Annotated in this window: 44 protein-coding genes, 4 tRNA genes and 1 pseudogene (1 of these 49 cut by a window edge); 34 read left to right on the plus strand and 15 right to left on the minus strand. The window is 71.8% G+C overall.

The features are described 5' to 3' along the window. Positions 1–1233 carry the 3' portion of an MFS transporter gene (locus ACIQVI_RS14185; RefSeq protein ID WP_403595231.1) on the plus strand. The gene continues 165 nt to the left of window position 1, outside the view, so 1233 of the gene's 1398 nt are visible here — the last part of the coding sequence; the start codon falls outside the window, past its left edge; its stop codon occupies positions 1231–1233. A gap of 77 nt (positions 1234–1310) precedes the next feature. On the opposite strand, the gene rarD is transcribed toward ACIQVI_RS14185, so the two are convergent. Further along, the gene (gene rarD, locus ACIQVI_RS14190) at positions 1311–2297 is read right to left on the minus strand and encodes an EamA family transporter RarD (RefSeq protein ID WP_403595234.1); all 987 of its coding nucleotides are present in this window, start codon (positions 2295–2297) and stop codon (positions 1311–1313) included. A gap of 111 nt (positions 2298–2408) precedes the next feature. Next, complete coding sequence (locus ACIQVI_RS14195) at positions 2409–3278, minus strand: NmrA family NAD(P)-binding protein (protein ID WP_403595237.1); 870 nt, start codon at positions 3276–3278, stop codon at positions 2409–2411. 96 nt (positions 3279–3374) lie between these two features. Between ACIQVI_RS14195 and ACIQVI_RS14200 the strand changes: the two genes are divergently transcribed. From ACIQVI_RS14200 to ACIQVI_RS14215, 4 genes are all read left to right on the plus strand, one after another. Continuing rightward, positions 3375–3791, plus strand: coding sequence for a helix-turn-helix domain-containing protein (locus tag ACIQVI_RS14200; protein WP_240450239.1), 417 nt, complete (start codon positions 3375–3377; stop codon positions 3789–3791). 84 nt (positions 3792–3875) lie between these two features. Continuing rightward, positions 3876–4718, plus strand: coding sequence for a hypothetical protein (locus tag ACIQVI_RS14205; protein WP_403595240.1), 843 nt, complete (start codon positions 3876–3878; stop codon positions 4716–4718). Positions 4719–5821: 1103 nt separating this feature from the next. Then, a complete protein-coding gene (locus tag ACIQVI_RS14210; RefSeq protein ID WP_403596835.1) occupies positions 5822–7963 on the plus strand; it encodes a bifunctional serine/threonine-protein kinase/ABC transporter substrate-binding protein in 2142 nt (713 codons plus the stop codon). 6 nt (positions 7964–7969) lie between these two features. Continuing rightward, positions 7970–10165: an ABC transporter substrate-binding protein gene (locus ACIQVI_RS14215; protein ID WP_403595243.1), complete on the plus strand. Its 2196-nt coding sequence runs from the start codon at positions 7970–7972 to the stop codon at positions 10163–10165. Positions 10166–10217: 52 nt separating this feature from the next. On the opposite strand, the gene ACIQVI_RS14220 is transcribed toward ACIQVI_RS14215, so the two are convergent. The 5 genes from ACIQVI_RS14220 to ACIQVI_RS14240 all read right to left on the minus strand — a co-directional run bounded on the left by ACIQVI_RS14220 (position 10218) and on the right by ACIQVI_RS14240 (position 17209). After that, entirely contained in the window at positions 10218–11270 is a 1053-nt protein-coding gene (locus ACIQVI_RS14220) for a 2-oxoacid:ferredoxin oxidoreductase subunit beta (protein ID WP_403595246.1), read from the minus strand. Next, on the minus strand, positions 11263–13200 hold the full coding sequence (locus ACIQVI_RS14225) for a 2-oxoacid:acceptor oxidoreductase subunit alpha (protein ID WP_403596838.1): 1938 nt from the start codon (positions 13198–13200) through the stop codon (positions 11263–11265). The genes ACIQVI_RS14220 and ACIQVI_RS14225 overlap by 8 nt, the downstream gene beginning before the upstream one ends. A gap of 264 nt (positions 13201–13464) precedes the next feature. Next, positions 13465–14124, minus strand: a complete 660-nt coding sequence (locus tag ACIQVI_RS14230; protein WP_121830165.1) for a response regulator transcription factor — start codon at positions 14122–14124, stop codon at positions 13465–13467. A 113-nt stretch (positions 14125–14237) separates the two neighbouring features. Next, the gene (locus tag ACIQVI_RS14235) at positions 14238–15524 is read right to left on the minus strand and encodes a sensor domain-containing protein (protein WP_351970251.1); all 1287 of its coding nucleotides are present in this window, start codon (positions 15522–15524) and stop codon (positions 14238–14240) included. 497 nt (positions 15525–16021) lie between these two features. Further along, positions 16022–17209 carry a sensor histidine kinase gene (locus tag ACIQVI_RS14240; protein ID WP_403595249.1) on the minus strand — a complete coding sequence of 396 codons (1188 nt, stop codon included), beginning with the start codon at positions 17207–17209 and terminating at the stop codon, positions 16022–16024. Positions 17210–17361: 152 nt separating this feature from the next. On the opposite strand from ACIQVI_RS14240, the gene ACIQVI_RS14245 reads away from it, so the two are divergent. The 13 genes from ACIQVI_RS14245 (at position 17362) to ACIQVI_RS14305 (ending at position 29323) form a co-directional block, all read left to right on the plus strand. Then, complete coding sequence (locus ACIQVI_RS14245) at positions 17362–17790, plus strand: NADH-quinone oxidoreductase subunit A (RefSeq protein WP_199836967.1); 429 nt, start codon at positions 17362–17364, stop codon at positions 17788–17790. Continuing rightward, on the plus strand, positions 17781–18422 hold the full coding sequence (locus ACIQVI_RS14250; RefSeq protein ID WP_403595252.1) for an NADH-quinone oxidoreductase subunit B: 642 nt from the start codon (positions 17781–17783) through the stop codon (positions 18420–18422). The genes ACIQVI_RS14245 and ACIQVI_RS14250 overlap by 10 nt, the downstream gene beginning before the upstream one ends. Further along, positions 18419–19768 carry an NADH-quinone oxidoreductase subunit C gene (locus tag ACIQVI_RS14255; protein ID WP_403595255.1) on the plus strand — a complete coding sequence of 450 codons (1350 nt, stop codon included), beginning with the start codon at positions 18419–18421 and terminating at the stop codon, positions 19766–19768. Before ACIQVI_RS14250 ends, ACIQVI_RS14255 begins: the two co-directional genes overlap by 4 nt. After that, complete coding sequence (locus ACIQVI_RS14260) at positions 19765–20733, plus strand: complex I subunit 1 family protein (protein ID WP_351970247.1); 969 nt, start codon at positions 19765–19767, stop codon at positions 20731–20733. Before ACIQVI_RS14255 ends, ACIQVI_RS14260 begins: the two co-directional genes overlap by 4 nt. Continuing rightward, the gene (locus tag ACIQVI_RS14265; RefSeq protein WP_351970246.1) at positions 20733–21305 is read left to right on the plus strand and encodes an NADH-quinone oxidoreductase subunit I; all 573 of its coding nucleotides are present in this window, start codon (positions 20733–20735) and stop codon (positions 21303–21305) included. Before ACIQVI_RS14260 ends, ACIQVI_RS14265 begins: the two co-directional genes overlap by 1 nt. 29 nt (positions 21306–21334) lie before the next feature. After that, the gene (locus tag ACIQVI_RS14270) at positions 21335–21895 is read left to right on the plus strand and encodes an NADH-quinone oxidoreductase subunit J (protein WP_403595259.1); all 561 of its coding nucleotides are present in this window, start codon (positions 21335–21337) and stop codon (positions 21893–21895) included. Continuing rightward, positions 21895–22293 carry an NADH-quinone oxidoreductase subunit NuoK gene (gene nuoK, locus ACIQVI_RS14275; RefSeq protein WP_403595262.1) on the plus strand — a complete coding sequence of 133 codons (399 nt, stop codon included), beginning with the start codon at positions 21895–21897 and terminating at the stop codon, positions 22291–22293. The genes ACIQVI_RS14270 and nuoK overlap by 1 nt, the downstream gene beginning before the upstream one ends. Beyond that, positions 22290–24266, plus strand: a complete 1977-nt coding sequence (locus tag ACIQVI_RS14280) for an NADH-quinone oxidoreductase subunit L (protein ID WP_403595265.1) — start codon at positions 22290–22292, stop codon at positions 24264–24266. Before nuoK ends, ACIQVI_RS14280 begins: the two co-directional genes overlap by 4 nt. Before the next feature lie 27 nt (positions 24267–24293). Beyond that, entirely contained in the window at positions 24294–25847 is a 1554-nt protein-coding gene (locus ACIQVI_RS14285; protein WP_351970255.1) for an NADH-quinone oxidoreductase subunit M, read from the plus strand. Continuing rightward, positions 25844–27418: an NADH-quinone oxidoreductase subunit N gene (locus ACIQVI_RS14290; protein ID WP_403595268.1), complete on the plus strand. Its 1575-nt coding sequence runs from the start codon at positions 25844–25846 to the stop codon at positions 27416–27418. Before ACIQVI_RS14285 ends, ACIQVI_RS14290 begins: the two co-directional genes overlap by 4 nt. A 34-nt stretch (positions 27419–27452) precedes the next feature. Beyond that, a complete protein-coding gene (gene mscL, locus ACIQVI_RS14295) occupies positions 27453–27908 on the plus strand; it encodes a large conductance mechanosensitive channel protein MscL (RefSeq protein ID WP_351970241.1) in 456 nt (151 codons plus the stop codon). A gap of 147 nt (positions 27909–28055) precedes the next feature. After that, entirely contained in the window at positions 28056–28919 is an 864-nt protein-coding gene (gene htpX, locus ACIQVI_RS14300) for a zinc metalloprotease HtpX (protein ID WP_053646225.1), read from the plus strand. Continuing rightward, positions 28916–29323, plus strand: coding sequence for a YccF domain-containing protein (locus tag ACIQVI_RS14305; protein ID WP_351970240.1), 408 nt, complete (start codon positions 28916–28918; stop codon positions 29321–29323). The genes htpX and ACIQVI_RS14305 overlap by 4 nt, the downstream gene beginning before the upstream one ends. Here ACIQVI_RS14305 and ACIQVI_RS14310 read toward each other — a convergent pair. The 3 genes from ACIQVI_RS14310 to ACIQVI_RS14320 form a co-directional block, all read right to left on the minus strand. Then, complete coding sequence (locus tag ACIQVI_RS14310; protein WP_403595273.1) at positions 29320–29946, minus strand: alpha-ketoglutarate-dependent dioxygenase AlkB family protein; 627 nt, start codon at positions 29944–29946, stop codon at positions 29320–29322. The two genes, ACIQVI_RS14305 and ACIQVI_RS14310, sit on opposite strands and share 4 nt — an antisense overlap. Beyond that, a complete protein-coding gene (locus ACIQVI_RS14315) occupies positions 29943–30440 on the minus strand; it encodes a methylated-DNA--[protein]-cysteine S-methyltransferase (RefSeq protein WP_403595276.1) in 498 nt (165 codons plus the stop codon). The genes ACIQVI_RS14310 and ACIQVI_RS14315 overlap by 4 nt, the downstream gene beginning before the upstream one ends. 96 nt (positions 30441–30536) lie before the next feature. Further along, complete coding sequence (locus ACIQVI_RS14320; RefSeq protein ID WP_121830148.1) at positions 30537–31028, minus strand: YajQ family cyclic di-GMP-binding protein; 492 nt, start codon at positions 31026–31028, stop codon at positions 30537–30539. 171 nt (positions 31029–31199) lie between these two features. Between ACIQVI_RS14320 and ACIQVI_RS14325 the strand changes: the two genes are divergently transcribed. Further along, a tRNA-Tyr gene (locus ACIQVI_RS14325) sits at positions 31200–31281 on the plus strand. A gap of 70 nt (positions 31282–31351) precedes the next feature. Here the strand turns inward: ACIQVI_RS14325 and ACIQVI_RS14330 are convergent. Both ACIQVI_RS14330 and ACIQVI_RS14335 read right to left on the minus strand, forming a co-directional pair. Then, positions 31352–32008: an SDR family oxidoreductase gene (locus tag ACIQVI_RS14330; protein ID WP_351970230.1), complete on the minus strand. Its 657-nt coding sequence runs from the start codon at positions 32006–32008 to the stop codon at positions 31352–31354. A 2-nt stretch (positions 32009–32010) separates the two neighbouring features. Continuing rightward, positions 32011–33312: an amidohydrolase family protein gene (locus ACIQVI_RS14335; protein ID WP_403595281.1), complete on the minus strand. Its 1302-nt coding sequence runs from the start codon at positions 33310–33312 to the stop codon at positions 32011–32013. Positions 33313–33518: 206 nt separating this feature from the next. On the opposite strand from ACIQVI_RS14335, the gene ACIQVI_RS14340 reads away from it, so the two are divergent. The 6 genes and pseudogenes from ACIQVI_RS14340 to ACIQVI_RS14365 all read left to right on the plus strand — a co-directional run. Next, positions 33519–33591 (plus strand) — tRNA-Thr (locus ACIQVI_RS14340). A gap of 43 nt (positions 33592–33634) precedes the next feature. Next, positions 33635–33707 (plus strand) — tRNA-Met (locus tag ACIQVI_RS14345). An 89-nt stretch (positions 33708–33796) separates the two neighbouring features. Further along, positions 33797–33961, plus strand: coding sequence for a 50S ribosomal protein L33 (gene rpmG, locus ACIQVI_RS14350; protein WP_003956487.1), 165 nt, complete (start codon positions 33797–33799; stop codon positions 33959–33961). A gap of 83 nt (positions 33962–34044) precedes the next feature. Further along, complete coding sequence (locus ACIQVI_RS14355; RefSeq protein ID WP_351970228.1) at positions 34045–34497, plus strand: MaoC family dehydratase N-terminal domain-containing protein; 453 nt, start codon at positions 34045–34047, stop codon at positions 34495–34497. A gap of 2 nt (positions 34498–34499) precedes the next feature. Further along, on the plus strand, positions 34500–34928 hold the full coding sequence (locus tag ACIQVI_RS14360; protein WP_351970227.1) for a MaoC family dehydratase: 429 nt from the start codon (positions 34500–34502) through the stop codon (positions 34926–34928). A 46-nt stretch (positions 34929–34974) separates the two neighbouring features. Further along, a pseudogene (locus tag ACIQVI_RS14365) lies at positions 34975–36045 on the plus strand (UDP-N-acetylmuramate dehydrogenase); the annotation flags it as partial. 20 nt (positions 36046–36065) lie between these two features. Here the strand turns inward: ACIQVI_RS14365 and ACIQVI_RS14370 are convergent. The 3 genes from ACIQVI_RS14370 to ACIQVI_RS14380 form a co-directional block, all read right to left on the minus strand. After that, entirely contained in the window at positions 36066–36701 is a 636-nt protein-coding gene (locus ACIQVI_RS14370; protein WP_403596842.1) for an NAD(P)-dependent oxidoreductase, read from the minus strand. Positions 36702–36755: 54 nt separating this feature from the next. Beyond that, the gene (locus ACIQVI_RS14375) at positions 36756–37778 is read right to left on the minus strand and encodes an adenosine deaminase (RefSeq protein WP_351972184.1); all 1023 of its coding nucleotides are present in this window, start codon (positions 37776–37778) and stop codon (positions 36756–36758) included. 116 nt (positions 37779–37894) lie between these two features. Beyond that, on the minus strand, positions 37895–39121 hold the full coding sequence (locus ACIQVI_RS14380; RefSeq protein WP_401569498.1) for a pyridoxal phosphate-dependent aminotransferase: 1227 nt from the start codon (positions 39119–39121) through the stop codon (positions 37895–37897). Positions 39122–39338: 217 nt separating this feature from the next. On the opposite strand from ACIQVI_RS14380, the gene ACIQVI_RS14385 reads away from it, so the two are divergent. The 9 genes from ACIQVI_RS14385 (at position 39339) to ACIQVI_RS14425 (ending at position 51550) form a co-directional block, all read left to right on the plus strand. Next, positions 39339–39411, plus strand: a tRNA-Trp gene (locus tag ACIQVI_RS14385). 103 nt (positions 39412–39514) lie between these two features. Next, positions 39515–39802, plus strand: coding sequence for a preprotein translocase subunit SecE (gene secE, locus ACIQVI_RS14390; RefSeq protein WP_121831426.1), 288 nt, complete (start codon positions 39515–39517; stop codon positions 39800–39802). A gap of 44 nt (positions 39803–39846) precedes the next feature. Continuing rightward, a complete protein-coding gene (gene nusG / locus ACIQVI_RS14395) occupies positions 39847–40701 on the plus strand; it encodes a transcription termination/antitermination protein NusG (protein ID WP_403595287.1) in 855 nt (284 codons plus the stop codon). A gap of 158 nt (positions 40702–40859) precedes the next feature. Continuing rightward, positions 40860–41294 (plus strand): 50S ribosomal protein L11, encoded by a 435-nt coding sequence (rplK, locus tag ACIQVI_RS14400; protein ID WP_030318720.1) that lies wholly within the window; start codon positions 40860–40862, stop codon positions 41292–41294. Between the two features lie 77 nt (positions 41295–41371). Then, the gene (rplA, locus tag ACIQVI_RS14405) at positions 41372–42100 is read left to right on the plus strand and encodes a 50S ribosomal protein L1 (protein ID WP_121831424.1); all 729 of its coding nucleotides are present in this window, start codon (positions 41372–41374) and stop codon (positions 42098–42100) included. A gap of 378 nt (positions 42101–42478) precedes the next feature. After that, on the plus strand, positions 42479–43009 hold the full coding sequence (rplJ, locus tag ACIQVI_RS14410; protein WP_053646191.1) for a 50S ribosomal protein L10: 531 nt from the start codon (positions 42479–42481) through the stop codon (positions 43007–43009). A gap of 113 nt (positions 43010–43122) precedes the next feature. Further along, on the plus strand, positions 43123–43506 hold the full coding sequence (rplL, locus tag ACIQVI_RS14415) for a 50S ribosomal protein L7/L12 (RefSeq protein WP_351972181.1): 384 nt from the start codon (positions 43123–43125) through the stop codon (positions 43504–43506). 561 nt (positions 43507–44067) lie between these two features. Continuing rightward, positions 44068–47550, plus strand: coding sequence for a DNA-directed RNA polymerase subunit beta (gene rpoB / locus ACIQVI_RS14420; RefSeq protein WP_125657873.1), 3483 nt, complete (start codon positions 44068–44070; stop codon positions 47548–47550). Between the two features lie 100 nt (positions 47551–47650). Continuing rightward, a complete protein-coding gene (locus ACIQVI_RS14425) occupies positions 47651–51550 on the plus strand; it encodes a DNA-directed RNA polymerase subunit beta' (RefSeq protein WP_351972180.1) in 3900 nt (1299 codons plus the stop codon). Positions 51551–51698: the final 148 nt, after the last annotated feature.

Raw genomic sequence — 51698 nt, forward strand, 5'->3', positions numbered from 1 at the left:
GCCGGCTTCACCCTCCTCGGCGGCAGAGCCGCCGACCTGCTCGGACGGCGCCGGATGTTCCTCGGCTGGCTCACCGTCTTCCTGCTCTTCTCCGGCCTCGGCGGCCTCGCCGACCAGGGCTGGACCCTGATCCTGGCCCGTTTCGTGACCGGCGTCGCCGCCGCCTTCATGACCCCGGCCGCCCTGTCCATCATCACCACCTCGTACGAGGAGGGGCCCCAGCGCAACCAGGCCCTGCTCGTCTTCGCGGGCACCGCCGCCGGAGGCTTCTCGCTCGGCCTGGTCATCGGCGGGCTGCTCACCCAGCTCGGCTGGCGGTGGGTCTTCTTCGCCCCCGTCCTGCTGGCCGCCGCCGTCCTCGCCGCCGCCTTCCGGCTGATCCCGAAGGAGCCGCGCCCGGCCCGCGCACGGGGCGGCTTCGACCTCGCCGGGGCGCTCGCCGCCGCCGGTGCGATGCTCCTCCTCGCGTACGGCGTCGTCCGCCTGGAGCACGGCTTCGACGGCTGGACGCTCACGGCCGCCGCGCTCGCCGCCGGACTCGTCCTCGCCGGGGTCTTCGTCGCCGTCGAACGCCGGGCCGCCGTGCCCCTCGTCCGCCTCGGCATCCTCCGCGAGGCCTCGGTCCTCCGCGCCGACCTGGGCGCCCTGCTCTTCGTCGGCTCTTTCTTCGGCTTCCAGTTCGTCGCCACCCTCTACCTTCAGGAGCTGCGCGGCTGGTCGTCCCTGGAGACCGCGCTCGCCCTGGTCGTCATGGGCTGCGACGCGATCCTCGCCCCGACCCTCACCCCGCGCCTGGTGGCCCGCTTCGGCAACGCCCGGGTGATCCTCGGCGGCTTCGTCCTCGCCGTCGTCTCGTACGCGCTGTTCCTGCCGGTCGGCCCGGACTGGTCGTACGCCGCGATGTTCCCGACGCTGCTGCTCACCGGCCTCGCCTTCGCCCTCGCCTACGGGCCGCTCACCATCGCGGGCACGGAGGGGATCGCGGAGGAGGAGCAGGGGCTCGCGAGCGGGCTGCTCACGACCGCCACCCAGTTCGGCTCGGCCGTCGGCATCTCGGCGGTGACGGCGGTGTACGGGCTCTCCGGCGGCGGCCTCGACGGCTTCCGGGCGGCGCTCCTCGTCCCGCTGGCGATGATCGGGCTCGGGACGGTGATCGCCGCCACGGGGGTGCGGCGCCCCCGTACCCCCGGAGCCGCACCGGCCCCGAAGGCCCCGGCCGACGCCGTGGTCTGAACGTCCCGGAACGCGCCCCGGCCCCCGGAGTCCTCCTCCGGGGGCCGGGGCGCGCGACTGCCGGAGACCGGTGTCCGTCAGCGTCCGGTCGCGGGTGAGGCCTCGACGGGACCGGCGTCCCCGGCCGGGCCCGCCGATTCGGCCGCTCCCGCCGCCGTCGCCGCCGCGATCGCCGCCCGGCTGCGCCGGTTCGTGCGCAGCGCGTCCCAGGTGAGGATCGTCAGGGCCAGCCAGACGAGGGAGAAGCCCGCCCACCGCTCCGGCGGCATCGCCTCGCGGAAGTAGAGGACGCCGAGGAGGAACTGGAAGGTCGGCGCGAGGTACTGGAGGAGGCCGAGCGTCGACAGCGGGACGCGGATCGCCGCCGCGCCGAAGCAGACCAGCGGGACCGCCGTGACCAGACCGGTGGCGGCGAGCAGCGCGGTGTGGCCGGCGCCGTGCGCGCCGAACGCCAGGGTGCCCTGCCCGCCGAGCCAGACGAGGTACGCGAGGGCGGGCAGGAACTGGACGGCGGTCTCGGCGGCCAGCGACTCCAGGCCCCCGATGTTGACCTTCTTCTTCACCAGGCCGTAGAGCGCGAAGGAGAAGGCGAGGACGAGCGAGATCCACGGCGGCTGCCCGTACCCGATCGCGAGGACGAGCACGGCCGCGAAGCCGATCCCGACCGCCGCCCACTGCGCCGGGCGCAGCCGCTCCTGGAGGACGAGGACGCCGAGGGCGATGGTGACGAGCGGGTTGATGAAGTAGCCGAGGGAGGCCTCGACGACGTGGCCCGTGTTCACGGACCAGATGTAGAGGCCCCAGTTCACGGTGATGACGGTGGCGGCGAGGGTGATCAGGCCGAGCTTGCGCGGGCTGCGCGCCAGCTCCCGCATCCAGCCCCAGCGGCGCAGGACGAGCAGGGCGAGCCCCACGAAGGCCAGGGACCACACCATCCGGTGGGCGAGGATCTCGATCGCCCCGGCGGGCTTGAGGAGCGGCCAGAAGAGGGGGACGAGGCCCCACATGCCGTAGGCGCCGATCCCGTAGAGCAGGCCTGCTCGCCCCTCGTTCTCCGTCTTCACCGGACCTCCCGCCCTGTGCCGCGCCGTCCTGTCGGCCGCTGGGACGACGGTAGCGCCGCACGGGGCGGGTTGTCATGCCCGTACCGCTATACGGTCATGACGGCCGGGCGGTCAGCGGGAGGCGTCCAGGGCCTCCTGGATCGAGACGCCGACCGGGGTGGTCGGGCGGCCGATCAGCCGGGTCAGGTCGCCGGTCCGCAGGGCGAGCGCGCCGTGCTCGGCGGCCCGGTCGACGTCGACCAGGATCTCGGCGAAGGGGCGCGGGAGCCCGGCGCCGGTGAGGATCTCCAGGTGCGCCTCGGCGGAGACGGGGGTGTACGTCACCTCGCGGCCGGACCGGGCGGCGACCTCGGCCGCGTACTCGGCGAAGGACCAGGCGGTGTCGCCGCTCAGCTCGTAGACCTCGTTCAGGTGCTCCCCGGCCGGGCCGGTCAGGACGGCGGCCGCGGCGGCGGCGTAGTCGGCGCGGGAGGCGGAGGCGATCCGGCCCTCGCCCGCGTTGGAGACGACGGCGCCGTGGGCGAGGACGGGGGCGAGGTTGGCGGTGTAGTTCTCGCTGTACCAGCCGTTGCGGAGGAAGGTGTACGGCAGGCCGGAGGCGAGGATCAGCCGCTCGGTCTCCTTGTGCTCGGCGGCCAGCTCGAAGTCGGCGTCGTCGCCGCCGAGGACACCGGTGTACGCGAGCTGGGTCACGCCCGCCGCCTTCGCCGCGTCGATCACGGCGGCGTGCTGGGCGACCCGCTGCCCGACCTCGCTGCCGGAGATCAGGAGCACCCGGTCGCCGGCCTCGAAGGCGTCCGCGAGGGTCTCGGGGCGGCCGTAGTCGGCGATCCGCAGCTCGACGCCGCGCTCGGCCAGGTCCGCCGCCTTCTCCTTGTTCCGGACGACGGCGACGATCCGCTCGGCGGGGGCGGTGCCGAGGAGGGCGTCGACGACGAGGCGGCCGAGCTGGCCGGTGGCTCCGGTGACGACGATGCTCATGGGGGTTCCTTCTGCGTGGGGTGCGGTGGACGGTGTACTCACCGTAGGACCGGCACTAACTTTTCGGAAGTGCCCACTTTGAAGTAAGGTACTGGCATGGAGGTAAGTGAAGAGGTGAACGCGATGGCCCCGCTGCCCGACGTGTTCGAGCCGATGTGCCCCTCGCGGGCGGTCCTGGAGCACGTCACCAGCCGCTGGGGCGTGCTCGTCCTCGCGTCGCTCCTGGAGCGGCCCTACCGCTTCAGCGAGCTGCGCCGCCGCATCGGGAACGTCAGCGAGAAGATGCTCGCCCAGACCCTGCGGACCCTGGAGCGCGACGGCTTCGTCCACCGCGACGCCAAGCCCGTCATCCCGCCCCGCGTCGACTACGCCCTCACCCCGCTCGGCACCGAGGCCGCCCGCCAGGTCTGGGAGCTCGCCCACTGGAGCGAGCGGCAGGTGACCGCCGTCCAGGAGGCCCGCGAGCGGTACGACGAGGCGCGTCGCGAGAGTGCCACCGCTTTGTCCCAATGAGGCTTCAGCCACGGTGTGCCGCCCCGTCAGGTCGTACGATCTGATCGCCGTTCGGGCAATCCGTGTAGGGACCGTGGGGGAACTGTGGCGTACGGAGACCGAAGACTGCTGCGCGCCTGCTGCGCCGTGCTGGTGGGCGGGCTGATCGCGACCGGGTGCGCCGACGGCGACGACGCGAAACCCGCCGGCGGGGCGAGTACGAGCGGGGCGCCGGCCCCCGGCGGTACGGCCCCGGCCCCCACGCCCACCCCCACCCCGACCGCGCTCGACTTCACCCCCGACCCGAAGCGGGCGCCGAAGAACGCCGCCGACGCCCGGCGGCTCGCGCTCGCCGTCGTCGCGGGGCCCGACGCCTGGGGCCCGGACTACGTGAAGCGCACCCCGCACCTCAGCGACCCCGACTACTGGCCCGTGCTCGGGGACGGCTGCTCCTGGGAGACCGGCACCCGGCCCGCCACCGTCCTGCACAGCGTCACCGCCTACAGCGAGGTCCCCGCCACCGACGGCCGGGGGACCCTCCGGGTCGCCGCCACCGTCACCGTCCACCGCACCGAGGACGACGCCGACTGGGAGATGGCCGGGACCCTGGAGGAGGCGCTCCGCTGCCCGGACCAGCGCCTGCGCGACGGCGAACGCATCGAGGGGCTCATCTCCCTCGGCAACCCCTTCGGCCTCGGCGGCAACTACACCGCCGCGGACTCGCTCGGCGAGCGCGGCGCCTACTTCAACGACGCGTTCCCCGGAAAGCAGTTCTACGGCTGGTACCAGTCGAGGATCGGCCAGGTCACCGTCGCCACCGTCGTCAAGGGCGCCCCCGGCTACAGCGAACAGACCACCCCCACCACGGCCGGCACCGTCACCGCCCAGGTCCAGGCCCTCGTCACCATGCTCGAACGCGTCAAGGACGAGCTGGAGGTCCAGTCATGAGCTCTTCGAATGGATGGGACGGCCGGGACGACCGAGACGGTCGGGAGCCGGGGAACGGTCACGGGCCGGAGGACGGCCGGGGGCCGGGGAGCGGTCGTGGTCCGGAGGACGCGCGGGGGTCCGGGGATGCCCAGCGGCCGGGGAACGGCCGGGGGCCGGAGAGCGGCCACGGGCCGGAGGGCGCCCAGAGCCCTGGGTACGCCCAGAGGCCCGGGGACGCCCCGGAGCCGGGGGACGTCCAGGAAGTGGATGACGCCCGGGAGCTGGGGAGCGGTCGTGGTCCGGAGGACGCGCGGGGGTCCGGGGACGACCGGGACGACCGGGACGGTCGGGAGCCGGGGAACAGCCATGGGCCGGAGGACGGCCGGGCGTCGGAGTCGGCCCGGGAGCCGCAGGGCGGCTCCGGGTCCGAGGGCGGTCACGAGCCGGAGGCCGGGGCCCGGCCTCCGCGCGACCCCCGGGTCGGCCCGCTGCCGATTCCCCCGGCCGGGTCCGGCGCCGGACGCCGGCCCCGGGGAGGGGCGCGGCCCGACGCGGGCCATCGGGCCCAGGGCGGGCTCCGGCCCGACGAGGGCTCTCAGGTCCAGGACGGCCGTCGGCCTGACGCCGATGACCAGTCCCAGGGCGGGCACCGGCCCGACGCCGGTCACCAGTCCCAGGGTGGGCTCCAGCCCGACGCCGGTCACCAGGCCCCGAGCGGGCCCCGGCCCGACGCCGGGCAGCCGACCCCGCCCGGAGCCGGGCACCAGGGGAACCAGCCCCCGCAACCGGACCAGCCCCCGGTCGGGGCCCCGCGCCCGCCCCAACGCCCGCTGTCCGCGCCCTCGTTCCCGCTTCAGCCTCCCGTAGGGAACCCGTCCCCGCCCCAGCAGCCCCCGGGTGGGAATCCGCCCCAGGCCGGGAACCCCGCCGGGAACCCCGTAGGGAACCAGCCCCCGCCCCAACAGCCCCCGGCAGGGAACCCGCCCCCGCTTCCGACCCAGCCCCCGGCAGGGAACCCGCTCCCGGCAGGGAACCCCGCAGGGAACCCGCCCCCCACAGGGCCCCCCTCCCGCCCCCACCCCGGTGACCCGCAACCCCTCCTCCCCTCCGACCCCTCCCACATCGCCGGTTATCGGCTGCTCGGGCGGCTCGGGGCCGGGGGGATGGGGGTCGTCTATCTGGGCCGTACCGTCAACGGCGAGCTCGCCGCCGTCAAGGTCACCCATGCCGACCAGGCGGACCAGCCCGACTTCCGGGCCCGGTTCAGGCGTGAGGTCGAGGCCGCACGCCGGGTCTCCAGCCCCTGGGCCGTCCCGGTCATCGGCGCCGACCCGGACGCCCCCGAGCCCTGGATGGCCACCGCCTTCGTCGCCGGGCCGTCCCTCGGCGAGGCCGTCACCGCGCACGGCGCGCTGCCCGAGCGGAGCGTCCGGCTCCTCGGCTGGTCCCTCGCCCGCGCCCTCGCCGCCGTGCACGCGGCCGGGCTCGTCCACCGGGACGTCAAGCCGGGCAACGTCCTCCTCGCCGTTGACGGCCCCCGCCTCATCGACTTCGGCATCGCCCGCGCCACCGGCGAGACCGCCCTCACCGCCACCGACATGGTCGTCGGCACCCCCGGCTTCCTCGCCCCCGAGCAGGCCGAGGCCCGCGCCGACGCCATCGGCCCCGCCACCGACGTCTTCGCCCTCGGCTGCCTCCTCGCCTACGCGGCGACCGGCCGCCCGCCCTTCGGCACCGGCACCCCGGACGCCCTCCTGTACCGGACCGTCCACGACGAACCCGACCTCACCGGCGTGCCCGGAGGACTGCTCGACCTCGTCCGGGCCTGCCTCGCCAAGGACCCCGCCGCCCGCCCGGCCGCCGCGGAGATCGGCGTACGGCTCGTCGAGGACGACCCCGGCGACACCTCCGCATGGCTGCCCGCCCCCGTCGTCCGGACCATCGCCGAACGCTCCGCCCGGATGCTCGCCCTGCCCGAGATCGACGCCACCACGGCCGGCACCGGCCCGGCGGAGCCGCCGAAGCGCAGCAGACGCGGCTTCCTGCTCCTCGCCTCCGGCGCCGCCGCCCTCGCCGTCGGCGGCGGCTCCGTCGCCGCCTGGTCGGCGCTCAGGAACGACGACGGGAGGGGCGACGGCAAGAACCCCCCGCCCCGCACCTCCTGGAAGATCGGCGTCCTCGCCGACCTCTCCGGCCCCGCCAAGGAGATCGGACGGGCCCAGGAGCGCGGCGCCCGCCTCGCCGTCGAGCAGTTCAACGCCCGCCGGGACAAGCCGTTCACCCTCGAACTCAAGGTCTCCGACGACCGGGGCGACCGCACCACCGCCCTGGAAGCGGCCCGCGGGCTCACCACCGACCCCGGCGTCCTCGCCGTCCTCGGCCCCACCTCCGACGACACCGGACAGGCCGCGCTCCCCGCCTTCGAGGAGGCCGGCCTCCCGCTGCTCACCACCTCCGCCGGATTCAACCTCTTCACCCTGCGGGACAAGCAGAGCCCGCCCAACGTCACGGTCCTCCGGGCCATCCCCAACCACCCCATGGGCGGCGCGCACCTCGCCTTCGCCGTCACCCTCCTGCCCACCATCAAGAAGCCCGGCGTCCTCCAGGAGCGCACGGACGACCAGTACAGCTGGCTCCTCGTGCGCGGCGTCCAGTTCGGCTTCGGACAGGCCAGGATCACCCCGCACTACCGGGTCGTCCCCGCCCGCGCGCGGGACTACCGCCGGATCCTCGGCGAGATGATCGACGCCGGCATGGACGCCTACGTCCACTGCGGGGTCCGCGAGACCGCCGTCCTCGCCGCCCGCGCCCTCGCCGACCTCGGCTTCACCGGCCCCCGCTTCGGCGGCCAGCACGCCTTCGGCCCCGCCTTCCTCAAGGAGGCCGGACCCGCCTCCGAGAACTGGTTCTTCGGCGCCCCCGTCCTCGACCCCGCCACCCGCAAGGAGGCCGCCGGGTTCACCGCCGCGTACCGCAAGCGCTACGGCGCCCCGCCCGCGTACTACACGGGCGAGTCGTACGACGTCGTGAACATGGTCCTGGAACAGCTGACCAAGAACGCGAAGGCCGGCGGGGCCCCGGCCCGCAAGGGCCTCTGGGCACAGCTCCGGGCGAAGAAGTACACCGGCGTCATGGGCGGTTACTCCTTCGACCAGTACGGCGACCTCACCGGCGTCGGCACGTTCGTGTACGGCGTGCAGGACGGCGCGTACAAGGCGATCGGCACCGCCCCCGCCGTTCCCGCCAACAAGGGGAAGGCCTGACCGCCCGTGCAGCCGCTCCGCAAGGCCGACCCCTCCTCGATCGCCGGCCACCGGCTCCTCGGCCGCCTCGGCGCCGGCGGCATGGGCGTGGTCTACCTCGCCCGCACCCCCGGCGGGACGCTCGCCGCGCTCAAACTCATCCGCGCCGAGCACGCCGCCGACCCCGGCTTCCGGGAGCGGTTCCGCCGCGAGACCCGGATCGCCGGAAGGATCACCGGCCACTGGGTCGTCCGCGTCCTCGGCGCCGACCCGGAGGCCCGGGAACCCTGGCTGGCCACCGAGTTCGTCCCCGGCCCCTCGCTCGCCGAGGCCGTCGGACTGCACGGCGCCCTGCCCGAACCGACCGTACGGGCCCTGGGCGCCCGGCTCGCCGCCGCCCTCGCCGACGTGCACGCGGCGGGACTCGTCCACCGGGACGTCAAACCGGGCAACGTCCTGCTCGCCCTCGACGGCCCCCGCCTCATCGACTTCGGCATCGCCCGCGCCGCCGGGGCCACCGCCCTGACCGCCACGGACGCGATGATCGGCACCCCCGGCTTCCTCGCCCCCGAACAGGCCCGGGTCGGCGCCGCGGACGAGGTCGGCCCGGCCGCCGACGTCTTCTCGCTCGGCTGCGTCCTCGCGTACGCCCTGACCGGCGAACGCCCCTTCGGTACGGGCGCGGTGGCCGCCGTCGTCTACCGCACCGTCCACGAGGAACCGGACCTCCGCGAGGTCCCGGACACGATCCTGCCCCTGGTCGCGGCCTGCCTGGCCAAGGACCCGGCGGCCCGCCCCACGGCCGCGCGGGTGCGGGCCGCCCTCGGGGAGGCCGGGGGCCCGGCGGGGGACTGGCTGCCGCCCGGCCTGCCCGCGCTCATCGCCCGGCGCTCCTCACGCGTCCTCGACCTGCCGGTCCCCGAACCGACCCTGCTCGCGCCCCCCGAAGCCCGCGAGGTGGTCTCGCGCCGCCGCGTCCTGGCGGCCGGATCGGCGGCGGCCGTCGTCGGAGCGGGCGGCCTGACCGCGTGGCTCCTCGGCCGGGGCCCCGCCGGGAAGGGCACGGGGACGGGCGCCGCCCTCCCCGCGTACACGCTCGGCGTCCTCACCGACCTGAGCGGCCCCACCAAGGCGGCCGGACGGGCGCAGGAACGCGGCGCCCGGCTGGCCGTGGAGACCTTCAACGCCCGCCGGGACCGGCCCTTCGACGTGACCCTGCGGGTCGTGGACGACGGCGGACAGGGGCCGCGCGCCACGACCGCGGCCCGCACCCTGCTGAAGGACGAGAAGCTCGTCGGCGTTGTCGGCCCGACGACCTCCGCGAGCGTCCTCGCCGCCGCCGCCGAACTCGTCGACCACTCCGTCCCCCTGGTGAGCGTCCTCGCCGCCGTCCCGACCGGGAACACGGTGGAGGGCCAGACCACCAAACGCACCTACTTCGAACCCCGCCCCTCCCCGGACTCGATGATCGTGCCGTTCGCGCGCTACCTCTCCGAGCGGGAGGTCGTCAGGACCGCCCTCGTGGAGGACCGCGACGGCGGCCGGGCCACCTGGTTCGCGGTCAAGAGCGTGAAGGCCACCCCGCCCTCGCAGGCCCAGGGCGGGGTGGCGACCTCCCACCCGGTGGAGGCGGACAGCGAGGACTTCGCCTCCGCCGTCCGGGCCGCCCTCGCGACGGACCCGCAGGCCGTGATGTACGTGGGGACCTCGCCGCGCCGGGCCGCGCTCTGCGCGAAGGCCCTCCGCGACCAGGGCTTCCGGGGGCCCCGGGGCAGTGTCGAGGAGCCCTTCCAGGAGGAGTTCCTCGACCTCGCGGGCCCGGCGGCCGAGGGCTGGTACTTCGGCACGAGCCACGTCGACCCGGACGGCCTCCCGGGCGCGAAGGACTTCACCGCCGCCTACCGGAAGCGCTGGGGACTGCCCGCCGCCACCCCCGTCGAGCCGTACGCCACGGAGGCGTACGACGCCGTCAACTGGACGCTCCAGGCGCTGGGCACGACGGTCGGCAACCACTCCGAGTCGGTGGCGTCCGGGGTGTCGAACAGCCTGCGGCAGACCCCGTACCGGGGCCTCGCCAAGACGTACTCGTCGGCGGGCAAGGAGAGCAGCGCCGCCAGCCTCGTCGGGCTCTTCCTCTGGCAGGTGAGGGACGGGAAGCCGCACTTCCTGGGGGAGTTCGCGGACGCGGCGGTGAAGGAAGCGAAGAGGACGAAGGAGTCGTGACGGCGGGGGCGGATCCCTTCGGACCCGCCCCCGCCGTCACGCCATCGCCTGGTCAGTCGGTGACGGTCCAGGTGTCGTTGCCGGTGAGGAGGTGGGTGAGGTCGCCCTTGCCGTGTTGTTCGACGGCGGTGTCGAGTTGTTCGGCCATGAGGGTGTCGTAGACGGGCCGGTCCACCGACCGGAAGACGCCGATGGGGGTGCGGTGGAGGGTGTCGGGGTCGGCGAGGCGGGAGAGGGCGAAGGCGGTGGTGGGGGTGGTGGCGTGGGCGTCGTGGATGAGGATGTCGCCCTCGTTCTCGGGGGTGACGTCCACGACGTCGAGGTCGCCGGTGGCCGGGTTGCGCACGACGCCTCTGGTGTGGTCGGTGCCGAAGCGGATCGGCTGTCCGTGTTCGAGGCGGATGACCGCCTCTTGGGCCTGGTCTTTGTCTTTGAGGGTGTCGAAGGCGCCGTCGTTGAAGATGTTGCAGTTCTGGTAGATCTCCACCAGTGCGGTGCCGTTGTGGTCGGCGGCCCGGCGCAGGACGTCGGTGAGGTGTTTGCGGTCGGAGTCGATGGTGCGGGCCACGAAGGAGGCTTCGGCGCCCAGTGCGAGGGAGACCGGGTTGAACGGGGCGTCCAGGGAGCCCATCGGGGTGGATTTGGTGATCTTCCCGGTCTCCGAGGTGGGGGAGTACTGGCCTTTGGTGAGGCCGTAGATGCGGTTGTTGAAGAGCAGGATGGTGAGGTTGACGTTGCGGCGCAGGGCGTGGATGAGGTGGTTGCCGCCGATGGACAGGGCGTCGCCGTCGCCGGTGACGACCCAGACCGACAGGTCACGGCGCGAGGTGGCCAGGCCGGTGGCGATGGCGGGGGCGCGGCCGTGGATGGAGTGCATCCCGTAGGTGTTCATGTAGTAGGGGAAGCGGGAGGAGCAGCCGATGCCGGAGACGAAGACGATGTTCTCCCTGGCCAGGCCGAGTTCGGGCATGAAGCCCTGGACGGCGGCCAGGACGGCGTAGTCGCCGCAGCCCGGGCACCAGCGCACTTCCTGGTCGGACTTGAAGTCCTTCATGCTCTGGGCGGCCTCGGCCCGGGGGACCAGGCTCAAAAGTGGCTCAGGCATCGATGGCCTCCTTCAGGACGGCGGCGAGCTGTTCGGCCTTGAACGGCATCCCGTTGACCTGGGTATGACTGCGCGCGTCCACCAGATACTTCGCCCGCAGCAGGGTGGCGAGCTGCCCGAGGTTCATCTCCGGCACCACCACCGTGTCGTAGCTCTTCAGTACGTCACCGAGGTTCTTCGGGAACGGGTTGAGGTGGCGCAGATGCGCCTGGGCGATGTGGCCGCCCTCGCGGCGGATGCGGCGCACGGCGGCGGTGATGGGCCCGTAGGTGGAACCCCAGCCGAGGACCAGGGTGCGGGCGCCGTCCGGATCATCGACGTCCAGATCAGGAACCTCGATCCCGTCGATCTTGGCCTGGCGGGTGCGGACCATGAAGTCGTGGTTGGCCGGGTCGTAGGAGATGTTCCCGGTGCCGTCCTGCTTCTCGATCCCGCCGATCCGGTGCTCCAGCCCCGCCGTCCCCGGCACCGCCCACGGCCGCGCCAGCGTCTCCGGATCACGCTTGTAGGGCCAGAACACCTGCGTACCGTCCGGCAGTTCGTGGTTGGGGCCGGTGGCGAACGCGGTCCGCAAGTCCGGCAGCTCCCCGGTGTCCGGGATACGCCACGGCTCGGAGCCGTTGGCCAGGTAGCCGTCGGAGAGGAGGAAGACCGGGGTGCGATACGTCAGGGCGATCCGGGCGGCTTCCAGGGCCGCGTCGAAGCAGTCCCCCGGGGTCCGGGGCGCGACCACCGGCACCGGTGCCTCGCCGTTGCGCCCGTACATCGCCTGCAGCAGATCGGCCTGCTCGGTCTTCGTCGGCAACCCCGTCGAGGGGCCACCACGCTGAATGTCCACGATCAGCAACGGCAACTCCAGCGACACCGCCAGACCGATCGTCTCCGACTTGAGCGCCACCCCCGGCCCGGAGGTGGTGGTGACGGCGAGGGAGCCGCCGAACGCGGCCCCCAGCGCGGCGCCGATCCCGGCGATCTCGTCCTCGGCCTGGAAGGTCCGCACGCCGAAGTTCTTGTGCTTCGACAGCTCGTGCAGGATGTCGGAGGCCGGCGTGATCGGATACGAGCCGAGGTAGAGCGGCAGGTCGGCCTGCCGGGACGCCGCGACCAGCCCGTAGGACAGGGCCAGGTTGCCGGAGATGTTGCGGTAGGTGCCGGGCGGGAAGGCGGCGGTGGCGGGGGCGATCTCGTAGGAGACGGCGAAGTCCTCGGTGGTCTCGCCGAAGTTCCAGCCGGCCCGGAACGCGGCCACGTTCGCCTCCGCGATCCGCGGCTTCTTCGCGAACTTCGCCCGCAGGAACGCTTCCGTGCCCTCGGTCGGCCGGTGATACATCCACGACAGCAAACCCAGCGCGAACATGTTCTTCGACCGCTCGGCCTCCTTGCGGGACAGCCCGAAGTCCTTCAGCGCCTCGATCGTCAGCGTCGTCAGCGGCACCGGATGCACCCGGTAGCCCTCCAGCGAACCGTCCTCCAGCGGCGAGACCGCATAGCCGACCTTCGCCATCGCCCGCTTCGCGAACTCGTCCGTGTTGACGATGATCTCCCCGCCCCGCGGCACATCGGCCAGATTGGCCTTCAGGGCGGCGGGGTTCATCGCGACCAGCACGTTCGGCGCGTCACCGGGGGTGAGGATGTCGTGGTCGGCGAAGTGCAGCTGGAACGAGGAGACGCCGGGCAGGGTCCCGGCGGGAGCGCGGATCTCGGCCGGGAAGTTCGGCAGTGTCGACAGATCGTTCCCGAACGACGCCGTCTCCGAGGTGAACCGGTCACCCGTCAACTGCATCCCGTCACCCGAATCACCCGCGAAACGAATGATCACCCGATCGAGCCGACGCACTTCCTTCACGGTGCCGTCCTGGGGCGTGGCCGGGGCGCCTCTCTGCTCCCCTAGCAGGGCCTCGCCGGCCTCGCTGCTGACCTGGCTGGTCACTGAACTGGACCTCCCTCGTGGCAAGGGGACTCTCCGCCGGAGGCGGGGAGGAGCTCGGGGCGCGGTCGGCCGATCACCGTCCGTCCCGTGGCCCACCCTACGACGGCGGGGTCGAGTCTCCCTGGACTTCTTGCATCATGGACCGCTTTTTGAGATCCGTTCTGTCAGGGTTCGTCATGCCGTGTCGCCGCCCGAAGTATTCCGGAAGGTCTGGTTCCGGTCATTCTGTGGTCTTGAGTCCCCCCGGGCCCCGGGCCCGGGGTCTTACGACCTCAGGTAGGTCAGCACGGCGAGTACCCGCCGGTGATCGCCGTCACTCGGCGAGAGCCCCAGCTTCAGGAAGATGTTGCTGATGTGCTTCTCCACCGCGCCGTCGCTCACGACCAGCGCCTTCGCGATCGCCGAGTTCGTCCGCCCCTCCGCCATCAGGCCCAGGACCTCCCGCTCGCGCGGGGTCAGGTTCGCCAGGACGTCCTGCTGGCGGCTCCGGCCGAGCAGCTGCTGCACGACCTCCGGGTCCAGCGCCGTGCCGCCCCCGGCGACCCGGACGACCGCGTCCACGAACTCGCGGACCTCCGCGACCCGGTCCTTCAGGAGGTAGCCGACGCCCCGGCTGGAGCCGGCCAGGAGCTCGGTGGCGTACTGCTCCTCCACGTACTGCGAGAGGACGAGGACCCCGAGCCCCGGGTGGTCCTTGCGCAGCCGCACCGCCGCCCGCACCCCCTCGTCGGTGTGCGTCGGCGGCATCCGCACGTCCGCCACCACCACGTCCGGCAGCGCCCCCTCGGCCGCCAGCTTCCCCACCGTCTCCACCAGCGCCTCGCCGTCGCCGACCCCGGCGACGACCTCGTGCCCCAGGTCGGTCAGGAGCCGGGTCAGCCCTTCCCTGAGCAGTACCGAATCCTCGGCGATGACCACCCGCACCCGTCCCGCCACGTCCCGCTCTCCCACGCCCCACAGCCCCCATGATCCGGTCGTCCGGTCTTCCGTCGCAGCCCAGCATCGCACCCGGAGGACCCCGGAAGACTGCGGAAGCCCTAGGCGCGCCAGGGCAGTTCGACCGTCACCGTCGTCGGGCCGCCCGCCGGGGAGTCCACGGCCAGGACCCCGTCCACCGCCCCGACCCGGTCGGAGAGCGCCGCCAGGCTCCGCCCGGCCGCCGCCTCCGCGCCGCCGACGCCGTCGTCCCCGACCTGGAGCATCAGCCGGTCGCCCGCGCGCCACACGTCCACCCGGGCGCGCCGCGCCCGCGCGTGCTCGGTGACGTTCCGCAGCAGCTCCGACACCGTGAAGTACGCGATGCCCTCGATCGCCGCGACCGGCCGCGCCGGCAGGTCCACGTCCACCGACACCGGGACCGCGCAGCGCGAGGCCACCGCCGACAGGGCCGCGTCCAGGCCCCGGTCGGTGAGGACGGCCGGGTGGATGCCCCGGGCCAGGTCCCGCAGCTCCTGGAGCGCGAGCTTCACCTCGCCGTGAGCCTCCTCCACCAGGACCGCCGCCGCCTTCGGATCCTCCGCCAGCCGCTCCTTCGCCAGGCCCAGGTCCATGGCGAGCGCCGAGAGCCGGGCCTGCGCGCCGTCGTGCAGCGCCCGCTCGATGCGCCGCAGGTCGGCGGCGGCGGTGTCCACGAGCACACCCCGGTCCGACTCCAGCTCCGTCACCCGCGAGGCCGGCCGGGACGGGCCGAGCAGCCCGGCCACCAGGAACCGGTCGACGGCGACGAACCCGCGCAGCAGCCACGGCCCGACCAGGACGAACAGCAGGCCGATCAGGCAGGTCACCGCGATCTCGAAGGGCGAGTCCAGGTAGAAGCTGTGCGTCGCGTCGCCGTACAGCTGGATCCCGTCCTGCCCGACGTACGCGGGGAACGTCCACTGCCACAGCGGATACGTGAAGAGGCTCCAGCCCCACGCCCAGAACGCCACGGTCACCGAGAAGGAGAACACCGCCCACGGCATGTGCACGAGCGCGTACAGCAGGTGCCGCCAGGACGCCCCGCTCCTCAGCACGGCCCCCATCCACGAGAACGGCCCGCCGGTCCGGCCGCGCACCGGCTCCGGCGCCGCCACGTCGAGGCCGAGCAGCGCCCGCGCCCGGGCCCGCTCCACCGCCCCGAAGCCCCGGCACAGGGCGAGCGCCCCGGCCAGGACCGGCACCCCGAGGAAGGTGATGAGCAGCCCCGCGCCGGTCGAGACGAGGGAGACGGAGAGCGCGAACCAGCAGATGCTCAGCGGAAGCCCGATCAGCACGTACCCGAGGGCGCGCCAGGTGCGGCCCTCGAACGGCGCGCGGATCGCGGCGGGGAGTCGGTCGGAGGGCATGGCGGACGTCCTTCTCTGCTGGTGGGAGCCGGGGGGTGCGTGTTCCAGGATTCCGTTCCGGCGGACGCCGGACCATGAGGGAGGTCGGCGTCTGCGGGCGGGGGTTTTCCCCACCCCCCCCGGGGCGGCCGCTCCGCTCCGGAAGGACCGGGCGGTGACCGGGCGATGACCCGGGGATTGCCGGATTCCCGTGGAGTGGTCGCCGGGTGGCCGTGGGGTGGTCGTTCCGTGACTGCGGGGCGGTGAGCGGCCGATGGCCGGGGGATGGTCGGGGTCCGGCGGGCGGTCGGTGGGCGCGCGATGGGTGTGCGGTGGGTGGTGGTCGCCGTATGACCGCCGGGCGCCGTACGACCGCCGGATGCTGTACGACCGCCGGATGCCTTACGACCGCCGGGCGCCTCGCGAACAGCCGACCGCGTCACGACCGCCGACCGCCTCGCGAACAGCCAGCCGCCTTACGACCGCCGACCGCCGACCGCCGCGCGACCGCCCCGCGTTCAGCGTCCCGTCGGCCGGTCCCGCCACGGGAGTTCCGCCGTCACCGTCGTCGGGCCGCCCGCCGGGGAGTCCAGGACGAGGACGCCGTCGACCGCGCCGAGGCGTTCCGCGAGCCCGGCGAGCCCCGTACCGCCGTCGAGGCGGGCCCCGCCGGTGCCGTCGTCGCGGACCTGGAGCATCAGCCGGTCGGCCGCCCGCCACACCTCCACGGAGGCGGACCGGGCGCGGGAGTGCTTGGAGACGTTCTGGAGCAGCTCCGACACCGTGAAGTACGCGATGCCCTCGATCGCCTCCGCAGGCCGTTCGGCCAGGTCGATGTCGACCCGCACCGGCACCGTGCAGCGCGCGGAGACCGAGGACAGGGCGGCGCCGAGCCCTCGGTCGGTGAGGACGGCCGGGTGGATGCCCCGGGCCAGGTCCCGCAGCTCCTGGAGCGCGAGCTTCACCTCGCCGTGCGCCTCGTCGACCATCGCGGCGGCGGCCTCCGGGTCGTCCAGGAGCTTCTCCTTCGCCAGCCCGAGCCCCATCGCGAGGGCGACGAGCCGGGCCTGCGCGCCGTCGTGCAGGTCGCGCTCGATGCGCCGCAGGTCGGCGGCGGCGGTGTCCACGACCACGCCCCGGTCCGTCTCCAGCTCGGCGATCCGCCGCTCCAGCTCGTCGGAGGGCGAGAGCAGCCCCCGGACCATGCCCCGGTCGGCACCGGCGAGGAGCCGCGCCAGGAAGGGCAGCACGGGCCAGAGGACGAGGAGCGAGACCAGGGAGACCGTGAACGTCAGGATCCCCCAGGGCAGCCGGATCAGCCCGTACAGCTGGGTCCGCCAGGCCACCGGGTCCTTCAGCGCCGACCACAGCCAGCCGAAGAAGCCGCCGCGCCGGGGCAGCGGGGACGGCTCGCCGACCTCGACGCCGAGCAGGCCCCGGGCCCGGGCCCGCTCCGACCGGCCGATCCAGCGGGCGCCGCCGAGGCCGAGGGCGAGCAGCGGAAGGCCGACCACGGTGACCGAGAGCCCGACGCCGAGCACCACGCTCACCACCGCGTAGACGAAACCGGCCAGCGCCGTGAACAGGTTGGAGAGGAGGAAGGCGAGCTCCTTCCAGGTCTCCTTGCCGTAGGCGGTGCGGGGGCGCGCCGGGGCGGCGGAAGACCCCGTGGAAGGGGCGGCGGCGGAGTCGTGATCGGCACTCATGAGCCCCAGGGTGCCTGGCGGGGATCGTGCGCCGCCATGGGGGAGGTGGGTGAACGGGAGGGGGGTTAACCCCACCGGAACCGGCCACCGCGACTGCTTACGGTCCCTTTAACAGGGCCTAGACTCGCGTGCGTACAGAACAGAAGTGACCCATGGGGCACCTGGACCGAGGGGCGGACGTGCGGGAACCGACCGTTGTCGCGGCCGACGCGGCGGACTACTTCCAGACGTACTCCGTCGTCGGCCTGCTCGCCGTCGTCGGCGTGCTCTTCGTCGCCGTGGCGTTCGGCGCCGGCCGGCTGCTCCGGCCCGTCGTGCCGACGCCCGAGAAGCTCCTCACGTACGAGTGCGGCGTCGACCCCGTGGGGGAGGGCTGGGCGCACACCCAGGTCCGCTACTACGTGTACGCCTTCCTCTACGTGATCTTCGCCGTCGACTCGATCTTCCTCTTCCCCTGGGCGACAGTCTTCGCCGCGCCCGGCTACGGCGCCACGACCCTGGTCGAGATGTTCGTCTTCCTCGGCTTCCTGGCCGTGGGGCTGCTCTACGCGTACAAGAAGGGCGTCCTGACATGGACGTAACACCCGGAACCGGCCACGGGACCGGCACCGGCCACGGGACCGACGCCGGTACCGGCACCGGCCCCGCTTCCGAGCCCGTGGCCCTGCCCGCCCCGAAGCTGGGGATGCTCGCCCGCCTGGCCCCGGAGCCGATGAAGGTGGTCCTGAACTGGGGCCGCCGCTACAGCCTGTGGGTCTTCAACTTCGGCCTCGCCTGCTGCGCGATCGAGTTCATCGCCGCGTCGATGGCCCGGCACGACTTCATCCGCCTCGGCGTGATCCCCTTCGCGCCCGGCCCGCGCCAGGCCGATCTGATGATCGTCTCGGGCACGGTGACGGACAAGATGGCACCGGCCGTGAAGCGCCTGTACGAGCAGATGCCCGAACCGAAGTACGTCATCTCCTTCGGTGCCTGCTCCAACTGCGGCGGCCCGTACTGGGACTCGTACTCCGTGACGAAGGGCGTCGACCAGATCATCCCCGTCGACGTGTACGTGCCGGGGTGCCCGCCCCGGCCCGAGGCGCTGCTCCAGGGCATCCTCAAGCTCCAGGAGAAGATCGCGCGGGAGAGCCTGGCGGAGCGCTACGGACGGTCGGCCTCGGTGTCCGAACTGACGAGCCCGCTGACGCCCCCGCCGGGAGGCACGGCATGAGCGCGTACGACGGCCTCCCCGACGCGGTGACGGAGGTCTTCGGCGAGGAGGCGACGGCGGAGCGGGCGTACGACCTGCTGACGGTCGACGTCCCGCCGTCCTCCTGGATCACGGCCCTGACCACGGCCCGCGACGAGCTGGGCTGCACCTACTTCGACTGGCTGAGCGCGGTCGACGAGCCGGGCACGGGCTTCCGGGTCTGCGCGCACGTGGTGTCCCTCGCGGAGGGCGGCCCGCGCCGCCTCCTCGTCCGTACGACGGTCCCGCACGCGGCCCCCGTCCTCCCCACGGCGGTGGGGGTGTACGCGGGCGCGGGCTGGCACGAGCGCGAGACCCACGAGATGTTCGGCGTGGACTTCACCGGCCACCCGCACCTGGTCCCGCTGCTCCTCCCCGAGAACTTCGAGGGCCACCCGCTGCGCAAGGACTTCGTCCTCGCGGCCCGGGTCGCCAAGGCGTGGCCGGGCGCGAAGGAACCGGGCGAGTCCCACGACGGCGGCCCCAAGCGCCGCCAGATGCTCCCCCCGGGCGTCCCGGACCCCAACGAATGGGGCCCCCTCAAGGGCCAACTCCCCCCGGCCCCCACCCGAGCCGAACGCCCGGCCCGCCGCCCCCGCCCGGCGACGGAGCCCCCCACCACCCAGGACACGGCCCCTCGCCGCACCCGCTCGGCATCGGAGGGCTCGACGAGCCAGGAGACACCGCCGACACCTCGTCGTACCCGCTCCGCGTCGGATGGCTCGACGAGCCAGGAGACACCCCCTCGCCGTACCCGTTCCGCGTCGGAAGGCTCCGCCAGCCAGGACGTATCGGCGGCACCCCGCCGCTCCCGCTCGGCGGCCGACGGTTCGGCGAGCCAGGCGGCGGGGGAGCCGGGTGCCCCGGTACGCCGTACGCGCTCGGCTTCGGACGGCTCCGCGAGCCAGACGCCCCCGGAGCCGACGGCCCCCCGGCGCACCCGCAGCTCGGACGCCCCCTGGCACCACGCCCGCCCGGCCTTCGACGAGGAACCGGCGGCTCCTGCGCCCCCGGCCGCTCCGGCGAAGCCGGACACCGGGACGCCGACGGCCGCTCCGGCCGAGCCCGCCACCCCGGCGCAGCCGGACACCGCCGCCGAGCCGTCCGCTCCGGCCGGGTCCGGCGGGCCGGCCGACGTACGGGGTCCCGGCCCGCACCCCGCCACCGAGCCGGGGACCGGGGCCGAAGGCCCCGAGAAGGAACCCGACGCCGACGGACCCGGCAAGGCCCGGCCCACGAACACGGGCGCGGACACGGGCGCGGACACGGACACCGACACCGACACCGACCCAGACCCCACCCACCCCGCCGGAGGCGATCCCGCGTGAACGACGTACTCGACGTCGCCCTCCGGCTCCTCGTCGTCTTCGCCGTCTTCCTCGTGCTGCCCCTCGTCGTCGGCCAGACCGAGCACAAGGTCATGGCCCACATGCAGGGCCGCCTCGGCCCCATGTACGCCGGCGGCTTCCACGGCTGGGCCCAGCTCGTCGCCGACGGCGTGAAGTTCGCGCAGAAGGAGGACGTGGTCCCGAAGGACGCCGACCGGCGGGTCTTCCAGCTCGCGCCGGCCGTCGCCCTCCTCCCGTACCTCCTCGTCCTCGTCGCGATCCCGGTCGGCCCGGGCGAGGGGGCCGTCGGCCAGGTCGTCGACGCGGGCATCTTCTTCGTGCTCGCCGTCATGGGCGTCGGCGTCCTCGGCAGCCTCATGGCCGGCTGGGCCTCCGCGAACAAGTTCTCGCTGCTCGGCGGGCTTCGGACGGCCGCCCAGCTCCTCGCGTACGAGCTCCCCATGCTCCTCGCCGCCGCCTCCGTCGCGATGGCCGCCGGCACCGTCTCCCTCCCCGGCATCCTGGACGCCTTCGAGTGGTGGTGGCTGCCCTGGCAGATCGTCGGCGCGCTCGTCTTCTTCGTGGCCGGCCTCGCCGAGCTCCAGCGGCCCCCGTTCGACATGCCGGTCGCCGACTCGGAGATCATCTTCGGCGCGTACACCGAGTACACCGGCCTCCGCTTCGCGCTCTTCCTGCTCGCCGAGTACGCGGGCATCGTCGTCCTCTGCGGCCTCACCACCGTCCTCTTCCTCGGCGGCTGGCACGGCCCCCTCGGCGCCGACGGCCTCGGCTGGGTCTGGACCCTCCTGAAGACCGCCGTCCTCGCCTTCGTCGTCATCTGGCTGCGGGTCAGCTACCCGCGCCTGCGCGAGGACCAGCTCCAGCGGCTCGCCTGGACGACGCTCGTCCCGCTCGCCCTCGCGCAGATCGCGCTCACCGGCATCGTGAAGGTGGCGATCAACTAATGGCCCCTCCCCTCCCGCCCTCCCGACCCGGCATTCCGGGTTCCGGCCTCGCCAAGGGCCTCGCCGTCACCCTCCGCACCATGACGCGGCGCTCGCACACCGCGCAGTACCCCGACGTCCAGCCCGAACTCCCGCCCCGCACCCGCGGGGTCATCGGCCTGTTCGAGGAGAACTGCACGGTCTGTATGCTCTGCGCCCGCGAGTGCCCCGACTGGTGCATCTACATCGACTCCCACAAGGAGACGGTGCCGCCCGCCGCCCCCGGCGGCCGCGAACGCAGCCGGAACGTCCTCGACCGCTTCGCCATCGACTTCGCGCTCTGCATGTACTGCGGCATCTGCATCGAGGTGTGCCCCTTCGACGCGCTGTTCTGGTCGCCCGAGTTCGAGTACGCGGAGACCGACATCCACGAGCTGACGCACGAGCGCGACAAGCTCCGCGAGTGGATGTGGACGGTCCCGGAACCGCCCGCGCTCGACCCGCGCGCGGAGGAACCGAAGGAGATCGCCGCCGCCCGCAAGGCGGCGGAGAAGGCGGCGGCCGCGGCGGCCGCCGAGGGGGAACAGCGGTGATCCTGACAGCGGTACACACGGCACAAGCGGTGCACACGGCACAGCAGCAGGCCGCGCAAGGCCACGGCTTCCTCTCGCCCACCGGCGTCGAGATCGCCTTCCTCCTCGTCGGCCTCGTCACCCTCGGCGCCGCCGTCGTCACCGTCACCACCCGCCAGCTGGTGCACGCCGCCCTCTGGCTGGTCGTGGCCCTCGGCGGCCTCGCCGTCGAGTACCTGCTCCTGACCGCCGAGTTCATCGCCTGGGTCCAGGTGCTGATCTACGTCGGCTCCGTCGTCGTCCTCCTCCTCTTCGGCCTCATGCTCACCAAGGCCCCCATCGGCCGCTCCCCGGACACCGACTCGGGCAACCGCCCGGTCGCCCTCGCCGTGGCCCTGGCCGCCGCGGCCGCGCTCGTCTGGGTGGTCGTCGACGCGTTCCGCACGACCTGGATCGACCTCGACGGAGCCGTCCAGGGCTCCACCGAGGTGACCGGCGCGATCCTCTTCCGGCACTGGGTGCTGCCCTTCGAGGCGCTGTCCGTGCTCCTCCTGGCCGCCCTGGTCGGCGCCATCGTGCTCTCCCGCAAGAAGAAGGAGGGGGAACGCTGATGCACCTCGCCTACCCGGCCGTCCTCGCCGCCCTCCTCTTCTGCACCGGCCTCTACGGCGTCCTCGCCCGCCGCAACGCGATCCTCGTCCTGATGTCCGTCGAGCTCATGCTCAACGCCGTCAACCTCAACCTCGTCGCCTTCGACGTCTGGCTCCGCGACGCCCTCCACGCCGGCCAGGCCCTCACCCTCTTCACCATCGCCGTCGCCGCCGCGGAGATCGGCATCGGCCTCGCGATCGTCCTGATGGTCCACCGCAACCGCGGCACCTCGGACATCGACCGCCTCCGCGACACGGCGGAGCACCCGCACGAGGACCCGGACCTGGACCCGGACACGGACCCGGACCCGGCTCCGCCCGCCGGCCCGCACGACGAGAAGGCCGAGGCCGCCGCGTGACCACGACCACCCTCGCCGTCCTCGTCCCCCTCCTCCCCTTCCTCGGCGCCGCCGCCGGACTCCTCCTCGGCCGCACCGCCCCCGGCTTCGTCCGCCCCCTCGCCGTCCTCCCGACCCTCGCCGCCGCCGTCCTGGCCGTCCTCGTGGCGGTCCGCCAGGGCGGCGGGAAGGCGATCGACGCCGCCACCCAGCTCACCCCCACCGGCTCGGTCCCGATCGACCTGGCCCTGCACGTCGACGGCTTCGCCGCCCTCGTCGCCGTCCTCGTCGGAGTGGTCGCGACCTGCGTGCAGGTCTACTCGACCGGCTACCTCCGCGAGGACCCCCGCTACCCCTCGTACGCCGCGCTCGTCTCCCTCTTCACCGCCGCGATGCTCCTCGTCGTCTACTCCGGCGACCTGATGGTGCTCCTGGTCGGCTGGGAGATCATGGGCATCTGCTCGTACTTCCTCGTCGGCCACTACTGGGAGACCCCCGAGGCCCGGTCCGCCTCCCTCAAGGCCTTCCTCGTCACCAAGCTCGGCGACGTGCCCTTCCTCATCGGGCTCTTCGCGCTCGCCGCCGACGCCGGCACCTTCCGGATCACCGGCATCCTCGGCGCCGTCGCGACCGGCGGCCTCGACCACCCCACCGTGATCGCGCTGCTGCTGCTCGCCGGCGTCGCGGGCAAGTCCGCCCAGTTCCCGCTGCACACCTGGCTCCCGGACGCCATGGCCGGTCCCACCCCCGTCTCCGCGCTCATCCACGCCGCCACGATGGTCGCGGCCGGCATCTACTTCACGGCCCGGCTGCTCCCCGTCTTCGCCGCCTCCGCCGCCGCGATGACCGTCCTCGCCGTGCTGGCCGCGATCACCATGGTCGGCTCGGCGCTCGCCGCGCTCGCCCAGGACGACATCAAACGGGTCCTCGCCTACTCGACGATCGGCCAGCTCGGCTACATGGCCGGCGCCCTCGCCGTCGGCGACCGGGGCGCCGCCGTCTTCCACCTCCTCTCGCACGCCGCCTTCAAGGCGCTGCTCTTCCTCGCCGCCGGAGCGGTCATCCACGCCGCCGGGACGAACTCGCTCACCGCCATGTCCCGCACCGGCGGCCTCGCGAAGCGCATCCCGGACGCGTACTGGACGATGACCGTCGCCCTCCTCGCGCTCGCCGCGATCCCGCCCTTCGCCGGCTTCTTCTCCAAGGAGGCCGTCCTGGTGGCCGCCGAGCACACCGCGCTCGGGGACCGGACCGTCGCCCCCGCCGGAGCCGGCTGGACCGTCCTCGTCGCGGGCCTCCTGACCGCCCTCCTCACCGCCGCCTACGCCCTCCGCCTCTGGCTGCGCACCTTCCGCGGCCGGGGCCCCGAGGCCCCCAATCACGGTCGCCAGCCGATCGCCATGACCAGCGTCCTGTGGGTCCTGGCCGTCCCCTCCCTCGGCTTCGGCCTGACCGTCCGGTACCTCCCCGACTGGTTCGACGGGCACGACCTCGCCCCGACCCTCACCACCGCCGTCCTCGGCACCGGCCTCGCCGTCGCCGGAGCCGCCGTCACCTACGCGGTCTGGCGCACCCTCGCGGCCCGGGCCCCCGCCGTCCCCACCCCGCACGTCGCCCACCCGGACGCCGACGCGGGCCTGGTCGAGGCCGAGGCGCTGCGCCTGCCGCACCCCGCCGAGGACCCGGCCGACCCCGGCCGCGTCCTCCTCGGCCCGCTGCACCGCCCCGCCGCCGACGGCTTCCACCTGGACGCCGTCTACCGGGCCGCCTTCGTCCGCCCCGTACTCGCCGCCGCCTCCCTGGCCCGCTTCCTGGACCGCGAGGTCGTCGACACCTACGTCCGGGGCGCCGCAGGCTCGGCCAAGGGCCTGGGGTGGCTCGTCCGCCGCGCCCAGACCGGCAACGTCCAGACCTATCTGAGCGCCCTGCTCGCCGGCTCCGTCGTCCTGGCGATCGCCGCAGTCGCCCTCGCCAACGCCGTCGCCGGAGCGTGAGCCGTGATCGATATCAGCGAATCCGTGATGCAGTTCCTCCTGGCGTCGATCGTCGCCGGACCGCTCCTCGGCGCCGTCGCCGCCCTCCTCCCCGCCCCGCCGGGGCTGAAGGGGAAGTCGCCCGACCAGGCCGTCCTGCGCCACGGCGTCACCGTCACCGGCGTGATCCTGCTCGCCGCGATCGCCCTCGCGCTGGGCTTCGACCACGACCACCCGTCGACGATGCAGGCCACGACGGACATCAGCTGGATCAGGGCACTGGACGTGCGGATCCACCTCGGCGTCGACGGCATTTCCCTCCCCCTCCTGGTCCTGACCGCGCTCCTGAGCTTCCTCTGCGCGCTCCACAGCTACTTCAAGATGCCGAGCGGGCCCTCCCCGAAGGCCTTCGTCGCCCTGCTCCTCGTCCTGGAGGCCGGCACCCTCGCGACCTTCGCCGTCCTCGACCTCGTCCTGTTCTTCCTGGCCTTCGAGACGGTCCTCGTCCCGATGTACTTCCTCATCGCCCGCTGGGGCGGCGAGGGCAGGCGCGCCGCCGCCACGAAGTTCGTCCTCTACACGCTCCTCGGCTCCGTTGTCATGCTGCTCGGACTCCTCCTCATCGGTGTGAAGTCGGGCACGTTCGACATGGTGGCACTCGCCACTGACAACGGCCGCGGACTGACCACGTCCGTGCAGGTCATCGCCGTTCTCGCGATCGGGATCGGGCTCGCCGTGAAGACCCCGATGTGGCCGCTGCACAGCTGGCTCCCGGACGCCCACACCGCCGCCCCCACCGTCGGCTCCGTCCTCCTCGCCGGCGTCCTGCTCAAGATGGGCACGTACGGATTCGTCCGGATCGTCCTGCCGATCGCGCCCGACGGCATGAGGACCTTCGCCCCGTACCTCGCCGCCTTCGCCGTCGCCGGGATCGTCTACGGCTCGCTCGTCTGCCTCGCCCTCGCGCGCCCCGGCGCCAAGGGCGACCTCAAGCGGCTCATCGCGTACTCCTCCGTCGGCCACATGGGCTTCGTGCTCCTCGGCATCGCCACCATGACCCCCACGGGGGTCAACGGCGCCCTCTTCGCCAACATCGCCCACGGCCTCGTCACCGGACTGCTCTTCTTCCTGGTCGGCGCGGTCAAGGACCGGTACGGCACCGCCGACCTCGACACCCTCGCCGGCGCCACCGGAGCCGCCCTCTACGGCCGCGCCCCCCGCCTCGGCGCCCTCCTCGCCTTCGCCGCCGTCGCCTCCCTCGGCCTGCCGGGCCTCGCCGGGTTCTGGGGCGAGATGCTGGCCCTCTTCGGCGCCTTCGACCCGGCCGAGGGCCTCAGCCGCCCCGCCTTCCTCACCTTCACGGCGATCGGCGCCTTCGGCACCCTGCTCACCGCCGCGTACCTCCTGATCGTCGTCCGCCGCGTCTGCATGGGCGGCCCCCGGCCCGCCGGGGAGACCCCGATCCCCGACGTCCAGGGGTACGAGTTCGCCGCCTGGACCCCGCTCGTCGCCCTCACCGTCCTCGCCGGACTCTGGCCCGCCGTCCTCCTCGGCCTCACCGACCCGGCCGTCCAGAAGCTCCTCGCCGGAGGCACCCAGTGACGTCGCAGCTCGTCCAGTCCGTCGACTGGCTCACGATCGCGCCCCCCGTCCTCACGGCCGCGGTCGCCCTCGCCGTCCTCGTCGCCGACCTCTTCGTCCCCCCGGAGCGCAAGCGGCTCCTCGGGTGGACCGCGATCGGCGGCCTGGTAGCCGCCCTCGCCCTCCTCGTGCCCCTGCGGGCCGGCGACCGCTCCACCTTCTGCCTCACCCCCGACACCCGGGTCACGGCCTGCAGCTACACCGCCGACCACTTCACCCTCGTCGTCCAGCTCCTCGTCCTCGGCGGGGCGCTCCTCACCGCGCTGCTCTCCCTGGACGCGACCCGCGAGAGGCCCCCGGCCGGCGGAAAGCCGTCGCCCCGCGAGCCCCTCCCGGCCGGCGAGTACTGGTTCCTGCTGCTCTCCTCGGCCGCCGGAGCCGCCCTGCTGCCCGCCTCCCGGGACCTCGCGACCCTCGTCGTCGCCCTGGAGGTGGCCTCCCTGCCCGCCTTCGCGCTCGTCGGCCTCAAGCGCGGCGACCGCATGTCCGGCGAGGCCGCCCTCAAGTTCTTCCTCTCCTCCGTCACCGCGACCGCCGTCACCCTGCTGGGCGCGAGCTTCGTGTACGCGGCGACCGGCACCCTCCACCTCACGGAGATCGCCCAGCGCCTCGACGACGTCCCCGGGCAGCTCCAGACCCTCGCCGAGGCGGGCGTCGCCCTCACCCTCGTCGGCTTCGCCTTCAAGACGGCCGCCGTCCCCTTCCACTTCTGGGTCCCCGACACCTACGTCGGCGCCCCGCTGCCCGTCGCCGCCTACCTCTCCGTGGTCGGCAAGGCCGTCGGCTTCACCGGCCTGATCCTGGTGACCGTCGTCGCCTTCCCCTCGTACGCGGACGTGTGGGGCCCGGCGCTCGCCGTCCTCGCCGCGCTCACCATGACCGCCGGGAACGTCGCCGCCCTGCGCCAGCTCTCCACGCGCGCGTGGAGCGCGGTCCGGCTGCTCGCCTGGTCCTCCGTCGCCCAGGCCGGCTACCTCCTGGTGCCGATCGCGGCCGCCGCGTACTCCGGGAACGACCAGGTCGGCGCCACCGTCGCGTACGCCCTGATGTACGCCGTGGTGAACCTCGGCGCCTTCGCGGTCGTCGCGCTCGTCGCGCGCGCGCACCCCCGGAACCGGATCGAGGACTACCGGGGCCTGTACGCGGCGAGCCCCGCCGCGGCCCTCGCGCTCGCCTTCTTCCTCCTGAATCTGGCCGGTTTGCCCCCGGGTATCATCGGCCTCTTCGCCAAGGTGACCGTCTTCTCGTCGGCCGTCGACGCGGGCCTGGGCTGGCTGGCCGTGGTCATGGCGCTCAACGTCGTGATCGCGCTGTACTACTACCTCCGCTGGACGGCCCTGCTCTTCCGCACCCCGGAAGGAGCGCCGGGAGAGGTCCCGGCAGGAGCCCCGGAAGGGGCCCGGGAGGGCAGCGTCGCCCTCCACCGGTCCGCGCCGATCACCCTGGCGATCGCGCTGACCGCCGCCGCCGGAGCCGTCCTGTCGGGCTACCCGCAGTTCGCCCTCCGCTTCGCGACGACGACGCTCTTCTGACCCCCACCCGAGCAGAACCTAGGAGCAGGACCCCGTGCTGAACGGATTCAAGGACTTCATACTTCGCGGGAACGTCATCTCGATGGCCATCGGCCTGGCCGTCGGAACGGCGTTCACCTCCGTCGTCACGGGCTTCAGCAAGGCCTTCATCACCCCGCTCATCGGCCTCGCCACCGGCTCCGTGGGCAACTTCAACGACGCGACGTTCAGCGTCGGCAAGACCGTCTTCCCCTACGGCCTGGCCATCTCCGCGTCCATCGCCTTCGTCATCACCGCGGCGGTCCTCTACTTCCTGATCGTCGTCCCCATGACGAAGATCCAGCACAAGTTCGCCAAGGAGGAGGCGGCCGACCCCAAGTCGGAGAAGCGCGACTGCCCCCACTGCTACAGCGAGATCCCGACCATCGCCTCCCGCTGCGCGCACTGCACCAGCGAGGTCGAGCCCGTCGCCACCTTCCCGGAGAAGGTCGGGCTCCCGGCTCCCCGCTGATCACCCGAACGGCCCACAGGAGCCCCCGGTGCGGCCGGGGGAACCCGAACCTCCCGCCTGGCGTTGACCAGTACGGGAGGGTCCACTGAAGGAGTGGACCACCACGAAGAAAAGGGTTCCCCTGCCGCACCACCTGGAGGGCGTACCGTGCACCGCCGGCACAACGGGCTGAGGACCGCCGTCCTCCTCGGAGGGCTCTCGGCCCTCATCATCGTCATCGGCAGCTTCTTCGGGCGTACGGGACTGATCGTCGCGCTCGTCGTGGCGCTCGGCACCAACGCGTACGCGTACTGGAACAGCGACAAGCTGGCGCTGCGGGCCATGCGCGCCCGCCCGGTCAGCGAGTTCGAGGCGCCCGCGCTCTACCGGATGGTGCGCGAGCTCTCCACGCAGGCGCGCCAGCCCATGCCCCGGCTCTACATCTCGCCGACCCAGGCGCCCAACGCCTTCGCGACCGGCCGCAACCCGCGCAACGCCGCCGTCTGCTGCACCGAGGGCATCCTCGCCCTCCTCGACGAGCGCGAGCTGCGCGGGGTCATCGGCCACGAGCTAAGCCACGTCTACAACCGGGACATCCTCATCTCCTCGGTCGCCGGAGCGCTCGCCTCCGTGATCATGTTCCTGGTGAACTTCGCCTGGCTGATCCCCGTCGGCCGCTCCAACGACGACGACGGCCCCGGCCTCCTCGGCTACCTCCTGATCCTGATCCTCGGCCCGATCGCCGCCTCGGTCATCCAGCTGGCCATCTCCCGCTCCCGGGAGTACGAGGCCGACGCCTCCGGCGCCCAGCTCACCGGCGACCCGCTCGCCCTGGCGGGCGCCCTGCGGAAGCTGGAGGCCGGCACCAAGCAGCTGCCGCTGCCGCCCGAGCCCCGGATCGAGACCGCGAGCCACATGATGATCGCGAACCCGTTCCGGCCCGGCCAGGGCCTCTCCAAGATGTTCTCCACCCACCCGCCGATGGCCGAACGCATCGCCCGGCTCGAACAGATGGCAGGTCGACGCCCGTGAAGACGATCCTGAACGTCATTTGGCTGATCCTGTGCGGATTCTGGATGTTCCTCGGCTACATGCTCGCGGGACTCCTGCTCTGCATCACGATCATCGGCATCCCCTTCGGGCTCGCCGCCTTCCGCATCGGGATCTACGCCCTGTGGCCCTTCGGCAAGACGGTCGTCGACCGCCGCGACGCGGGCGCGCCCTCCTGCGTGGGCAACGTCCTGTGGCTGGTCCTGGCCGGCTGGTGGCTGGCCCTCGGCCACATCACCACCGGCATCGCCCTCTGCCTCACGATCATCGGCATCCCGCTGGGCATCGCGAACTTCAAGCTGATCCCGGTCTCGCTGCTGCCCCTGGGCAAGGAGATCGTCTCCACGGACCGCGCGGCGGGCGTCCACGTCCCCCAGGGCTACTAGGGGAGCCCGGTCTCCCGCAGGGTGATGTTGAGCCGCCCCCGCAGCCCGAGGGCGGGCTCGGCGGTCCCCGGGAAGACCCGGGGCACCCCGTGGTGCGCCCACCGCGAGGGCCCGCCGAAGACGAACAGGTCCCCGGAGACCAGCTCGACGTCCTTGTACGGCCGCCCCCGGTTCTCCTCGTTCCCGAAGCGGAACACGCACCGGTCCCCGAGGCTCAGCGACACCACCGGCGCGCTCGCACGCTCCTCCCGGTCCTGGTGCATCCCCATCCGCGCCTCGGCCGGGTAGAAGTTCACGAGCGCGGTGTCGGGCGCGAAACCACCGTGGTCCCCGTACGCCTCGGCGACGGCCTCCCGCCCGAGCGAAACCAGCCACCCGGGCAGTGCGGCGCCGACGGCGTCGAGATAGCGGTACGGCACCCACTGCCGCCCCAGGCACAGCGACCGCACCGACATGACGCCCCCGCCCGGCAGCACGGTCCGCCGGTACGGAAAGGGCCCGCGCCCCCACTCCCGGCAGGCGTCCACCAGCTCCCGCTGCCGCGGAAAAGGGAGCCACGCGGGCACGTGCACGGCTCCGGGCGCCACGGTGACCCGCGCCCGGGGAAAGAGCCCCTCGCTCACGCCAGGGCCCCCTCCAGGCTCAACAAGCGCTCCTTGCGCTCGACCCCGGCGGCGTACCCGCGCAGGGCCCCGTCGGCCCCGATCACCCGGTGACAGGGCCGCACCACGAGCAGCGGATTGCGCCCGATCGCGGTCCCCACGGCCCGCACCCCGGCCCCGGCCGACCCGACCCGCCGGGCGATCTCCCCGTACGAGACGGTCGAGCCGTACGGCACCTCTTCCAGCGCCCGCCAGACACGCCGCTGGAACTCGGTCCCGGCGTCCCCGTCGAACTCCACCTCGAACCGCTCCCGCTCCCCGGCGAAGTACTCCCGCAACTGCCCGGCGACCTCCTCGAAGGCCCCCGGCGCGCACGTCCACCCGTCCCCGACCGCGACGCCCCCCTTCTGCCCCGGCAGGGACAGCGACCGCAACACGACACGACCCCCCGGCACGAGCCGCCCGACGAGCAGCATCTCCCCCAGGGGGCCGTCGACGTACGCGTACACGGTCATGACTGCTTCCTCTCCCACACGGTCCTTCCACGCCCCAGTGTGCGGGGCCGCCGACGAAGGAGCTGGCGGGATTCGGACACGACCTTCGGCGCGGGACTAGCGGTAGTTCACGAACTGGATCGCGAAGTCGAAGTCCTTGCCCTTGAGGAGCGCCTGCACGGCCTGGAGGTCGTCCCGGCTCTTCGAGCTGACCCGCAGCTCGTCGCCCTGGACCTGGGCCTTGACGCCCTTGGGGCCCTCGTCGCGGATGGTCTTCGCGACCTTCTTGGCGTTCTCCTGGGAGATGCCCTCGGTGACCGAGGCGAAGAGCTTGTACTCCTTGCCGGAGAGCTGCGGCTCGCCCTCGACGTCCAGCGACTTGAGCGAGATCCCGCGCTTGATCAGCTTGGACTGGAAGATGTCGAGGATCGCGTTGACCCGCTCCTCGCCGTTCGCCTGCATGAGGATCTTCTCGCCCGACCAGGAGATCGAGGCGTTGGTTCCCTTGAAGTCGTAGCGCTGCGAGATCTCCTTGACGGCCTGGTTGAGGGCGTTGTCGACCTCCTGCCGCTCGACCTTGGAGACGATGTCGAAACTGGAGTCGGCCATGACTCGTGGCTCCTTGCTCGGATGCTGTGGGGTACAGACCGAAGCCTAGGGGGTGAGCCACGGCCCGAACCGCTGATCAATCCGGTGGCGGAGCACCCCGGGGGATCAGGTATTGTTTACGTCGTTGCCAAGGAACACCGCCGAAAAGCGGCTCCACGGCAGCGATCTCATGGCGATGTGCCCGAGCGGCCAATGGGAGCGGACTGTAAATCCGTCGGCTTAGCCTACCCAGGTTCGAATCCTGGCGTCGCCACACGAGAAGAAGGCCCCCGGTTTCGCACCGGGGGCCTTCCTTCGTTGTGCGAGGTGCGGGAGAGGCCGGGTCAGTTTCCGGCCACCGACTTCACCGCCACCGAGACCGGTGTTGAGCCCGAGGTCAGTTCCAGGGTGAGGCCGGCCGTGGCCGGGGTTTCCAGGAGTTCGGCGAGGACCGCCGCCACGTCGTCGCGGGGGACCGGGCCGCGGCCCGTGCGGGCCTCCAGGCGGACCAGGCCCGTGCCCGCGTCGTTCGTGAGGGTGCCGGGGCGCAGGATCGTCCAGTCCAGGGCCGTACGGGAGCGGATCTCGTCGTCCGCCGAGCCCTTGGCCCGCAGGTACGTGTCGAAGATCTCCTCGCCCGGGTGGGACGCGTCCGCGCCCATCGAGGAGACGACGACGTACCGCCGCACCCCCGCCCGTTCCGCCGCGTCCGCGAAGAGCACCGCGGCCCCCCGGTCCACCGTGTCCTTGCGGTCCGAGCCGCTGCCCGGGCCCGCGCCCGCGGCGAAGACGACCGCGTCCGCGCCCCGCAGGGCGTCGGCGACCATGTGGGACGACGCCGTCTCCAGGTCCAGGACGACGGGCTCGGCACCCGCCTCCCGCAGGTCCGCCGCCTGCTCCGGCCGGCGGATGACCCCCGCCACCTCGTGTCCGCCCGCCGAGAGCAGCCTCTCCAGGCGCAGGGCGATCTGTCCGTGTCCTCCAGCGATGACGATGCGCATACTCACGACCGTACGACGGGACCGGCCTGAGGGCTTCCCGGCTCGGGCGGCCGCCTCGTCCGCGCCTGCCGCGGCAGGTCCGGCGCCGCCTCCGAGTCGCAGTACTCCCGCACCGCGCTCGTCCGCGCCACCACCCGCCCCCGGTGCACCACGATCCTGCTGTACGCCAGGGACAGCGCGCCCGCGAGCCGCTCGCCCCGCACCGCCAGGAGCTCCGCCGGGAAGCCCGCCTCCACCCGTACCTCCGGAAGGCCGAGGGCCGCCCGCGCCTCCGTGCTCACCGCCCCGTACGCCTCCTCTGGCGAGAGCCCGCCCTGCGAGGCCAGCAGGTACGCCGCCTCCAGCGGGTCCCCGCGCCCCACCGGGTTCGCCGCGTCCCGCAGCGCCCCGCTCCCGGCCGCCACCCGCACCCCCGCCGACCGCAGCAGCCGGACCGGCGCCGTCCCCCCGGACCCCCGGCCCCGCGACCCCGCGTCCGCGCACCCGCCCTGCGGCAGACACACCACCGTCACGCCGGCCGCCGCCAGCCGGTCCGCCGCCCGCCCCGCCACCTCGGAGGGCAGCCGGGCCAGGCCCGCGCACGGCCCGATCGCCACCGCCGTCCCCAGCTCCCCGGCCCTTGCCGCCAGGCGGGCCAGCCACGCCGGATCGTCCCCCTCGGTGTGCAGGTCCACCGGTACGCCGTGCTCCGCCGCGACCTCCAGGACCGCCGCCAGGTGCCCGTCCGGGTCGGGGTCCAGGTCCGGGCGGCCGCCGACCGCCCCCGCGCCCGCGCGCACCGCGTCCCGCAGCAGCGCCCGCCCGTCCGCGCCCGCCGCCCCCGTGAGCAGCCGGGGCACGGCGACCGGCGCCAGCTCGCCCAGGCCGTGCAGCGAACGCCGGGCCCTGAGCACCGCCTCCAGCGGCCCGAGCCCCCGGTCGCCGCCGATCCGCACGTGCGCGCGCAGCGCGGTCGCGCCGTGCCCGAGCTGGAGCAGCGCGGCCTCCGTGGCCCGGCGCCGCACCTCCTCCCCGTCGTACGGGACGGGGCCGGGGAGGTCGGCGGTGAGCGCGGTGTCGGCGTGGGCGTGCGGCTCGGCCGGCGCGGGCAGCAGCAGATGTCCGGTGAGGTCCACCCGGGCACCCGCCGTCACCGGCTCCAGGCTGCCCGCCGTGCCGACCGCCTCGATCCGGTCGCCCACCAGCCGCACGTCCACGGTCCGCCCGTCGGCGAGGCGCGCGTGCGCGAGCAGGAGCGAGGTCGGGCCGGCGCCGGGCGCGGCCCCGTCCCCGGGCGGCCGGGGCTGCTTGCTGTCGGCTGACATCCGGCTCCTCAGGCCTCCTCGGGATCGGGATCACCCGGCGTGGGCCCGAGCCTAGGGGCGCCCTCGATGACCTGCGGGGAAGGGCGCGGCGGGCGTCCCGATGAGGGCACGTGTGGCGTACGTGACGCCTGGTGGGAGGGGGAGGACCGGCTCCGGGAAACGGATTTGGGAGATGGGCCGGGGACCGTGTAATGTCTTCCTCGCTCGCCCCAATAGCTCAGTCGGTAGAGCGTCTCCATGGTAAGGAGAAGGTCTACGGTTCGATTCCGTATTGGGGCTCTGGTGAGAAGGACCCGTCTTCGGACGGGATCCGGATCATCAAAGCGGTGTAGCTCAGTCGGTAGAGCAAGCGGCTCATAATCGCTGTGTCACCGGTTCAAGTCCGGTCACCGCTACACACGGTAGCCGATTGCGGGGTCGGTCCTTCGATCGGCTACCCTTTTATGCGTTCATCCGTCCAACCGTCCGTCCAAGGAGCACTCACGTGGCTGCCACCGACGTCCGCCCGAAGATCACGCTGGCCTGCGTGGAGTGCAAGGAGCGGAACTACATCACCAAGAAGAACCGGCGTAACAACCCGGACCGTCTTGAGATGAAGAAGCACTGCCCTCGCTGCAACTCGCACACCGCGCACCGCGAGACGCGTTAATCAGGCTCGTACACGAGGCCGTCCCCACTTCGGGGGCGGCCTCGTGTCGTTTGTCGGCAACAAATCCAGGAGGTATCGAGTCCATGGCGCTCGACCAGTCCTTCGTGGGCCGGACCTATCCGCCCACCCCGCCCTACGAGGTCGGCCGCGAGAAGATCCGCGAATTCGCCGAGGCGATCGGGGACGCCAACCCCGCGTACACCGACGCGGAGGCGGCCAAGGCGCTCGGCCACCCCGACGTGATCGCCCCGCCCACCTTCGTGTTCGCCATCACCTTCAAGGCGGCCGGACAGGTCGTCGAGGACCCGCAGCTGGGCCTCGACTACAGCCGGGTCGTCCACGGCGACCAGAAGTTCGTGTACGCCCGCCCCGTACGCGCCGGGGACCGGCTCTCCGTCACCTCCACCATCGAGGCGATCAAGTCGATGGCGGGCAACGACATCCTGGACATCCGCGGCGAGGTCCACGACGAGACCGGCGAGCACGTCGTCACCGCCTGGACCAAGCTCGTCTCCCGAGCGCCCGAGGAGGCCTGACCATGACCGCGAAGATCGCCTACGACGAGGTCGAGGTCGGCACCGAGCTGCCCGCGCAGTCGTTCCCCGTCACCCGCGCCACCCTCGTCCGGTACGCCGGCGCCTCCGGGGACTTCAACCCCATCCACTGGAACGAGAAGTTCGCGGTCGGGGTCGGCCTGCCCGACGTCATCGCCCACGGCATGTTCACCATGGCCGAGGCGATCCGCGTCGTCACCGACTGGACCGGCGACCCCGCCGCCGTCGTCGAGTACGGCGTCCGCTTCACCAAGCCCGTCGTCGTCCCCAACGACGACACCGGCGCCCTGATCGAGGTCGCCGCCAAGGTCGCCGCCAAGCTGGACGACGGCCTCGTCCGGGTGGACCTCACCGCGACCAGCGCGGGGCAGAAGGTCCTGGGGATGAGCCGGGCCGTGGTGCGGCTCGCCTGACGGACGTCGGACTACGGCTTGCTTTTTCGCCCGCGAAAAAGCAAGCCGTAACCTTGGGCCCGTGCAGCTCCTCAACGACGCCCCCCTCGCCCCCCTCACCACCTTCCGTCTCGGCGGACCCGCCTCCCGGCTCGTCACCGCCACCACCGACGACGAGGTGATCGCCGCCGTCCGCGAGGCCGACGACGCCGGGACGCCGCTGCTTATCATCGGCGGCGGGTCCAACCTGGTCATCGGGGACAAGGGCTTCGACGGCACCGCGCTGCGGATCGCCACCACCGGCTTCTCGCTCGACGGGACCCGTCTGGAGCTGGCCGCCGGAGAGGTCTGGACGGACGCCGTCGCGCGGACCGTCGAGGCCGGGCTCGCCGGGGTCGAGTGCCTCGCCGGGATCCCCGGCTCGGCCGGGGCCACCCCGATCCAGAACGTCGGCGCGTACGGGCAGGACGTCTCCGCCACCGTCACCGAGGTCGTCGCGTACGACCGGACCACGCGCGAGACGGTCACCCTGACCAACGCCGAGTGCGCCTTCTCGTACCGGCACAGCCGCTTCAAGGAGCACCCCGAGCGGTACGTCGTGCTGCGCGTCCGCTTCGCGCTCGAAGACGCCGACGGGCTCTCCGCGCCGATCAAGTACGCCGAGACCGCCCGCGCCCTCGGTGTCGAGGCCGGCGACCGCGTCCCGCTCGCCGCCGCCCGCGAGACCGTCCTGAAGCTGCGCGCCGGGAAGGGCATGGTCCTCGACCCGGAGGACCACGACACCTGGTCGGCCGGCTCCTTCTTCACCAACCCGATCCTCACGACGGAGCAGTACGGGACCTTCCTCGCGCGCGTGGCCGAGCGCCTCGGCCCGGACGTCGTCCCGCCGGCCTTCCCCGCGGGCGACGACGCGGTGAAGACCTCGGCGGCCTGGCTGATCGACCGGGCCGGGTTCACCAAGGGGTACGGCTCCGGGCCCGCCCGGATCTCCACCAAGCACACGCTCGCCCTCACCAACCGGGGCGCGGCGACCACCGAGGACCTGCTCGCCCTCGCCCGCGAGGTCGTCGCCGGGGTGCGCGAGGCCTTCGGGATCACCCTCGTCAACGAGCCCGTCACCGTCGGCGTCGAGATCTAGCCGGTACCGCTGGTACGCGACTAGTACGCGACGCCCACGCCCTGCTTCAGCGTCGCCGGGTCGTCGATCATCGCCAGCATCGCGTGCGCCACGTCCGCGCGGGCCAGGAAGCGGCCCCGGGGCGGGGTGCCGGCGACGGCCGTGCGGTACCGGCCGGTGCCCGGCCCGTCCGTCAGCCGGGGCGGGCGCACGGCGGTCCAGTCGGCGTCGCTCGCGGCCAGGTCCGACTCCATGGCCCGCAGGTCGGCGTACACGTCCTTCAGGACGGCGCCGACCACCGCGCGGGCCGCCCGGTCCACGAGGGCCTGACCGTCCGGGACCGGCCCCAGCGGGGCCGCGCTGACCACCAGGAGGCGGCGCACCTTCTCGGCCTCCATCGCCGCGAGCACCGAGCGGGTCAGCCGGGCCGCGACCCCCGCGTCCGCCCGGCTCCTGGCCCCGAGGCCCGAGAGCACCGCGTCCCGGCCGCCGACCGCCGCGCGCAGCGCCTCGGGGTCGGACAGGTCCTCGGCCCGCCGGACCACGAGCCGGGTGCCGCTCACCGCGAGCCGCGCCGGGTTCCGTACGACCGCCGTCACCTCGTGGCCCGCGGCCAGCGCCTGGCGGACGATCTCCCGGCCGGTGCCGCCGGTCGCGCCGAAGACGGTGAGCCTCATCATCCCGTGCCTCCCCCGTGGCGGGACCCGCTCAGGACCCGGAACAGGACCCGTTCAGGACCCGATCCAGTCGTCGATGCCCGCGAGCAGCTTCTCGCGTACCCCCTCCGGCGCGGCGGAACCCCGCACCGACTGCCGGGCCAGCTCGGCCAGTTCCGCGTCCGTGAAGCCGTGGTGCCGGCGGGCGATCTCGTACTGCGCCGCGAGCCGGGAGCCGAAGAGCAGCGGGTCGTCCGCGCCGAGCGCCATCGGCACGCCCGCGTCGAAGAGGGTCCGCAGCGGCACGTCCTCGTGCCTCTCGTACACCCCGAGGGCCACGTTCGACGCCGGGCAGACCTCGCAGGTCACCCCGCGCTCGGCGAGCCTGCGCAGCAGCCTCGGGTCCTCCGCCGCCCGCACCCCGTGGCCGACCCGCGCCGCCCGCAGGTCGTCCAGGCAGTCCCGCACCGACGCCGGACCCGTCAGCTCACCGCCGTGCGGGGCCGCCAGGAGGCCGCCGTCCCGGGCGATGGCGAACGCCCGGTCGAAGTCGCGGGCCATGCCGCGCCGCTCGTCGTTGGAGAGCCCGAAGCCCACCACGCCCCGGTCCGCGAACCGCACCGCGAGCCGGGCCAGGGTCCGCGCCTCCAGGGGGTGCTTCATCCGGTTCGCCGCCACCAGGACCCGCATCCCGAGCCCGGTGTCCCGGGACGCCGACTCGACCGCGTCCAGGATGATCTCCAGGGCCGGGATGAGCCCGCCGAGGTGCGGGGCGTACGAGGTGGGGTCGACCTGGATCTCCAGCCACCCCGAACCGTCCTTGACGTCCTCCTCGGCCGCCTCGCGGACGAGCCGCCGGATGTCCTCCGGCGCGCGCAGGCAGGAGCGGGCGATGTCGTAGAGCCGCTGGAAGCGGAACCAGCCGCGCTCGTCGGTCGCCCGCAGCTTGGGCGGCGTACCGCTGCTCAGCGCTTCCGGGAGGTGCACGCCGTACTTGTCGGCCAGCTCGATCAGCGTCGTGGGCCGCATCGAACCGGTGAAGTGCAGGTGCAGGTGGGCCTTGGGCAACAGGGTGAGGTCGCGGGAATCGTGCTCCATCGATCGATCCTGCCGCACCCGAACGGGCGAAGACAGCCCCTTTCCCCGATCGGGGTCCTCCCGAACGCAGAAACGGGCCCCGGTTCCGGGGAACCGGGGCCCGCGTGGCACCGCGGTCAGTCGGTCGCCTCGGCCAGGAGCTTCTGGATCCGGGACACGCCCTCCACCAGGTCCTCGTCGCCCAGCGCGTACGACAGGCGCAGGTAGCCGGGGGTGCCGAAGGCCTCGCCCGGGACGACCGCGACCTCGGCCTCGTCCAGGATCAGGGCGGCCAGCTCGACCGAGGTCCGCGGGCGCTTGCCGCGGATCTCCTTGCCGAGCAGCCCCTTCACCGACGGGTACACGTAGAACGCGCCCTCCGGGGTCGGGCAGACGACGCCGTCGATCTCGTTCAGCATCCGCACGATCGTCTGGCGGCGCCGGTCGAAGGCGGTACGCATCTCCGCGACCGCGTCCAGGTTCCCGGAGACGGCGGCGAGCGCGGCGACCTGCGCGACGTTGCTCACGTTGGACGTGGCGTGCGACTGGAGGTTCGTGGCGGCCTTCACGACGTCCTTCGGGCCCACGATCCACCCGACGCGCCAGCCCGTCATCGCGTACGTCTTCGCCACGCCGTTGACCACGACGCACTTGTCGCGCAGCTCGGGCACGATCGCCGGCAGCGAGGTGAACTTCGCGTCGCCGTAGACCAGGTGCTCGTAGATCTCGTCCGTCAGGACCCACAGGCCGTGCTCGACGGCCCAGCGGCCGATCGCCTCGGCGTCGGCCTCGCTGTAGACGGCGCCGGTCGGGTTCGAGGGGGAGACGAAGAGGACGACCTTGGTCTTCTCCGTACGGGCCGCCTCCAGCTGCTCCACCGAGACCCGGTAACCGGTCGTCTCGTCGGCCACGACCTCCACCGGCACGCCGCCCGCGAGACGGATCGACTCGGGGTACGTCGTCCAGTACGGCGCCGGGACGATGACCTCGTCGCCCGGGTCGAGGATCGCGGCGAAGGCCTCGTAGATCGCCTGCTTGCCGCCGTTGGTCACCAGGATCTGGGACGCGTCGACCTCGTAGCCGGAGTCGCGCAGCGTCTTGGCGGCGATGGCGGACTTCAGCTCGGGCAGACCGCCGGCCGGGGTGTAGCGGTGGTACTTCGGGTTCTTGCAGGCCTCCACGGCCGCCTCGACGATGTAGTCGGGGGTCGGGAAGTCGGGCTCGCCCGCGCCGAAACCGATCACCGGGCGACCGGCGGCCTTGAGGGCCTTGGCCTTGGCGTCGACGGCGAGGGTGGCGGACTCGGAGATCGCACCGATCCGGGCGGAGACCCGACGCTCGGTGGGAGGGGTAGCAGCGCTCATGCGGCCCATCGTCCCAGACCGCGTTCCGGCCGGGCACACAGGTTTCACGGACCGGACAGGAACGGTCATTCCCGGTCGTACGCGCGCCCCGAGGCGGGTCTGCGGCAGGTCGGGGCGGTTTCTGTTCGACGTGAGGGCCCAAGACCACGTATGCTCACTCCTCGTTGGTCCGCACCGCCCGCATCTCACGATGCGGTAGGTTGGGGCACTGACACAAAGGGTCGTAGCTCAATTGGTAGAGCACCGGTCTCCAAAACCGGCGGTTGGGGGTTCAAGTCCCTCCGGCCCTGCTACACACACCGCCAGGTGTTGTGCGCATGTACGTACTTCATTGCACCGCCGTGCGGCTCCACCCGGGCGCGGCACGGCCGACCCGGAATCAGGTGAGACATCGTGACGGACGCCGTAGGCTCCATCGACACGCCTGATGCCGACGACGAGACCGCAGAGTCGAAGAGGAAGTCCCGCAAGGGCGGGAAGCGCGGGAAGAAGGGTCCTCTGGGCCGCCTCGCGCTCTTCTACCGCCAGATCATCGCGGAGCTCCGTAAGGTCGTCTGGCCCACGCGCAGCCAGCTGTCGACGTACACCACTGTGGTGATCATCTTCGTCGTCATCATGATCGGCCTTGTCACCGTGATTGACTATGGCTTCCAGGAAGCAGTCAAGTACGTCTTCGGCTGACTTTTTGTTCCACCCCATCTGTATCGCAGGAAGAAGCAGCCACCGTGTCTGACGCGAACCTGAACGACGCCTTCGAGTCCGAGCCCGTCGAGGACGAGCTGGACATCGTCGAGGCCGCCGACGAGGACCAGGCCGACGCTGCTGAGGACGCTGCGGACGAGGCCGCCGCCGAGGAGACCGTCGAGGACGAGCTCGCCGCGGACGAGGCCGACGAGGACGAGGTCGCCGTCGAGGACGAGGCCGCCGAGGTCGAGGAAGAAGAGGCCGAGGAGGCCGCTCCGGTCGACCCGGTCGCCGCGCTCCGCGAAGAGCTGCGCACCCTCCCCGGCGAGTGGTACGTCATCCACACCTACGCGGGCTACGAGAAGCGCGTGAAGGCCAACCTGGAGCAGCGCGCCGTCTCGCTCAACGTCGAGGACTTCATCTACCAGGCCGAGGTCCCCGAGGAAGAGATCGTCCAGATCAAGGGCGGCGAGCGGAAGAACGTCAAGCAGAACAAGCTCCCCGGCTACGTGCTCGTCCGCATGGACCTCACGAACGAGTCCTGGGGCGTCGTCCGCAACACCCCCGGCGTCACCGGCTTCGTGGGCAACGCCTACGACCCGTACCCGCTGACCCTGGACGAGATCGTCAAGATGCTCGCCCCGGAGGCCGAGGAGAAGGCCGCCCGCGAGGCCGCCGAGGCCGAGGGCAAGCCGGCTCCGGCCCGCAAGCTGGAGGTCCAGGTCCTGGACTTCGAGGTCGGCGACTCGGTCACCGTCACCGACGGCCCCTTCGCCACCCTCCAGGCCACGATCAACGAGATCAACGCCGACTCGAAGAAGGTCAAGGGCCTCGTCGAGATCTTCGGCCGCGAGACTCCGGTCGAGCTCAGCTTCGACCAGATCCAGAAGAACTGATCGCACGGTTTTCCGACCAGGTCAGAGTGGCTGTGACAGCCGCTCTGACCTGCTCGGTTTTTAGCCGCACGTGTATACCCGTTATCGTTGTGCGGTATGCCTGCATCCGGATGTCCGGGTGTCGGGCCGAACACTCTCACTAGGACCCGGAGAGAGCAATGCCTCCCAAGAAGAAGAAGGTCACGGGGCTTATCAAGCTCCAGATCAACGCCGGTGCGGCCAACCCGGCCCCGCCGGTCGGCCCCGCACTGGGTCAGCACGGCGTCAACATCATGGAGTTCTGCAAGGCCTACAACGCCGCGACCGAGTCGCAGCGTGGCATGGTCGTGCCGGTGGAGATCACGGTCTACGAGGACCGTTCCTTCACCTTCATCACCAAGACTCCGCCGGCCGCCAAGCTGATCCTCAAGGCCGCGGGTGTGGACAAGGGCTCCGGCGAGCCGCACAAGACCAAGGTCGCCAAGCTCACCGCCGCCCAGGTCCGCGAGATCGCCACGGTCAAGCTCCCCGACCTGAACGCCAACGACCTGGACGCCGCGTCCAAGATCATCGCTGGCACCGCCCGTTCCATGGGCATCACGGTCGAGGGCTGACCAGCCCCCTCGTGACCCAGTGGTAGGGCCGGCGCGGCCCGCACCACGACTCCATACCTGAAACAACAGGAGAAGAAGTGAAGCGCAGCAAGGCTCTCCGCGGCGCGGACGCCAAGGTCGACCGCGAGCGGAACTACGCTCCCCTCGAGGCCGTCCGTCTCGCCAAGGACACCGCCACCACGAAGTTCGACGGCACCGTCGAGGTCGCCTTCCGCCTGGGTGTCGACCCGCGCAAGGCCGACCAGATGGTCCGTGGCACCGTGAACCTCCCGCACGGCACCGGCAAGACCGCCCGGGTCCTGGTCTTCGCGACCGGTGAGCGTGCCGAGGCCGCGATCGCCGCGGGCGCCGACATCGTCGGCTCCGACGAGCTCATCGACGAGATCTCCAAGGGCAACCGCCTGAACGAGTTCGACGCCGTGGTGGCCACCCCGGACCTCATGGGCAAGGTCGGCCGCCTCGGCCGCGTCCTCGGCCCGCGTGGTCTCATGCCCAACCCGAAGGTCGGCACCGTCACCCCCGACGTCGCCAAGGCCGTCAACGAGATCAAGGGCGGCAAGATCGAGTTCCGCGTCGACAAGCACTCGAACCTGCACTTCATCATCGGCAAGGTCTCCTTCGACGAGACGAAGCTGGTCGAGAACTACGCCGCGGCCCTGGAGGAGATCCTCCGTCTGAAGCCGTCCGCCGCCAAGGGCCGCTACATCAAGAAGGCGACCCTGACGACGACGATGGGCCCCGGCATCCCGCTGGACTCCAACCGCACCCGCAACCTCCTCGTCGAGGAGGACCCGGCCGCGGTCTGAGCCCCAACGGCTCGCTGAAGTGGTCAGCCGGCCCCGCACCTCTCCGGAGGCGCGGGGCCGGCTTCTTGCCGTTCCCGGCCCCCTCCCGGCCCTCCCGGCCCCTTCCGGAGGGCCGTTCAGGGCCGATTTGCTCCCGACCGCCCCGGTCGCGTACGCTTCCCGAGAAGCCAAAGACCGCTGGTCGTCTCTGCGCCCATCTGGGTGCGGTGGCCGAAGGATTCGCTGAGAGATGCGAACGACCCGCGCAGGTGACTGTGGAAGAGTTCCCGATTCCCCGCGGATCGGTCGAGCTGAGCCCCGTGCGCCTGCGCCCGGGGCGTTTTGTTTTGTCAGCCCCTTCTGAGCGGTCCTCATCACCCGGAAGGAGGCCGACGCTCTATGGCAAGGCCCGACAAGGCTGCCGCGGTAGCCGAGCTTGAGGACCAGTTCCGCAGCTCGAACGCCGCCGTGCTGACCGAGTACCGGGGTCTCACCGTGGCGCAGCTCAAGACGCTGCGTCGTTCGCTCGGTGAGAACGCCCAGTACGCCGTGGTGAAGAACACGCTGACCAAGATTGCGGCCAACCAGGCCGGGATCACCGCGCTGGACGAGCACTTCGCTGGTCCGACCGCGGTCGCCTTCATCACCGGTGACCCGGTGGAGTCGGCGAAGAGCCTGCGTGACTTCGCCAAGGAGAACCCGAATCTCATCATCAAGGGCGGTGTCCTTGACGGCAAGGCGCTGTCCGCCGATGAGATCAAGAAGCTCGCGGACCTCGAGTCCCGCGAGGTTCTGCTCAGCAAGCTGGCCGGCGCGTTCAAGGGCAAGCAGTCCCAGGCTGCCTCGCTCTTCCAGGCGCTGCCGTCGAAGTTCGTCCGCACCGCGGAGGCGCTTCGCGTCAAGCTCGCCGAGCAGGGCGGTGCCGAGTAATTCGGCTCGCGCATTGATCCGCGCCGCCTAGCGCGCGGATCGCAGCGGGCCGACAGTACGCCCGCCTCTCTATACATCCGGCACCTGCCGAATTAGTGGAAGGATCGCCCATCATGGCGAAGCTCACCCAGGACGAACTCCTCGCCCAGTTCGAGGAGCTCACCCTCATCGAGCTCTCCGAGTTCGTGAAGGCCTTCGAGGAGAAGTTCGACGTCACCGCCGCCGCGGCCGTCGCCGTCGCCGGCCCGGGCGCCCCGGCCGCCGCTGCCGAGGCCGAGGCCGAGCAGGACGAGTTCGACGTCATCCTCGAGGGTGCCGGCGACAAGAAGATCCAGGTCATCAAGGTCGTGCGCGAGCTCACCTCCCTGGGCCTCAAGGAGGCCAAGGACCTGGTCGACGGCACCCCGAAGCCGGTCCTCGAGAAGGTCGCGAAGGACGTCGCCGAGAAGGCCGCCGAGTCCCTCAAGGCCGCCGGTGCGGCTGTCACGGTCAAGTAAGGCCGTTTCGGCTCGCTGAGTCGACTCCCGCTCCCGCGCGACGCGTCCGTGTAACGCGGGAGCACCGAAGGGCGATCATCCACATGGGTGGTCGCCTTTCGGCGTTCCCCGGTACGGGCGTGGCGGGCGTCCGGGGGGCCGTCGGAAGCGGAGTATGGTGATCTTCGCCGTGCGTCCCGCGGAGCGGGGCCCCTTGACGAACCGCACGCAGCGCGCAATTCTCAGGACGCGTCGTCACAAGGATCCGTATCCGAGGCATGGATCGACGACGGAACGGGCAGTATCGAGGTGCGCCGCACGGCGCGAAGTAGCGCGGAGTTGAGAGCAACGAGGGTCGCGAAGAACTCGCCCTGGACATCAGTGAGCCAAGTGGCTACACTGACCCTTTGCGCTGCCTGTTAGCTGCCCCCTGCCCGTCACCAGGGGCATACCTTCGCATCCGCTTCATCGGCCGACCCCTTCTGACCTGGCCTTTCGGTCATTTCAGGAAACGTCTGCCCTGGAGCTCTGCTGGGGACCGGTACGCGCGTAGTGAGTCCGAGCCCTCGGAAGGACCCCCTCTTGGCCGCCTCGCGCAACGCCTCGACCAATACGAACAACGGCGCAAGCACCGCCCCGCTGCGCATCTCCTTTGCAAAGATCAAGGAGCCCCTCGAGGTTCCGAACCTCCTCGCGCTGCAGACCGAGAGCTTTGACTGGCTGCTCGGCAACGCCGCCTGGAAGGCTCGCGTCGAGGCTGCCCTTGAGTCGGGACAGGACGTCCCCACGAAGTCCGGCCTGGAGGAGATCTTCGAGGAGATCTCCCCGATCGAGGACTTCTCCGGGTCGATGTCGCTGACCTTCCGCGACCACCGCTTCGAGCCGCCGAAGAACTCGATCGACGAGTGCAAGGACCGTGACTTCACGTACGGCGCCCCGCTCTTCGTCACCGCCGAGTTCACCAACAACGAGACCGGCGAGATCAAGTCCCAGACGGTCTTCATGGGCGACTTCCCGCTCATGACCAACAAGGGCACCTTCGTCATCAACGGCACCGAGCGTGTCGTGGTGTCGCAGCTGGTCCGTTCGCCGGGCGTCTACTTCGACTCCTCGATCGACAAGACGTCCGACAAGGACATCTTCTCCGCCAAGATCATCCCGTCCCGGGGTGCCTGGCTGGAGATGGAGATCGACAAGCGCGACCTGGTCGGTGTCCGCATCGACCGCAAGCGCAAGCAGTCCGTCACCGTCCTCCTGAAGGCCCTCGGCTGGACCACCGAGCAGATCCTCCAGGAGTTCGGCGAGTACGAGTCCATGCGCGCCACCCTGGAGAAGGACCACACCCAGGGCCAGGACGACGCGCTGCTCGACATCTACCGCAAGCTCCGTCCGGGCGAGCCGCCGACCCGTGAGGCCGCTCAGACGCTGCTCGAGAACCTCTACTTCAACCCGAAGCGCTACGACCTCGCGAAGGTCGGCCGCTACAAGGTGAACAAGAAGCTCGGCGCGGACGAGCCGCTGGACGCCGGCGTGCTCACCACCGACGACGTCATCGCCACGATCAAGTACCTCGTGAAGCTCCACGCGGGCGAGACCGAGACGATCGGCGAGAACGGCAACGAGATCGTCGTCGAGACCGACGACATCGACCACTTCGGCAACCGTCGTCTGCGCAACGTCGGCGAGCTCATCCAGAACCAGGTCCGCACGGGTCTGGCCCGGATGGAGCGCGTCGTCCGCGAGCGGATGACCACCCAGGACGTCGAGGCGATCACGCCGCAGACCCTGATCAACATCCGGCCGGTCGTCGCCTCCATCAAGGAGTTCTTCGGCACCAGCCAGCTGTCGCAGTTCATGGACCAGAACAACCCGCTGTCGGGCCTGACGCACAAGCGTCGTCTGTCGGCGCTCGGTCCCGGTGGTCTGTCCCGTGAGCGGGCCGGCTTCGAGGTCCGCGACGTGCACCCGTCCCACTACGGACGCATGTGCCCGATCGAGACCCCCGAAGGCCCGAACATCGGTCTGATCGGTTCGCTCGCCTCGTACGGCCGCGTCAACGCGTTCGGCTTCATCGAGACGCCGTACCGCAAGGTCGTCGACGGCCAGGTCACCGACGAGGTCGACTACGTCACCGCCGACGAGGAGGACCGCTTCGTCATCGCGCAGGCCAACGCCGGCCTCGACGACGAGCTGCGCTTCACCGAGAACCGCGTCCTGGTCCGCAAGCGTGGCGGCGAGGTCGACTACGTCCTCCCGGCCGACGTGGACTACATGGACGTCTCGCCGCGCCAGATGGTGTCGGTCGCGACCGCCATGATCCCCTTCCTGGAGCACGACGACGCCAACCGTGCCCTCATGGGCGCGAACATGATGCGTCAGGCGGTGCCCCTCATCAAGTCGGAGGCCCCGCTCGTCGGCACCGGCATGGAGTACCGCTGCGCCACCGACGCCGGCGACGTGCTCAAGGCCGAGAAGGACGGCGTCGTCCAGGAGCTGTCGGCCGACTACATCACGGTCGCCAACGACGACGGCACGTACATCACGTACCGCCTGCACAAGTTCTCCCGCTCGAACCAGGGCACCTCGGTGAACCAGAAGGTCGTCGTGGACGAGGGCGACCGCGTCATCGAGGGCCAGGTCCTCGCCGACGGCCCCGCCACCGAAGACGGCGAGATGGCGCTCGGCAAGAACCTGCTCGTGGCGTTCATGCCGTGGGAGGGCCACAACTACGAGGACGCGATCATCCTGTCGCAGCGCCTCGTGCAGGACGACGTCCTCTCCTCGATCCACATCGAGGAGCACGAGGTCGACGCCCGTGACACCAAGCTGGGCCCCGAGGAGATCACCCGGGACATCCCGAACGTCTCCGAGGAGGTCCTCGCCGACCTCGACGAGCGCGGCATCATCCGCATCGGTGCCGAGGTCGTCGCCGGCGACATCCTGGTCGGCAAGGTCACGCCCAAGGGCGAGACCGAGCTGACCCCGGAGGAGCGCCTGCTCCGCGCGATCTTCGGCGAGAAGGCCCGTGAGGTCCGCGACACCTCGCTGAAGGTGCCCCACGGCGAGATCGGCAAGATCATCGGCGTGCGCGTCTTCGACCGTGAGGAGGGCGACGAGCTTCCCCCGGGCGTGAACCAGCTGGTCCGCGTCTACGTCGCCCAGAAGCGCAAGATCACCGACGGTGACAAGCTCGCCGGCCGGCACGGCAACAAGGGCGTCATCTCGAAGATCCTGCCGATCGAGGACATGCCGTTCCTGGAGGACGGCACCCCGGTCGACATCATCCTCAACCCCCTCGGCGTCCCGTCCCGAATGAACCCGGGACAGGTCCTGGAGATCCACCTCGGCTGGCTCGCCAGCCGCGGCTGGGACGTCTCCGGCCTCGCGGACGAGTGGGCGCAGCGCCTCCAGGCGATCGGCGCCGACCAGGTCGCCCCCGGCACCAACGTCGCGACCCCGGTCTTCGACGGTGCGCGCGAGGACGAGCTCGCGGGCCTGCTCAACCACACCATCCCGAACCGCGACGGCGAGCGCATGGTGCTCCCGACCGGCAAGGCGAGGCTGTTCGACGGCCGCTCCGGCGAGCCGTTCCCGGACCCGATCTCCGTCGGGTACATGTACATCCTCAAGCTCCACCACCTGGTCGACGACAAGCTCCACGCCCGTTCGACCGGCCCGTACTCGATGATCACCCAGCAGCCGCTGGGTGGTAAGGCCCAGTTCGGTGGCCAGCGCTTCGGTGAGATGGAGGTGTGGGCGCTGGAGGCGTACGGCGCCGCGTACGCCCTCCAGGAGCTGCTGACGATCAAGTCCGACGACGTGACCGGCCGCGTGAAGGTCTACGAGGCCATCGTCAAGGGCGAGAACATCCCTGAGCCCGGCATCCCCGAGTCCTTCAAGGTGCTCATCAAGGAGATGCAGTCCCTGTGCCTCAACGTGGAGGTGCTGTCCTCGGACGGCATGTCCATCGAGATGCGCGACACCGACGAGGACGTCTTCCGCGCAGCGGAGGAGCTCGGCATCGACCTGTCCCGGCGCGAGCCGAGCAGCGTCGAAGAGGTCTGACGGGAGTCCGGCCGGGGGGACCCTTCACGGTCCCCCCGCCGGCCCCAGGACCCCCGTATCAGACCCACAGCCTTACAACCCTGAGAGGGATTGACGCATAGTGCTCGACGTCAACTTCTTCGACGAGCTCCGGATCGGTCTGGCCACCGCTGACGACATCCGTCAGTGGAGCCACGGCGAGGTCAAGAAGCCGGAGACCATCAACTACCGCACGCTCAAGCCCGAGAAGGACGGACTCTTCTGCGAGAAGATCTTCGGTCCGACCCGGGACTGGGAGTGCTACTGCGGCAAGTACAAGCGTGTCCGCTTCAAGGGCATCATCTGTGAGCGGTGTGGCGTCGAGGTCACCCGCGCCAAGGTGCGCCGCGAGCGGATGGGCCACATCGAGCTCGCCGCTCCCGTCACCCACATCTGGTACTTCAAGGGCGTCCCGTCGCGCCTCGGATACCTGCTCGACCTCGCCCCGAAGGACCTGGAGAAGGTCATCTACTTCGCGGCGTACATGATCACGTACGTCGACGACGAGCGCCGTACGCGTGACCTGCCCTCCCTGGAGGCGCACGTCTCCGTCGAGCGCCAGCAGATCGAGAACCGTCGCGACTCCGACCTGGAGGCCCGCGCCAAGAAGCTCGAGAACGACCTGGCCGAGCTGGAGGCCGAGGGCGCCAAGGCCGACGTGCGCCGCAAGGTGCGCGAGGGTGCCGAGCGCGAGATGAAGCAGCTGCGCGACCGCGCGCAGCGCGAGATCGACCGTCTGGACGAGGTCTGGTCGCGCTTCAAGAACCTCAAGGTCCAGGACCTGGAGGGCGACGAGCTCCTCTACCGCGAGCTGCGTGACCGCTTCGGCACGTACTTCGACGGCTCGATGGGTGCCGCGGCGCTGCAGAAGCGCCTGGAGTCCTTCGACCTGGAGGAGGAGGCCGAGCGCCTCCGCGAGATCATCCGCACCGGCAAGGGCCAGAAGAAGACCCGTGCGCTCAAGCGCCTCAAGGTCGTCTCCGCGTTCCTGCAGACCGCGAACAGCCCCAAGGGCATGGTTCTCGACTGCGTGCCGGTCATCCCGCCGGACCTGCGTCCGATGGTGCAGCTGGACGGTGGCCGCTTCGCGACCTCCGACCTGAACGACCTGTACCGCCGCGTGATCAACCGCAACAACCGCCTGAAGCGGCTTCTCGACCTCGGCGCGCCCGAGATCATCGTGAACAACGAGAAGCGGATGCTCCAGGAGGCGGTCGACGCCCTCTTCGACAACGGCCGTCGCGGTCGCCCGGTGACGGGCCCCGGCAACCGTCCGCTGAAGTCCCTCAGCGACATGCTGAAGGGCAAGCAGGGTCGTTTCCGTCAGAACCTGCTCGGCAAGCGAGTCGACTACTCGGCCCGTTCCGTCATCGTCGTCGGCCCGCAGCTCAAGCTGCACCAGTGCGGTCTGCCGAAGGCCATGGCGCTCGAGCTCTTCAAGCCGTTCGTGATGAAGCGCCTGGTCGACCTGAACCACGCGCAGAACATCAAGAGCGCCAAGCGGATGGTCGAGCGCGGCCGCACGGTCGTGTACGACGTCCTCGAAGAGGTCATCGCCGAGCACCCGGTCCTGCTGAACCGTGCGCCCACGCTGCACCGCCTCGGCATCCAGGCCTTCGAGCCGCAGCTGGTCGAGGGCAAGGCCATCCAGATCCACCCGCTCGTCTGCACCGCGTTCAACGCGGACTTCGACGGTGACCAGATGGCCGTCCACCTGCCGCTCTCCGCGGAGGCGCAGGCCGAGGCCCGCATCCTGATGCTGTCCTCGAACAACATCCTCAAGCCGGCCGACGGCCGTCCGGTCACGATGCCGACCCAGGACATGGTCCTCGGTCTGTTCTTCCTGACCACCGACGGCGAGCTCCGTGACACCAAGGGCGAGGGCCGCGCGTTCGGCTCCACGGCCGAGGCGATCATGGCGTTCGACGCCGGCGAGCTCGCGCTGCAGTCGCCGATCGACATCCGCTTCCCGGTGGGCACCATCCCGCCGCGCGGCTGGACCCCGCCGGCGCGCGAGGAGGGCGAGCCCGAGTGGCAGCAGGGGGACTCGTTCCGCCTGCGCACCACCCTGGGCCGCGCGCTCTTCAACGAGCTGCTGCCCGAGGACTACCCGTTCGTCGACTACTCGGTGGGCAAGAAGCAGCTCTCCGAGATCGTCAACGACCTGGCCGAGCGCTACCCCAAGGTCATCGTGGCGGCGACGCTCGACAACCTGAAGGCGTCCGGCTTCTTCTGGGCGACCCGCTCCGGCGTCACCGTGGCCATCTCCGACGTCGTCGTCCCCGAGGCGAAGAAGGAGATCGTCGCCGGGTACGAGGCGCAGGACGAGAAGGTCCAGAAGCAGTACGAGCGCGGTCTGATCACCAAGGAAGAGCGCACGCAGGAGCTCATCGCGATCTGGACCAAGGCGACCAACGAGGTCGCCGAGGCGATGAACGCGAACTTCCCCAAGACCAACCCCATCTTCATGATGGTCGACTCGGGTGCCCGAGGAAACATGATGCAGATGCGGCAGATCGCGGGTATGCGCGGTCTGGTGTCGAACGCGAAGAACGAGACCATCCCGCGTCCCATCAAGGCGTCCTTCCGCGAGGGCCTGTCCGTCCTCGAGTACTTCATCTCGACGCACGGTGCCCGTAAGGGTCTCGCCGACACCGCCCTGCGTACCGCCGACTCGGGTTACCTGACCCGTCGTCTGGTGGACGTCTCGCAGGACGTCATCATCCGCGAGGAGGACTGCGGCACCGAGCGCGGTCTGAAGCTGCGGATCGCGGCGAAGGACGAGACGGGTGTCCTGCGCAAGACCGAGGACGTCGAGACCTCCGTGTACGCGCGGATGCTCGCCGAGGACGTCGTCGTGGACGGCAAGGTCATCGCGCCGGCCAACGTCGACCTGGGCGACGTGCTCATCGACGCCCTGGTCAACGCGGGCGTCGAGGAGGTCAAGACCCGTTCGGTCCTGACCTGCGAGTCCGCCGTCGGCACCTGTGCGTTCTGCTACGGCCGTTCGCTCGCCACCGGCAAGCTGGTCGACATCGGTGAGGCGGTCGGCATCATCGCCGCCCAGTCCATCGGTGAGCCGGGCACCCAGCTGACGATGCGTACCTTCCACACCGGTGGTGTGGCCGGTGACGACATCACCCAGGGTCTGCCCCGTGTCGTCGAGCTCTTCGAGGCCCGGCAGCCGAAGGGTGTCGCCCCGATCTCGGAGGCGGCCGGCCGCGTCCGCATCGAGGAGACCGAGAAGACCAAGAAGATCGTCGTCACCCCGGACGACGGCACCGACGAGACGGCGTTCCCGATCTCGAAGCGTGCCCGTCTGCTCGTGGGCGAGGGCGACCACGTCGAGGTGGGCCAGAAGCTCACCGTGGGTGCCACCAACCCGCACGACGTGCTCCGGATCCTCGGTCAGCGCGCGGTCCAGGTCCACCTGGTCGGCGAAGTCCAGAAGGTCTACAACTCGCAGGGCGTGTCGATCCACGACAAGCACATCGAGATCATCATCCGGCAGATGCTGCGCCGCGTGACGATCATCGAGTCCGGCGACGCGGAGCTGCTTCCGGGCGAGCTGGTCGAGCGGTCGAAGTTCGAGACCGAGAACCGTCGTGTGGTCACCGAGGGCGGTCACCCCGCCTCCGGCCGTCCGCAGCTGATGGGCATCACCAAGGCCTCGCTGGCGACGGAGTCCTGGCTGTCGGCCGCCTCCTTCCAGGAGACGACCCGAGTGCTGACGGACGCGGCGATCAACGCCAAGTCCGACAGCCTCATCGGCCTCAAGGAGAACGTCATCATCGGTAAGCTCATCCCGGCCGGTACGGGTCTGTCCCGCTACCGCAACATCCGGGTCGAGCCGACCGAGGAGGCCAAGGCCGCGATGTACTCGGCCGTCGGCTACGACGACATCGACTACTCGCCGTTCGGCTCGGGCTCCGGCCAGGCCGTTCCGCTGGAGGACTACGACTACGGTCCGTACAACCAGTAAGCGAGTCGCTTGATACCGGAGGGGGGGGCCCCCCCCGGGGGGGGGGGGGGGGGCCCCCCCCCCCGGCCCCCCCCCCCCGCCCCCCCACCCCCCCCCCCCCCCCCCCCCCCGCGCGGGGGGGGGGGGGGGCGGGGCGCCGGCCCCCCGC

Origin of the sequence: Streptomyces sp. NPDC098101 (assembly GCF_044760185.1) — a bacterium.
Lineage (GTDB): Bacteria > Actinomycetota > Actinomycetes > Streptomycetales > Streptomycetaceae > Streptomyces.

Bases quoted from the DNA above. Each gene is read 5' to 3' on its own strand.
- ACIQVI_RS14285 (WP_351970255.1), top strand. From the start codon at position 24,294: ATGCAGTTCCTCCTGGCGTCGATCGTCGCCGGACCGCTCCTCGGCGCC.
- ACIQVI_RS14235 (WP_351970251.1), bottom strand. From the start codon at position 15,524: ATGCCCTCCGACCGACTCCCCGCCGCGATCCGCGCGCCGTTCGAGGGC.
- rplJ (WP_053646191.1), top strand. From the start codon at position 42,479: ATGGCAAGGCCCGACAAGGCTGCCGCGGTAGCCGAGCTTGAGGACCAG.
- ACIQVI_RS14335 (WP_403595281.1), bottom strand. From the start codon at position 33,312: ATGTCAGCCGACAGCAAGCAGCCCCGGCCGCCCGGGGACGGGGCCGCG.
- ACIQVI_RS14370 (WP_403596842.1), bottom strand. From the start codon at position 36,701: ATGAGGCTCACCGTCTTCGGCGCGACCGGCGGCACCGGCCGGGAGATC.
- ACIQVI_RS14265 (WP_351970246.1), top strand. From the start codon at position 20,733: ATGGCCCCTCCCCTCCCGCCCTCCCGACCCGGCATTCCGGGTTCCGGC.
- rplL (WP_351972181.1), top strand. From the start codon at position 43,123: ATGGCGAAGCTCACCCAGGACGAACTCCTCGCCCAGTTCGAGGAGCTC.
- ACIQVI_RS14360 (WP_351970227.1), top strand. From the start codon at position 34,500: ATGACCGCGAAGATCGCCTACGACGAGGTCGAGGTCGGCACCGAGCTG.
- ACIQVI_RS14220 (WP_403595246.1), bottom strand. From the start codon at position 11,270: ATGCCTGAGCCACTTTTGAGCCTGGTCCCCCGGGCCGAGGCCGCCCAG.
- ACIQVI_RS14380 (WP_401569498.1), bottom strand. From the start codon at position 39,121: ATGAGCGCTGCTACCCCTCCCACCGAGCGTCGGGTCTCCGCCCGGATC.
- ACIQVI_RS14245 (WP_199836967.1), top strand. From the start codon at position 17,362: ATGGGGCACCTGGACCGAGGGGCGGACGTGCGGGAACCGACCGTTGTC.
- ACIQVI_RS14200 (WP_240450239.1), top strand. From the start codon at position 3,375: ATGGAGGTAAGTGAAGAGGTGAACGCGATGGCCCCGCTGCCCGACGTG.
- ACIQVI_RS14320 (WP_121830148.1), bottom strand. From the start codon at position 31,028: ATGGCCGACTCCAGTTTCGACATCGTCTCCAAGGTCGAGCGGCAGGAG.
- ACIQVI_RS14375 (WP_351972184.1), bottom strand. From the start codon at position 37,778: ATGGAGCACGATTCCCGCGACCTCACCCTGTTGCCCAAGGCCCACCTG.
- rplK (WP_030318720.1), top strand. From the start codon at position 40,860: ATGCCTCCCAAGAAGAAGAAGGTCACGGGGCTTATCAAGCTCCAGATC.
- ACIQVI_RS14355 (WP_351970228.1), top strand. From the start codon at position 34,045: ATGGCGCTCGACCAGTCCTTCGTGGGCCGGACCTATCCGCCCACCCCG.
- ACIQVI_RS14255 (WP_403595255.1), top strand. From the start codon at position 18,419: ATGAGCGCGTACGACGGCCTCCCCGACGCGGTGACGGAGGTCTTCGGC.
- ACIQVI_RS14240 (WP_403595249.1), bottom strand. From the start codon at position 17,209: ATGAGTGCCGATCACGACTCCGCCGCCGCCCCTTCCACGGGGTCTTCC.
- nuoK (WP_403595262.1), top strand. From the start codon at position 21,895: ATGCACCTCGCCTACCCGGCCGTCCTCGCCGCCCTCCTCTTCTGCACC.
- ACIQVI_RS14315 (WP_403595276.1), bottom strand. From the start codon at position 30,440: ATGACCGTGTACGCGTACGTCGACGGCCCCCTGGGGGAGATGCTGCTC.
- ACIQVI_RS14250 (WP_403595252.1), top strand. From the start codon at position 17,781: ATGGACGTAACACCCGGAACCGGCCACGGGACCGGCACCGGCCACGGG.
- ACIQVI_RS14330 (WP_351970230.1), bottom strand. From the start codon at position 32,008: ATGCGCATCGTCATCGCTGGAGGACACGGACAGATCGCCCTGCGCCTG.
- ACIQVI_RS14195 (WP_403595237.1), bottom strand. From the start codon at position 3,278: ATGAGCATCGTCGTCACCGGAGCCACCGGCCAGCTCGGCCGCCTCGTC.